51 protein-coding genes and 1 pseudogene (1 of these 52 cut by a window edge) are annotated in these 55,578 nt (G+C 74.0%); 20 read left to right on the plus strand and 32 right to left on the minus strand.

Translation table 11 applies throughout. The features are described 5' to 3' along the window. The 5 genes from ACGH2B_RS27280 to ACGH2B_RS27300 form a co-directional block, all read left to right on the plus strand. A protein-coding gene (locus ACGH2B_RS27280) for an MFS transporter (protein WP_399095327.1) crosses the window boundary here: on the plus strand, positions 1-958 show its 3' portion. 380 nt of this gene lie to the left of the window's left edge; 958 of the gene's 1,338 nt are visible here — the last part of the coding sequence; its start codon lies off the left edge, out of view; the stop codon is at positions 956-958. Between the two features lie 48 nt (positions 959-1,006). After that, positions 1,007-1,765: an IclR family transcriptional regulator gene (locus ACGH2B_RS27285; RefSeq protein WP_399095330.1), complete on the plus strand. Its 759-nt coding sequence runs from the start codon at positions 1,007-1,009 to the stop codon at positions 1,763-1,765. 480 nt (positions 1,766-2,245) lie between these two features. Further along, positions 2,246-3,058, plus strand: a complete 813-nt coding sequence (locus ACGH2B_RS27290) for a carbon-nitrogen hydrolase family protein (protein WP_399095333.1) — start codon at positions 2,246-2,248, stop codon at positions 3,056-3,058. A 284-nt stretch (positions 3,059-3,342) separates the two neighbouring features. Then, positions 3,343-3,750, plus strand: a complete 408-nt coding sequence (locus tag ACGH2B_RS27295) for a VOC family protein (protein ID WP_399095336.1) — start codon at positions 3,343-3,345, stop codon at positions 3,748-3,750. Positions 3,751-3,821: 71 nt separating this feature from the next. Continuing rightward, complete coding sequence (locus ACGH2B_RS27300; RefSeq protein WP_399095339.1) at positions 3,822-4,415, plus strand: DinB family protein; 594 nt, start codon at positions 3,822-3,824, stop codon at positions 4,413-4,415. 143 nt (positions 4,416-4,558) lie between these two features. Here the strand turns inward: ACGH2B_RS27300 and ACGH2B_RS27305 are convergent, their stop codons facing one another. The 3 genes from ACGH2B_RS27305 to ACGH2B_RS27315 are packed head-to-tail and all read right to left on the minus strand — an operon-like array spanning position 4,559 to position 8,297. Continuing rightward, positions 4,559-6,700, minus strand: a complete 2,142-nt coding sequence (locus tag ACGH2B_RS27305) for a xanthine dehydrogenase family protein molybdopterin-binding subunit (RefSeq protein ID WP_399095342.1) — start codon at positions 6,698-6,700, stop codon at positions 4,559-4,561. Beyond that, positions 6,697-7,689 (minus strand): FAD binding domain-containing protein, encoded by a 993-nt coding sequence (locus tag ACGH2B_RS27310; protein ID WP_399095345.1) that lies wholly within the window; start codon positions 7,687-7,689, stop codon positions 6,697-6,699. Before ACGH2B_RS27310 ends, ACGH2B_RS27305 begins: the two co-directional genes overlap by 4 nt. Continuing rightward, positions 7,686-8,297, minus strand: coding sequence for a 2Fe-2S iron-sulfur cluster-binding protein (locus ACGH2B_RS27315; protein WP_399095348.1), 612 nt, complete (start codon positions 8,295-8,297; stop codon positions 7,686-7,688). Before ACGH2B_RS27315 ends, ACGH2B_RS27310 begins: the two co-directional genes overlap by 4 nt. Positions 8,298-8,640: 343 nt before the next feature. Between ACGH2B_RS27315 and ACGH2B_RS27320 the strand changes: the two genes are divergently transcribed. Continuing rightward, a complete protein-coding gene (locus ACGH2B_RS27320; RefSeq protein WP_399095351.1) occupies positions 8,641-9,234 on the plus strand; it encodes a TetR/AcrR family transcriptional regulator in 594 nt (197 codons plus the stop codon). 7 nt (positions 9,235-9,241) lie between these two features. On the opposite strand, the pseudogene ACGH2B_RS27325 reads toward ACGH2B_RS27320, so the two are convergent. From ACGH2B_RS27325 to ACGH2B_RS27335, 3 genes and pseudogenes are all read right to left on the minus strand, one after another. Further along, positions 9,242-9,388: pseudogene (locus tag ACGH2B_RS27325) on the minus strand (helix-turn-helix domain-containing protein); the annotation flags it as partial. Positions 9,389-9,526: 138 nt separating this feature from the next. Next, the gene (locus tag ACGH2B_RS27330) at positions 9,527-10,927 is read right to left on the minus strand and encodes a GNAT family N-acetyltransferase (protein WP_399095353.1); all 1,401 of its coding nucleotides are present in this window, start codon (positions 10,925-10,927) and stop codon (positions 9,527-9,529) included. Positions 10,928-11,039: 112 nt separating this feature from the next. Further along, the gene (locus tag ACGH2B_RS27335) at positions 11,040-12,638 is read right to left on the minus strand and encodes an alkaline phosphatase D family protein (protein ID WP_399095355.1); all 1,599 of its coding nucleotides are present in this window, start codon (positions 12,636-12,638) and stop codon (positions 11,040-11,042) included. Between the two features lie 389 nt (positions 12,639-13,027). Between ACGH2B_RS27335 and ACGH2B_RS27340 the strand changes: the two genes are divergently transcribed. Further along, positions 13,028-13,774: a GntR family transcriptional regulator gene (locus tag ACGH2B_RS27340; protein WP_399095358.1), complete on the plus strand. Its 747-nt coding sequence runs from the start codon at positions 13,028-13,030 to the stop codon at positions 13,772-13,774. 349 nt (positions 13,775-14,123) lie between these two features. On the opposite strand, the gene ACGH2B_RS27345 is transcribed toward ACGH2B_RS27340, so the two are convergent. After that, positions 14,124-14,726, minus strand: a complete 603-nt coding sequence (locus tag ACGH2B_RS27345) for a TetR/AcrR family transcriptional regulator (RefSeq protein WP_399095361.1) — start codon at positions 14,724-14,726, stop codon at positions 14,124-14,126. 84 nt (positions 14,727-14,810) lie between these two features. Between ACGH2B_RS27345 and ACGH2B_RS27350 the strand changes: the two genes are divergently transcribed. After that, entirely contained in the window at positions 14,811-16,298 is a 1,488-nt protein-coding gene (locus ACGH2B_RS27350; RefSeq protein WP_399095363.1) for a carboxylesterase/lipase family protein, read from the plus strand. 125 nt (positions 16,299-16,423) lie between these two features. Here ACGH2B_RS27350 and ACGH2B_RS27355 read toward each other — a convergent pair whose 3' ends face one another. The 10 genes from ACGH2B_RS27355 to ACGH2B_RS27400 all read right to left on the minus strand — a co-directional run bounded on the left by ACGH2B_RS27355 (position 16,424) and on the right by ACGH2B_RS27400 (position 29,683). Next, positions 16,424-17,569, minus strand: a complete 1,146-nt coding sequence (locus ACGH2B_RS27355) for an ROK family protein (protein ID WP_399095366.1) — start codon at positions 17,567-17,569, stop codon at positions 16,424-16,426. 181 nt (positions 17,570-17,750) lie between these two features. Beyond that, a complete protein-coding gene (mug, locus tag ACGH2B_RS27360) occupies positions 17,751-18,314 on the minus strand; it encodes a G/U mismatch-specific DNA glycosylase (RefSeq protein WP_399095369.1) in 564 nt (187 codons plus the stop codon). Between the two features lie 2 nt (positions 18,315-18,316). Continuing rightward, positions 18,317-19,750 carry an adenylosuccinate lyase gene (purB, locus tag ACGH2B_RS27365; protein WP_399097375.1) on the minus strand — a complete coding sequence of 478 codons (1,434 nt, stop codon included), beginning with the start codon at positions 19,748-19,750 and terminating at the stop codon, positions 18,317-18,319. 480 nt (positions 19,751-20,230) lie between these two features. Continuing rightward, complete coding sequence (locus tag ACGH2B_RS27370; RefSeq protein ID WP_399095372.1) at positions 20,231-20,953, minus strand: DsbA family protein; 723 nt, start codon at positions 20,951-20,953, stop codon at positions 20,231-20,233. Further along, the gene (locus tag ACGH2B_RS27375) at positions 20,950-24,795 is read right to left on the minus strand and encodes a multicopper oxidase domain-containing protein (RefSeq protein ID WP_399095375.1); all 3,846 of its coding nucleotides are present in this window, start codon (positions 24,793-24,795) and stop codon (positions 20,950-20,952) included. Before ACGH2B_RS27375 ends, ACGH2B_RS27370 begins: the two co-directional genes overlap by 4 nt. A gap of 44 nt (positions 24,796-24,839) precedes the next feature. Beyond that, positions 24,840-26,153, minus strand: a complete 1,314-nt coding sequence (locus ACGH2B_RS27380) for a methyltransferase domain-containing protein (RefSeq protein ID WP_399095378.1) — start codon at positions 26,151-26,153, stop codon at positions 24,840-24,842. Next, complete coding sequence (locus ACGH2B_RS27385; RefSeq protein WP_399095381.1) at positions 26,150-27,046, minus strand: iron-containing redox enzyme family protein; 897 nt, start codon at positions 27,044-27,046, stop codon at positions 26,150-26,152. The genes ACGH2B_RS27380 and ACGH2B_RS27385 overlap by 4 nt, the downstream gene beginning before the upstream one ends. After that, complete coding sequence (locus tag ACGH2B_RS27390) at positions 27,043-27,894, minus strand: dihydrodipicolinate synthase family protein (protein WP_399095384.1); 852 nt, start codon at positions 27,892-27,894, stop codon at positions 27,043-27,045. The genes ACGH2B_RS27385 and ACGH2B_RS27390 overlap by 4 nt, the downstream gene beginning before the upstream one ends. 87 nt (positions 27,895-27,981) lie before the next feature. Then, positions 27,982-28,500 carry a DUF6190 family protein gene (locus ACGH2B_RS27395; protein WP_399095386.1) on the minus strand — a complete coding sequence of 173 codons (519 nt, stop codon included), beginning with the start codon at positions 28,498-28,500 and terminating at the stop codon, positions 27,982-27,984. Next, a complete protein-coding gene (locus tag ACGH2B_RS27400; protein WP_399095389.1) occupies positions 28,490-29,683 on the minus strand; it encodes an aminotransferase class I/II-fold pyridoxal phosphate-dependent enzyme in 1,194 nt (397 codons plus the stop codon). Before ACGH2B_RS27400 ends, ACGH2B_RS27395 begins: the two co-directional genes overlap by 11 nt. A 427-nt stretch (positions 29,684-30,110) precedes the next feature. On the opposite strand from ACGH2B_RS27400, the gene ACGH2B_RS27405 reads away from it, so the two are divergent. Further along, positions 30,111-30,722: a TetR/AcrR family transcriptional regulator gene (locus tag ACGH2B_RS27405; RefSeq protein ID WP_399095392.1), complete on the plus strand. Its 612-nt coding sequence runs from the start codon at positions 30,111-30,113 to the stop codon at positions 30,720-30,722. 66 nt (positions 30,723-30,788) lie between these two features. Here ACGH2B_RS27405 and ACGH2B_RS27410 read toward each other — a convergent pair whose 3' ends face one another. Continuing rightward, positions 30,789-31,364, minus strand: coding sequence for a YceI family protein (locus ACGH2B_RS27410; RefSeq protein ID WP_399095395.1), 576 nt, complete (start codon positions 31,362-31,364; stop codon positions 30,789-30,791). 30 nt (positions 31,365-31,394) lie between these two features. Then, the gene (locus ACGH2B_RS27415; protein WP_399097378.1) at positions 31,395-31,724 is read right to left on the minus strand and encodes a rhodanese-like domain-containing protein; all 330 of its coding nucleotides are present in this window, start codon (positions 31,722-31,724) and stop codon (positions 31,395-31,397) included. Between the two features lie 111 nt (positions 31,725-31,835). Here ACGH2B_RS27415 and ACGH2B_RS27420 point away from each other — a divergent pair, with 111 nt between their 5' ends. Continuing rightward, positions 31,836-32,306, plus strand: a complete 471-nt coding sequence (locus ACGH2B_RS27420) for a MarR family winged helix-turn-helix transcriptional regulator (protein WP_399095398.1) — start codon at positions 31,836-31,838, stop codon at positions 32,304-32,306. Positions 32,307-32,415: 109 nt separating this feature from the next. Here the strand turns inward: ACGH2B_RS27420 and ACGH2B_RS27425 are convergent, their stop codons facing one another. After that, on the minus strand, positions 32,416-33,252 hold the full coding sequence (locus ACGH2B_RS27425) for an SGNH/GDSL hydrolase family protein (protein ID WP_399095401.1): 837 nt from the start codon (positions 33,250-33,252) through the stop codon (positions 32,416-32,418). Between the two features lie 76 nt (positions 33,253-33,328). Between ACGH2B_RS27425 and ACGH2B_RS27430 the strand changes: the two genes are divergently transcribed. Next, complete coding sequence (locus ACGH2B_RS27430) at positions 33,329-33,952, plus strand: TetR/AcrR family transcriptional regulator (RefSeq protein ID WP_399095404.1); 624 nt, start codon at positions 33,329-33,331, stop codon at positions 33,950-33,952. Between the two features lie 85 nt (positions 33,953-34,037). On the opposite strand, the gene ACGH2B_RS27435 is transcribed toward ACGH2B_RS27430, so the two are convergent. From ACGH2B_RS27435 to ACGH2B_RS27460, 6 genes are all read right to left on the minus strand, one after another. Continuing rightward, positions 34,038-35,261 carry an FAD-dependent oxidoreductase gene (locus tag ACGH2B_RS27435; protein WP_399095407.1) on the minus strand — a complete coding sequence of 408 codons (1,224 nt, stop codon included), beginning with the start codon at positions 35,259-35,261 and terminating at the stop codon, positions 34,038-34,040. A gap of 174 nt (positions 35,262-35,435) precedes the next feature. After that, the gene (locus tag ACGH2B_RS27440; protein ID WP_399095410.1) at positions 35,436-36,455 is read right to left on the minus strand and encodes a hemolysin family protein; all 1,020 of its coding nucleotides are present in this window, start codon (positions 36,453-36,455) and stop codon (positions 35,436-35,438) included. After that, entirely contained in the window at positions 36,452-37,795 is a 1,344-nt protein-coding gene (locus tag ACGH2B_RS27445) for a hemolysin family protein (protein ID WP_399095413.1), read from the minus strand. Before ACGH2B_RS27445 ends, ACGH2B_RS27440 begins: the two co-directional genes overlap by 4 nt. A 295-nt stretch (positions 37,796-38,090) precedes the next feature. Then, on the minus strand, positions 38,091-39,371 hold the full coding sequence (locus ACGH2B_RS27450) for an acyltransferase family protein (protein WP_399095415.1): 1,281 nt from the start codon (positions 39,369-39,371) through the stop codon (positions 38,091-38,093). A 219-nt stretch (positions 39,372-39,590) separates the two neighbouring features. Next, the gene (locus tag ACGH2B_RS27455; protein WP_399095418.1) at positions 39,591-40,025 is read right to left on the minus strand and encodes a GNAT family N-acetyltransferase; all 435 of its coding nucleotides are present in this window, start codon (positions 40,023-40,025) and stop codon (positions 39,591-39,593) included. Positions 40,026-40,219: 194 nt separating this feature from the next. Further along, positions 40,220-41,116 (minus strand): TIGR03621 family F420-dependent LLM class oxidoreductase, encoded by an 897-nt coding sequence (locus ACGH2B_RS27460; protein WP_399095421.1) that lies wholly within the window; start codon positions 41,114-41,116, stop codon positions 40,220-40,222. 422 nt (positions 41,117-41,538) lie between these two features. Between ACGH2B_RS27460 and ACGH2B_RS27465 the strand changes: the two genes are divergently transcribed. The 3 genes from ACGH2B_RS27465 to ACGH2B_RS27475 all read left to right on the plus strand — a co-directional run bounded on the left by ACGH2B_RS27465 (position 41,539) and on the right by ACGH2B_RS27475 (position 44,634). Then, positions 41,539-42,057 carry a hypothetical protein gene (locus ACGH2B_RS27465; protein WP_399095424.1) on the plus strand — a complete coding sequence of 173 codons (519 nt, stop codon included), beginning with the start codon at positions 41,539-41,541 and terminating at the stop codon, positions 42,055-42,057. Between the two features lie 337 nt (positions 42,058-42,394). After that, a complete protein-coding gene (locus ACGH2B_RS27470; protein ID WP_399095427.1) occupies positions 42,395-43,240 on the plus strand; it encodes a DUF4097 family beta strand repeat-containing protein in 846 nt (281 codons plus the stop codon). 167 nt (positions 43,241-43,407) lie between these two features. After that, the gene (locus ACGH2B_RS27475; RefSeq protein ID WP_399095430.1) at positions 43,408-44,634 is read left to right on the plus strand and encodes a cytochrome P450; all 1,227 of its coding nucleotides are present in this window, start codon (positions 43,408-43,410) and stop codon (positions 44,632-44,634) included. A 157-nt stretch (positions 44,635-44,791) separates the two neighbouring features. On the opposite strand, the gene ACGH2B_RS27480 is transcribed toward ACGH2B_RS27475, so the two are convergent. Continuing rightward, entirely contained in the window at positions 44,792-45,430 is a 639-nt protein-coding gene (locus ACGH2B_RS27480) for a GntR family transcriptional regulator (RefSeq protein WP_399095433.1), read from the minus strand. Positions 45,431-45,607: 177 nt separating this feature from the next. Between ACGH2B_RS27480 and ACGH2B_RS27485 the strand changes: the two genes are divergently transcribed. The 4 genes from ACGH2B_RS27485 (at position 45,608) to ACGH2B_RS27500 (ending at position 48,832) form a co-directional block, all read left to right on the plus strand. After that, on the plus strand, positions 45,608-46,609 hold the full coding sequence (locus ACGH2B_RS27485; protein WP_399095436.1) for a multidrug resistance efflux transporter family protein: 1,002 nt from the start codon (positions 45,608-45,610) through the stop codon (positions 46,607-46,609). A 104-nt stretch (positions 46,610-46,713) separates the two neighbouring features. Beyond that, positions 46,714-46,983, plus strand: a complete 270-nt coding sequence (locus ACGH2B_RS27490; protein WP_399095439.1) for a hypothetical protein — start codon at positions 46,714-46,716, stop codon at positions 46,981-46,983. After that, the gene (locus ACGH2B_RS27495) at positions 46,980-47,351 is read left to right on the plus strand and encodes a fic family toxin-antitoxin system, toxin component (protein ID WP_399095442.1); all 372 of its coding nucleotides are present in this window, start codon (positions 46,980-46,982) and stop codon (positions 47,349-47,351) included. The genes ACGH2B_RS27490 and ACGH2B_RS27495 overlap by 4 nt, the downstream gene beginning before the upstream one ends. 218 nt (positions 47,352-47,569) lie before the next feature. After that, entirely contained in the window at positions 47,570-48,832 is a 1,263-nt protein-coding gene (locus ACGH2B_RS27500) for an MFS transporter (RefSeq protein WP_399095445.1), read from the plus strand. On the opposite strand, the gene ACGH2B_RS27505 is transcribed toward ACGH2B_RS27500, so the two are convergent. The 4 genes from ACGH2B_RS27505 to bioB form a co-directional block, all read right to left on the minus strand. Next, positions 48,798-49,580: a class I SAM-dependent methyltransferase gene (locus ACGH2B_RS27505; RefSeq protein ID WP_399095448.1), complete on the minus strand. Its 783-nt coding sequence runs from the start codon at positions 49,578-49,580 to the stop codon at positions 48,798-48,800. The two genes, ACGH2B_RS27500 and ACGH2B_RS27505, sit on opposite strands and share 35 nt — an antisense overlap. 172 nt (positions 49,581-49,752) lie before the next feature. After that, complete coding sequence (bioD, locus tag ACGH2B_RS27510) at positions 49,753-50,451, minus strand: dethiobiotin synthase (RefSeq protein ID WP_399095451.1); 699 nt, start codon at positions 50,449-50,451, stop codon at positions 49,753-49,755. 101 nt (positions 50,452-50,552) lie between these two features. Next, complete coding sequence (locus ACGH2B_RS27515) at positions 50,553-51,857, minus strand: adenosylmethionine--8-amino-7-oxononanoate transaminase (RefSeq protein WP_399095454.1); 1,305 nt, start codon at positions 51,855-51,857, stop codon at positions 50,553-50,555. Next, a complete protein-coding gene (gene bioB / locus ACGH2B_RS27520) occupies positions 51,850-53,025 on the minus strand; it encodes a biotin synthase BioB (protein ID WP_399097380.1) in 1,176 nt (391 codons plus the stop codon). The genes ACGH2B_RS27515 and bioB overlap by 8 nt, the downstream gene beginning before the upstream one ends. Before the next feature lie 157 nt (positions 53,026-53,182). Between bioB and ACGH2B_RS27525 the strand changes: the two genes are divergently transcribed. Both ACGH2B_RS27525 and ACGH2B_RS27530 read left to right on the plus strand, forming a co-directional pair. Continuing rightward, positions 53,183-54,388: an 8-amino-7-oxononanoate synthase gene (locus ACGH2B_RS27525; RefSeq protein ID WP_399095457.1), complete on the plus strand. Its 1,206-nt coding sequence runs from the start codon at positions 53,183-53,185 to the stop codon at positions 54,386-54,388. Positions 54,389-54,629: 241 nt separating this feature from the next. After that, positions 54,630-55,058, plus strand: a complete 429-nt coding sequence (locus ACGH2B_RS27530) for an ATP-binding protein (protein ID WP_399095459.1) — start codon at positions 54,630-54,632, stop codon at positions 55,056-55,058. A 6-nt stretch (positions 55,059-55,064) separates the two neighbouring features. Here the strand turns inward: ACGH2B_RS27530 and ACGH2B_RS27535 are convergent, their stop codons facing one another. Next, entirely contained in the window at positions 55,065-55,529 is a 465-nt protein-coding gene (locus ACGH2B_RS27535; protein ID WP_399095462.1) for a C40 family peptidase, read from the minus strand. Positions 55,530-55,578 lie beyond the last annotated feature (49 nt).

Genomic DNA, 55,578 nt, shown 5'->3' on the forward strand with positions numbered 1-55,578 from the left:
CGTCCTGCCGTCGATGGTCATGCTGCTGGGCCGCTGGTTCACCCACGCCGAACGCGGGCGCGCCAACACCCTGCTGATCCTCGGCAACCCCGTCACCGTGATGTGGCTGTCCGCCCTCTCCGGCTGGCTGATCTCCGTCTCCGACTGGCGCGTGATGTTCATCGTCGAGGGCATCCCCTCGGTGCTCTGGGGCCTGCTCTGCCTCCGTCTGATCAAGGACCGCCCCGAGGACGCCGGCTGGCTCCCCGCCGCCGAACTCACCGAGCTGCGCGCCGACCCCACCACCGCCCCGGCCGCCCCCGCCGCCACCCGCGACCTGGCCCGCTCCTACCGCGCCGTGCTGCGCTCGCGCCCCGTACTGCTGATGTCCGCGCAGTACTTCTGCTGGTCGTTCGGCATGTACGGCTTCATCTTCTGGCTGCCCTCGATCGTCAAGCGCGGCACCGGCGAGGGCATCGGCGCCACCGGCCTGCTCACCGCCGTCCCGTACGCCTTCGCCGTCGTCGCGATGCTTGTCAACTCCCGCCTCTCGGACCGCAGCGGCCGCCGCCGCACCGCCGTCTGGCCCTGGCTCGCCACCGGCGGCCTCGCCCTCTTCGGCTCCTACGCGGCGGGCGACCGCTTCCCCCTCGCCTTCGCCCTGCTGGTGGTCGCCGCCGCCTGCCTCTACGCGCCCTACGGACCGTTCTTCGCGCTGGTCTCCTCGCTCGCCCCGGCCGGGATCTCCGGCGCGGCCGTCGCGATGGTCAACTCCTTCGGCGCGCTCGGCTCGTTCGCCGGTACCTACCTGGTCGGCTGGGTGCGCGGCACCCCGCTCGGCGACGCGGGCGCCTTCGCCCTGATGGCCGTCGGCGCGCTGCTCTCCGCCGCACTGACCCTCACGGTGCGCGAACCCCGCCCCACCACGGACCCCTTGGGTACGGTGACCGGGCAGCCGGCACCCGCGAAGGCCGGCTGACACCGCGAACGGCCGGGCCACCGGCGCGGCACACAGGAGAGACCCACCATGACCACGACATCCGGCGACGACCAGCTCAGCCGGGGGCTGCGCCTGCTGTCCGTCCTCGCCGACCACCCCGAAGGTCTCGGCGTCAGCGCCGCGGCCCGGCTGGCGGCCCTCCCCGTCAGCAGCGCCCACCGCATCCTGGGCCGCCTGGTCACCGAACGCTTCGCCTCCTACGACGAACGCGCCCGCCGCTACGCCCCGGGCGTCCGCGTCCTGGAACTCTCCCGCGGCTTCCACCGCTCACCGGCCGGGTACTCCGAGGCCGCCGCCCCCATGCGCGCCCTCGCCGCCGCCACCGGACTGCCCGCCATCGCCGGCATCCTCCACGACGGCGCCGTCCTGCTGGTCCTCGCCGTCCAGGGCACCCAGCACCTCCAGCTCCGCAGCGCCGAAGGCACCCGCAACGCCTGGCACGCCACCTCGCTCGGCAAGGCCCTGGTCTCCGGCCGACCCGCCACCGCCATCGACACCCTGCTGTCCGCGCCGCTGCCCGCGGTCACCGCCCGTACGATGACCGACCCCCGGGCGGTCCGCGAGGAACTGGCCCGGGTACGCGCCCGGGGCTGGGCCGAGGTCGACGAGGAGAGCGAGGTCGGCGTCCGCTCGATCGCCATGGCGGTCCCGTCCCGCTCGGGCCCCCCGCGCCTGGCGATCTCCCTCGGCGCCGTCACCGCCCTGACCTCGGCGGACGAACTCCGCGACCATCTGCCGCGGCTGCGCGGCTGCGTGGAGGAGATCGCGGCGCGCATGGGGGAGTGACGGCGCGGCCGGACGCTCCGCCGGGGAGGGCCCCGCGCGGGCGGTGCGGTGCGGCCGGGCCCGTTCGCTCCGGGCCGCTGAAGTCAGCGGTGTCGTGCGGTGGACCTGAGGAGGGAGCGGCCGGGGCGACGCCGTCGAAACCCCCGGCGTACCGCTCCGGGCGGCGCGCCCCGGCGTCACCGGCCTGCGGCCCCGGGGCCCGGCGAGAGGACGGCCGGGCCGCTCCTGCCGGATCCGGGCGGCGGGAGCGGCGGTGGCGGACGGCGCCGCGCCCCGATGGCGGGCCGCGTACGGGACATCCGGTACGCGGCCGGGCCCCGGGCGGCCGCGGCGGCCCCCTGACCTGCGCGGCAGGGCAGCGCCCCGGCCTTTCGGCCGGGATCCCGCTGCCGCCGTCCGTCCGGGCGGGGCACCATGCTGCTACGGGCACACCCCGCGCGCCCCGGACGCGCCGCACCCGACACCAGGAAACGGAGCCCCATGCGTATCGCCCTTTGCCAACTGACCTCGACGGCCGACCCGCGGCAGAACCTCGCCCTGCTCACCGAGCACGTCCGCCGCGCCGCCGACGACGGTGCCCGGCTCGCGGTCCTGCCCGAGGCGGCCATGTGCCGGTTCGGTGTCCCGCTCGGCCCGGTCGCCGAACCGCTCGACGGCCCGTGGGCGGACGGCGTCCGCGCCGCCGCGCGGGCCGCCGGCATCACCGTCGTCGCCGGGATGTTCACCCCCGCCCCCGGCGGACGGGTCGCCAACACCCTCCTGGCGACCGGCCCCGGGACGGAGGCCTCCTACGACAAGATCCACCTCTACGACGCCTTCGGCTTCCGCGAGTCCGACACCGTCGCCGCCGGGGACCGGGTCGTGACCCTCGACGTCGACGGTGTCCGTATCGGCCTCGCCACCTGCTACGACCTGCGCTTCCCCGAACTGTTCCGGGCCCACGCGGACGCCGGCGCCACCGTCAGCGTGCTCCCCGCCTCCTGGGGCGCCGGCCCCGGCAAACGCGACCAGTGGGAACTCCTGGTCCGCGCCCGCGCCCTGGACGCCACCGTCTGGCTCGCCGCCGTCGGCCAGTGCGCCCCGGACCCGGCGGCCGACCCCGAGCGGCCCACCAAGGCACCGACCGGCGTCGGGCACAGCCTCCTCGTCGCCCCCGACGGCACCGTCCGCGCCCGCCTCGGCGCGGAGCCCGCCACCGTCACCGCCACCGTCGACGAGGCGGAGACCACCCGCGTCCGCCGCGCCGTCGCCGTCCTCGACAACCGCCGCCTGCGGGACGGCGGAATCGCGTAGCGGACGGCCGCCGGAGGGCGGAGCGGGGCCGTGCGGTACGGGGCGGCGGTACGGGCCGAGCTGACCGCGGATCACGGTGCGCGACGCCGCCGGGCGGGCGCGGCGCCGGGCCGACGGCACGGAGCGGGGCCGCCCGCCCCTGATACGCCGCAGGCCGGCCCTCCCCGTACCGCCGTCGCGGACAGGAACTGGCCGCAACGGCAGACATCGTGGAGGCGTCCGGGCGCCCGGGACACCGCCACCGGCGGCCCGGGCACCACCGCGCCTCCCGAAGGACCGCACCCATGACGCAGACCCCCGCCACCACCGCCCCGGCGAGCCCCACCGGCACCTTGCTGGGCTCCGGGATCTGGGCCCCCGACGGCGCGGCCCTCGCGGGCTTCTACGCCGCGGCCCTCGGCTGGGAGAGCCGCCACACCTTCCACGACGAGGACGGCAACCCGGCCGCGCACCTCATCAGCGACGGCGTGCGGACCCTGGTGTTCTGCACGGCCCGCACCTTCCGCGCCCCCGAGTGGCCGCGGGAGGAACTCCCCTTCCACCTCGACCTCGCCTTCGAGGACCCCGCCGCGGCCGAGGAACGCCTGCTGGCCCTCGGCGCCACCCGCCCCGGCCACCAGCCGGGCGAGGGACGCTGGACCGTCCTCCTCGACCCGTCCGGCCAGCCGTTCTGCGTCTGCCGGGCCTCCTGAACGCCCCGGCCCCGGACGGCCGCGGGCCCGGTCCGGGGCCGTTGTCAGTGGCGGGTGGCATGCTTCCCGGCATGGACGAGACGAAGCCGAAAGCCGACCTCCTGCGCTATCTGCAGGCCGCCCGCGATGCCCTGCTCTGGAAGCTCGACGGGCTCGATGAGTACGACATCCGCCGCCCCCTGACGCCCACCGGCACCAATCTGCTGGGCCTGGTCAAGCATCTCGCCAGTGTGGAACTGGGCTATTTCGGCGACGCGTTCGGCCGCCCGTCCGGCGAGCCGGTGCCCTGGCTCGCGGACGGCGCCGGTCCCAACGCCGACATGTGGGCCACCGCCGAGGAGACGCGCGAGCAGATCGTGGAGCTGTACCGCCGGGCGTGGCGGCACGCCGACGCGACCGTCGCGGCGCTCCCGCTCGACGCCACCGGCCAGGTGCCGTGGTGGCCGCAGGAGCACCGCGAGGTGACGTTGCATCAGGTACTGCTCCACATGACCGCCGAGACCCACCGGCACGCCGGCCACGCGGACATCGTCCGCGAACTGATCGACGGCGCCGCCGGGATGCGCGTCGGCAACACCAACCTGCCGTCGGAGGACCGCGCGTGGTGGACGGAGTACCGGGCCCGGCTGGAGAGCGCCGCCCGGGAAGCCGCCGGGCGGGGGTGAGGGCCCGTGGCCCGGCACCCCTGCTCAGGGGCCGCGCCGGGCCCGGTCACCGGCGACCGGACCCGGCACCGTACGCCCCGGCTCGGGGACGGCGCCGGGCCCCGGGCACACCGGCCCGGGGCCCGACGCGCGGGCGGCACGGCTCAGGAGCCCGACGGCCGCTCCGCCGCCCCCGCCGCCAGTACCCGGTCCGGGCGGATCGGCAGATCACGGTGGCGGACACCGGTGGCGTGCCAGACCGCGTTGGCGATGGCCGCGGCGGAGCCGACGATGCCGATCTCCCCGATGCCCTTGATGCCGACCGGATCGTCCTCGTCCACGTCGTCGACCCAACCGGCCTCCAGTGACGGGATGTCGGCATGCGCCGCGATGTGGTAGCCGGCGAGGTCCGCGCCGACGTGCCCGCCGGTCTCCCCGTCCCGCGCCGCCTCCTCGTGCAGCGCCATCGACAGCCCCCAGATCATCCCGCCGAGGAACTGACTGCGCGCCGTCAGCGGATTGACGATCTTCCCGGCGGCGAACATCCCCAGCATCCGCCGCACCCGCACCTCGCCGGTGGCGGTATCGACCGCCACCTCGGCGAACTGCGCCCCGAAGGAGTGCCGCTCCTTCCGCGACAGCGCACCGACCGACGCGCCGGTGTCCGCCCGCGCGGTGAGGCCCTGCGGCGGGACGGTGCCGCCCAGCGCCAGCTTCTCGCGCAGCGCCGCCACCGCCTCGATGATCGCCCACGCCCAGGAGCGGGTCCCCATCGAGCCACCGGCCAGCATCGCCGGACCGAAGTCGCTGTCCGCGATCCGGATGTCGATCCGCTCCGGCGCCACCTCCAGCGCGTCCGCCGCGACCAGGGCCAGCGCGGTGCGCGCCCCCGTCCCGACGTCCGCCGCGGTGATCCGGACGGTGAAGGTCCCGTCCGCCTCCGCCGTCACCGCCGCGGTCGACGGCGCGACCCCCGAAGGGAACCGCGCCGCGGCCGTCCCGGTGCCCAGCAGCCAGCGCCCCTCACGGCGCACCCCCGGACGCGGATCGCGTTCCGCCCAGCCGAACCGACGGGCGCCCTCCTCGAAGCAGGCCAGCAGATTGCGGCTGCTGAACGGCAGCCCGGAGACCACCCCCACCTCGGGTTCGTTCCGCGCGCGCAACGCGATCGGGTCGATACCGCACTTCTCGGCCAGCTCGTCGACCGCGCACTCCAGGGCGAACGACCCCGGCGCCTCACCCGGCGCCCGCATGAACCCGGGCGTCGGCACGTCCAGCGGTACGACGTGGTTCTCCGACCGGTAGGCGTCCGGCCCGTACATCACCCGGCCGAAGCCGGAGCTGCGCTCGATGAACTCGCGGAACGACGACGTCGCGGAGTACGCCTGGTGGTCCAGGGCCCGCAGCCGCCCGTCGGCGTCCGCGCCCAGCCGCACCCGCTGCACGGTCGGGCTGCGGTACCCCACCAGCGAGAAGAGCTGACGGCGCGTCAGGGTCACCCGTACCGGTCGGTGCAGTGCCGTCGCGGCCATCGCGGCGAGCACCACCGGCGGCCGCGTCCCCTTCGCGCCGAACGCGCCGCCGACATGCTCCGACCGCACCCGTACCGACTCCGGGTCGAGCGAGAACAACTGCGCCAGCTCGCTCGCGACGAAGGAACTGCCCTGGTTGGAGTCCACCACCTCCAGCCGCCCGCCGTCCCAGCGGGCCATCGCCGCATGGGGCTCCATCGGGTGGTGGTGCTCCTCCGGGGTGGTGTAACGCGCGTCCACGACGACCGCGGACGCGGCGAGCGCCTCCTCGGTCCCCGCCGCCCCGCCGGTCTCCGCACCGGTGCCGTACGCGGCCGGATGCGCCTCGGAGAACGCCACGTCGTGCGGGTCCGCGGCGTACCGCACCACCAGCGTGTCGGCGGCCTCCCGCGCCTGCTCCGGCGTCTCGGCGACGACCAGCGCCACCGGCCATCCCACGTGCCGCACCCGCTCGTCCTGGAAGAGCTGGAGCAGCGGGTCGGGCGCCCCGCCCATACCGGAGTACGCGCCGTTCAGCCGCGGCGCGTTGCCGTGGTGCAGCACCGCCAGGACCCCGGGAAGCGCCAGCGCCGCGTCGGTCTCCACCGCCGTGACCCGGCCGCGCGCGACGGTGGAGACCACCAACTGCCCGTGGGCCAGCTCCGCGAACGGCACCTCTCCGGCGTACCGCGCCGCCCCGGTGACCTTCGCCCGGCCCTCCAGCCGGGTGTGCGCGGTGCCCACCGCACCGCCCGCCGCGCGGCTGCCCGCCGCGGTGCCCGTCGCGACCGTCATCGGCCCGCCTCCTCGGTCAGCTCGCCGAGGACGGCCACGACGAGGTTGCGCATCAACGTCAGCTTGTATCCGTTGTCCGGCAGCGCCCGCGCCGCCGCCAGCTCCGCGTCCGCCGCGGCGGCGAACGCCTCCGCCCCGGCCACCTCGCCGAGCAGCGCCTCCTCGGCCCGCCGCGCCCGCCAGGGCCGCGAGGCGACCGCGCCGAACGCCAACCGCACATCGCGCACCACCCCGTCACGGACGTCGAGCGCCGCCGCCAGGGAGCCGATCGCGAAGGCGTACGAGGCCCGTTCGCGCACCTTGCGGTAGCGCGAGTGCGCCGCCACCGGCGCGGGCGGCAGCGTCAGGCCGGTGATCAGCGCGCCGTCCGGCAGCGCCGTCTCCCGGTGCGGGGCGTCGCCCACCGCCGGGTACAGCGCGTCCAGCGGCAACGCCCCCGGACCGTCCGCCGTCTCGTACTCCACCACCGCGTCGAAGGCGGCCAGCGCCACGCCCATGTCCGACGGATGCACGGCCACGCAGTGCTCCGAGGCGCCCAGGATCGCGCCGTTGCGGTGCTCGCCCGCGACGGCCGGGCAACCGCTGCCCGGGGAGCGCCGGTTGCACGCCTTGGTGGTGTCGGTGAAGTAGCCGCAGCGGGTCCGCTGGAGGAGGTTCCCGCCGACCGTCGCCATGTTCCGCAACTGCCCCGAAGCGCCGGCCAGCACCGCCTGCGCCAGCGCCGGGTACCGCCGCCGCACCTCAGGGTGGGCGGCCAGCTCGCTGTTGGTGACGGTCGCGCCGATCCGCAGCCCGCCGCCGTCCCCCTCCTCGATCCGGTCGAGCGGCAACTCCCGTACGTCGACCAGCAGCCGCGGCCGTTCGACCCCGGCCTTCATCAGATCGACGAGGTTGGTGCCGCCGCCCAGGGCCCGCACTTCGGGTCCGGACGCCAGCAGCGCCACCGCACCGGCCACATCGGCCGCCCGCTCGTAGGCGAACTCCCTCACGCCGTCACCTCCGTCCCGCAGCCCCCGCCGCACGGGGAGCCGGCACCCTCGGCGGCGGCCCGGGCCACCGCCTCGACGATGGAGGCGTACGCACCGCAGCGGCAGAGATTGCCGCTCATCCGCTCCCGGATCTCCTCGGCGTCCAGCGGCACCGGAGCGGCCTCCGGGCGGACGTCGGCGGTGACCGCGCTGGGCCAGCCCGCCGCGTGCTCCTCGATCACACCGAGCGCCGAACAGATCTGCCCCGGCGTGCAGTAGCCGCATTGATAGCCGTCGAGGTCGAGGAACGCCTGCTGCACGGGGTGCAGTCGATCGCCGTCGGCCACCCCCTCGATGGTGGTGACCTCCCGGCCTTCGGTGGCCACCGCGAACTGCAGACACGCCAGCGACCGCCGCCCGTCCACCAGCACCGTGCAGGCACCGCACTGGCCGTGGTCGCAGCCCTTCTTGGTGCCCGTCAGATCGAGCCGCTCGCGCAACGCGTCGAGCAGCGTGGTGCGGTGGTCGACGGGGAGCGTGTGCGCCTCTCCGTTGACGCGCAGGGTGATGTCACTGGACGGGGACGACGGTGACGGCGCCGACGACGCCGGGGACGTCGATGGGGGCATGGGTCAGCCTTCTTTCGCAGGAGTCAGGCGCGGCCGCATCCGGGCCGGACGGCCCGGTGGACGGCGTGGTCGACCGGAGGTCGGGTTCTCCCGCCCCGCCGGACGGTGCATCGGTGAACGGCGGGAGCGCGGGAGGGGGTCGCACCGCGGGAGCGGCGTCGGCACGGGCGGAGGAGGCGGGCCGGGGCGGCGGAAAACAGCGCCCGCACCGGCGGACCCGCCTCTCCCCACCACACCCGTCAGCCGCTACGGTGGACCGAGCGGACAGTTGTCCACATCGGGGAAACCTAGTGGACGGCCGTGCGCGCAGCAAGCGCCGCCGGCCGCTTCCGGAGGAGGACGGGTGCACGAGGAACCCCAACCCGGTCCGCGCCGGGAACCTTCCCGGCGCGCCGACGCCCTGCGCAACCGCGCGCGCATCCTCGACGCCGCGCTCACCGAACTCACGGCCGACGCCGGTGCCCCGCTCAGCGCCATCGCCCGGCGGGCCGGCGTCGGCCAGGCCACCTTCTACCGCAACTTCCCCAGCCGGGAGTGCCTGGTCCTGGAGGTCTACCGCCACGAGGTCGACCGGGTCGCCGCCCTCGCCGCCCCGCTCCTGCGCGCCCACGCCCCCGACGTGGCACTCCGCGTCTGGCTCGACCGCCTCGCCCGGCACGCCCTGACGAAGGCGGGGCTCGCCGAGGCGCTCCGCCGGGCCAGCGCGCCCGGCAGCCTCGTCGGCGTCGGCCGCGCTCCGGTGACCGCCGCCGTGACGCTCCTCCTCGACGCCAACACCCGCGCCGGAACCATCCGCCCCGGCGTCACCCCCGACGACTTCCTCCTCGCCATCGCCGGACTCTGGCAGCTCGACCCCCGCAGCGACTGGCAGGGCCGCGCCGCCCGGCTGCTGGACCTCGTCATGGACGGCCTGCGGACGGGCGCGCCCGGCCCCTGACGGCGCATCAGGACAGGCCGTGGTGACTCCCCGGCGTGTGGCCGAACGCGCGGCGGAAGACATCGATGAACGCGCTGGCGGAGGCCCAGCCGCAGCGGTGCGCCACCGCCGTCACCGGCACCTCCTCGGCCAGCAGCCGCAGCGCGTGGTAGAGCCCCGCTGATCGGGGCCCTCGCCGACGTCACCTCGCTGCGGACCGCCCTGCTGCCGCTGATCGCGCTCTTGGCCCTCGGCGGGCTCCTCCTGCGGCGCCTGAAGGGGCCCGCGGTGGGGGTGGTGTGAGGCCGACCGGTCAGACCGGGCCCGGGGACTCGCCGGAGGCGGTCGCCGGACGGACGGGGTACGGGGCGGGCCCGCGCTCCGGACGGGTGGTGATCACCAGGGTGCCCTCCTCGATCTGGTAGTCGAGCGGCAGGCCCAGGCTCCGCATCGCCGCCACCATCCCGGTGTTGGACGCCTGCGTGATCGCGTAGACGCTCCCGCAGCCGTCCTCACCGGCCATCGCCACCAGCCGGCGCAGCAGGTCCGCGCCGATGCCCCGGCTCTGCCAGACGTCCTCGACCAGCAGCGCCACCTCGGTCTCCTCGCCGTCCCACAGCAGATGCCCGAGCGCCACCAGACGGCCCGACGCGGTCTCCACCGCGAGGGTGCGGCCGTGGTGCGGACCGAGCAGATGCCGCAGATAGGCGTCGGCGTCACCGACCGGACCGTGGTACCGGCGGGCCAGCGTCTCCGGTGAGCAGCGCCGGTGCATCGCCACCGCCGCCGCCAGATCCTCCGGCCCGGCCCGGCGGACCGTCAGAGCGTTCCCCTCGGGCAGGGTCAGCACGTCCCGGCGCGGCGGCACCCGCTGCCCCAGCCGGCGATCCAGCTCGACCAGCGCGTGCACCCGCGCGAACTCCGTGGGCGTGAACGGCAACTGCGGCCTTTCGATGATCAGGGAACCCCCCGACGGGTCCCGGAACTTCATGACGTGATCCTCCAGCACACCCTCGGCGGGCGGCGGTTCTGCGGGCCGCCCGTGCGCCGGCCGCGCCGGCACCGAACGGATCGTGCACCGGCCCAGCAACTGCCGCAGCGCCAGCGGAAGTTCCGCGGAGTCCAGCGCCGTACGGGTGGCCAGGCCCAGCATCCGGGCCGGCGCGTCCACCAGATCGTGCGCGTCGGCCCGCTCCAGCCAGGTGTGCCGGCCGCCCGCACCGGCCACCGCGGAGGTCAGCTCCTCCGGGGTGAGCGCGCCCGGCGCACGCAGCAGGAACTCGTCCGCCGTACCCGCCGACAGCGGGTGGGTCTGGAGGCTGAGGATGTCCACGCCGTGCGCGGCCAGCGCCGTGCAGAGCGCGGCCAGGCTGCCCGGGGCGTCCTGCACGGTGGTACGCATCCGCCACAGCGCCGTCCGCGCCGCGGGCGCCGGAGCACCCGCGGCGGCGGCCGGTGCCGCGGCGCCGGTATCGGACGGCGGTGGCGCCGGATCGTGCCGGTGTGACCACCGCGTCCGCAGCCCGGTCACGGCGGGCCAAGCGGCGGCGGCGAGCCCGGCGACGCCGAGCAGCGCCGGCCCCGCCGGGCCGTGGACCAGGGAACCCGCGGCGCCGGCCGCGCCCGCGACGGCCGCGTACGGCGCCGCGAGGGCGACGGCGTTCCGGCGCCGGTGGCCCCGCCGGGTGGAGAGATCGGAAGTGGTGTCGGTCATGCCGCCAGCCTCGCCGACCGGTGTTGCCTGGTCGCCAACGTCTTGTGTCCGACGGGTAAAAACCGGTAAGGGGTGCAAGAGGTGCAAGCTCCTGTTTCGCGGCATGCTTCGGCTACTGCCCCACTCGCCCGGGTTGCAGCACCTTGCTGAAGAGCACCTCGTCGCCCTCCCGGCCGTCACCCGGCCCGCTGTCCCGCCGCAGCCGCACCGTCAGCTCACCGCTGCCGCCGTCGATGTCGATCTCGCCGAAGTACTGCGGCGACTCCGCGGGCGAGGTGTTGGCACGGTCCGGCGCCCGGACGAACGCCTGCCGGGGCCCGAATGTGCCGTCCAGCTTCACCGCCGGGAAACCGCCCGCGTGCAGCGGCCCCGACACGAACTCCCAGAACGGCTCGAAGTCCTTGAACGCCGCCCGCTCGGGCGCGTAGTGCTGCGCCGAGGTGTAGTGCACATCGGTGGTCAGCCACACCGTGCCGGTGATCCGCCGGTGCTTGATGTGCCGCAGCAGCTCGGCGAGTTGCAGCTCCCGCCCCAGCGGCGCACCCGGATCCCCCTGCGCCACCGCCTCGAAGTTCTCCTTGCCGTCCGGCACGACCAGCCCCAGCGGCATGTCCGACGCGATGACCTTCCACACCGCCCGCGAACGCGACAGCTCCCGCTTGAGCCAGCGCAACTGCTCCGCGCCGAGGATGCCCTGCGGGTCGTCGGTCTGCCGCCCCGGCGAGTTGGCGTCGCGGTAGCGGCGCATGTCCAGCACGAACACGTCCAGCAGCGGACCGTGCCGCACCACGCGGTACACCCGCCCCTCACGTCCGGGCCGCAGCGTACGGATCGGGAAGTACTCGCCGAACGCCCGCAGCGACCGCGCCGCCAGCACGTCGGCGTCCTTGACCGTGTACCGGTCGTCGTCCAGCAACTGCCCCGGGTACCAGTTGTTGTGCACCTCGTGGTCGTCCCACTGCGTGATCGTCGGCACCTGGGCGTTGAACGCCCGCAGATTGTGGTCCTGGAGGTTGTAGCGGAACGCGCCGCGGAACTCGTCGGTCGTCTCGGCGACCTTCGCCTTCTCCTCGGTCGTCACGTTCCGCCAGATCCGGCCGTCGGGCAGCGTGACCCGCGCCTCGATCGGATTGTCGGCGTAGATGTTGTCGCCGCTGCACAGGAAGAAGTCCGGGTCGCGGCGGCGCATGTCCTCGTAGATCCGGTAGCCGCCCCGGTCGGGGTTGATGCCCCAGCCCTGTCCGGCCAGATCGCCCGACCACAGGAAGCGCACCCCGTCGCGGCGGTGCGCCGGAGCGGTCCGGAACGTACCGGTCAGCGGCTCGCCGGAGCGGCGCGGGTCGTCCGGGTCGGCGAGCCGCACCCGGTAGTGGATCTGCTCACCGGGCGGCAGCCCGTGCACCGCGGTGACGCCGGTGAAGTCCGTCCCGGCGCCGGTCACCGGACCGGTCCAGGTCCGGGCGTTACGGAAGGCTTCGGTCGCCGCCGTCTCGACGATCATCCGGGCCGGGCGGTCGGAGCGCACCCACACCAGCCCCGACGTCGCCGTCACATCGCCGACCTGGGTGCCCCACCGGGCCACCGGCCGTCCGCTGCGGGCCTGCGCGGGCGCGGCGCAGGACAGGGCGGGCAGCGCCAGCGCGGCGGAGCCCACCGCGGCGCCGCGCAGCAGCGACCGCCGTCCGAACCCGCCGCCGGATCCCGGTGCCATCAGATGTACCTCCATGAAGTCGCACACGTACCGTGACGTCCCGTTCGTACCGCGCCGCGATGCCCGGCCGGCCAACTCCCGGTGAACTCCGGCCGACCGCCGCACCCCGCGACCGGGCCATCGTGGCAAGCCGCCGCACCGAAGACCAGCCGCCCGCCGCGTCCTTGACGGCTCCGCTACACGGCCAGGGGCGCCCGTGGCAGGTCCCTGGCGTCCCGCCCGGCGATCCCCCCACTCCTGGCTCATTGGTCTTGACCAAGGGTGGGGCCGGGCCTATCGTCGGCGATACTGCAACAACCTTTAATAAAGAAGCGCTCATAACCGGTCCGCCCAATGGACAACGGGAGCGGAGCGCGGCCCTTCGGGGCACGGCCGAGGCGGAGGACAGGGTGGGGACCACGCAGCTCGAAACGGTGCCGGAGCCGAAGTACTGGCACCTCAAGACCGTACTCAGCGAGGCGCTGGACTCGGAGTTCTCCGTCGGCGAGATCCTCCCCAACGAGCGGGAGCTGGCGGCCCGTTTCGGCGTCGCCCGCGCCACGCTGCGCCAGGCGCTGGAACAGCTGGAGCTGGAGGGCCGCCTCCAGCGCCGCCGCGGGGTGGGCACCACCGTCGCCCCGCCGCGCGTCGGCGTCGCCGTCGACCCGGCCCGCCACACCTGGCCCGGCGCCGCCGGGGACGACTGGGAGCCCGTCGACGCCGCCACCACCGACACCGCCCCGGCGTCCGTCGCCCGCCTCCTGGAGACCGAGCCGGGCGCGCCCGTGCACATCGTCCGCCGCAACCGCGTCACCGCCGGCCGCCCCGTCGCCGCCGAGCTGCTGTACGTCCCCGCGGCGCTGGTCCCCGGCTGCGACGAGATCGCCGCGGTCAGCGCCCCGGCCCGGGCCCGCGCGGTGCTGGACGCCCTCGCCGTCCACGAGCTGGAAGGCCAGGACCGCACCGTCGAACTGGGTTCCGCCAGCGCCGAGGACGCCAAGGCACTCGACCGCCTGCCCGGCGCCCCCGTCCTCGTCGTGACGACCCGCTACGTCTCCGGCGGCCGCCCCGCCGCCGTGGCGGTCTCCACCTACCGCGCCGACACCTGCCGCCTCACCTTCGGCGAGAGCGAAGCGGTCTCCCTGCTCGCCGGCTGACCGACGCCGTGCCTTCGGGCCCGTACCGCCGTGTGGGGGGTACGGGCCCGGGGTGTGTCCGGGACGGGGCCGCCGGTCCGCCGGGCGCCCGCGCGACGCGATCCACGCCCGCCGCGGACGGGTGCGGCCCGCTCCCCGCCGCAGGGCCGCGCGTTCTCCGGCTCGCGTCCGGCGGCACCGCCTTCGTCCCGCCCCTGGAGCCGGCGGCGTGGCGGTACATCGCTGGCACGCGGGAGCTCCCCGACGCGCTGTCGGAGCTTCGAGCCCGCGGGCGTGTGAAGGTGGCCGGCCGTGGCCGGCGTTCTTGGGGCGTCCGTACCGGCGCGTGACTGCCGGTGATTGCGCACGGTCAGGTCTCTTCGGTGAACAGCCGGTTGAGGTGGTGGTCGACGGCGGTCAGGGCTTCTCGGGGCTCGATCACGCCCAGTTCGATGAGCGGGGTCAAGCCGGTGAGTGCCAGGAGCAGGTTGGTCTCTGCCGCCGGATCGCGGTCGGGGGTGATGTGGCCATCGGCGATCGCCTGACGGACGATCCGCTCGATGAGGTCACGGCCGTGAGTCAATCCCTCGCGTGCGCGGGTGTGGACGTTCGCGTCATGGAGTGCCTCCAGGACGTAGGCGGCGCTCATCCGGCTCGTCGCGCGTGCGTCGGGGTGGAGAGGGAGCATCTCCGCCAGCATCACTCGGAGGATGTCACGGGGGTGTGGCGGGTCGCCCAGTTCCCTGACGCTTTCGGCGACGCGCAGTGATGTCTGTTCGGACGCGAATTCCATGGCGAAGGCCAGCATCTCTTCCCGGTTGGCGAAGTAGTGCTGCACCGCGCCGTGGGAGATGCCCGCTTCCTGGGCCACTTCGCGGACGCTGGTGTGCGCGATGCCGCGTTGTTCCGCTACGCGCCACAGCGCTCGGGCGATCGTCTCGCGGCGTTCGCGATGATCCACCTGCTTGGGCATCGTTGGCCTCCCTTTTTCATACGGTTGACATATTACAGTTGACAGGTAAAAACTGGGAGCCCGTTCACGGAGGAAGGGCGTGGTATGTCCGGACAACCCGTAGCGCGGACCGCGGAGGGCTTCGTCGAAGGGCGTCGGCGGGGAGAGCACGCGGTGTTCCGTGGCATCCCCTATGCGCAGCCGCCGGTCGGACCGCTGCGCTTCCAGGCACCTGTCCCGGTCGAGGGGTGGGGCGGGACGAGGCGGGCGACCGAGTTCGGCCCCGTGGTTCCGCAGGCGGGACCGACGGCCGAGAGTTCGGTCGGGAACGACTGGCTCACGCTCAACGTCAGCAGCCCGGCTCTGGGTGCGGCCGGGCTGCCCGTGCTGGTGTGGATCCACGGTGGCGCCTACATCGCGGGGGCCTCCAGCGATCCGATGTACGACCCCGCGGCCCTGACCGGCGCGGGCCTGGTCGTGGTGAGCGTCAACTACCGGGTGGCAGCCGAAGGGTTCGCCCTTGTCGAGGGCGCCCCGGCCAATCGTGGGTTTCTCGACCAGATCGCGGCTCTGGAATGGGTGCAGCGCAACATCGCCGCTTTCGGCGGAGATCCGGACCGGGTCACGGTGGCGGGACAGTCCGCCGGGGCGGGGTCGATCGCGGCCCTGCTGACGATGGAGCGGGCGCGCGGGTTGTTCCACCGGGCCATCGTGCACTCGGTGCCGGGATCGCTGAGTACCCGCGCGCTGGCGGAAGAAGTCGCCGCCGTGCTCGCGGGACGGGTTGGTTCGGTACCTGACGCCGAAGCCCTGTCCGGCACGGACCCCTTGCGCCTGGCCGGTGCGCTCACCGCCCTCGGCGCCGAACTTCCCGGCCGTCGCGAGAGGTGGGGGCGGCTTTCGAAGCTCGGTGTCGCCGTGTGCCCGGTCCTCGACGGTGTGGTGCTCACCGAATCGCCCTGGAGCGCCTTGGCCGGCGGCCGTACGGGCGGAACCGAACTCCTCGTCGGCCACACCCGCGATGAATTCCGGCTGTTCAGCGTCATGATGGGGCGTCTGGGCACCTTCACCGAGGACGAGGCCGACACGGCCCTGGAGCTGTTCGCCCCGGCACCGGGCGGCGCCGGCGCCTACCGCGACGCCTTCCCACAGGCCACCCCTGAAGAACTTCTTGAGCTGGTGTACTCCGATGCTCTCTTCCGGATGCCCTCACTGCAGCTCGCCCAGGCGAATCGAGCGGCTGGCGGCACGTCGTTTCTCTTCGAGCTGCAACTGGCGGCTCCGGCGTCCGGCGGAGTCCTGGGCGCCTGCCACAGCCTCGATGTTCCCCTGGCGTTCGGCACGTTGGACAGTCCCGCCGGGCGGCACTTCTTCGGCGACCGGCCGCCGCCGGAGGTCTCGGCGGTCTCCCGGGAACTGCGGCGGGGATGGGTCCGCTTCGCCACGACCGGCGACCCCGGGTGGCCCGCCCACGGTCCCGCGCGCCAGTTGACCCGCGTCCTGGACATCGAGTCGAAGACCTCGCCTTATCCGGAAGCGGCCTCTCATCGGATCTGGGAGCGGTTCCACCCGGCCCCCTTCGACCTCAGGTAGACGAGGACCCGGTTGACCTGCGCCTTTCCGGCCCGCGGGGCGATTCGCCCCTCATGACCGGCCGGGCCGCCTGAACGCACCGGCCGGATCTCACCGGGAGGAGAGTCGCCGCGGAGCGCGGTTCTTCAGTGACTGTCCACCGCGAAGAGTTCCCCCTCCACATGATCGAGGGCCAGGCGTAGCGCGCCGGTGGCGATGGCGGTTTCGCCCAGTGCGGAGAGTGCGACTCGTGGGGGGCGCAGACAGTAGCGGGCCAGTTCGTCGCGGAGGGGGTCGAGGGCGTTCGCCAGGCCCGTCGTCCAGCCGCCGATCACGACGAGTTCCGGGTCGAGGGCCAGGACCAGCGCGGCCACGTGGTGGACCAGGCGTTGCAGGAAGCGGTCCATCGCCTCCTGTGCGCGGGCGTCGCCCTCGTGGGCCAGCGTGAATACCTCGGCGACCTGGGCCTCGTCGAGCGGGTGCAGCGGCTTCCCCGTGGTCGACAGCAGTTTCTCCGGGGTGGCCTCCCTGCCGAGCAGGTGGAGGGCGCCTATTTCGCCGGCGGCGCCGCCGAAACCGCGGTGCAACCGGCCGCCGATCAGCGCGCCGGCGCCGGGGCTCAGCCCGGCGAGGACGAAGACGACGTCGTCGCTGCCGGTCGCCGCGCCGCTCCAGTGTTCGGCCACCACCGCCGCGTTGGCGTCGTTCTCCACCAGCACCGGGCAGCGGAACGAGCGGCGCAGCCGTTCGCCGAGCGGCAGCCCGGTCCATCCGGGCAGCGCGGTGCCCAGCCGTACCGTGCCGTCCGCCTCCACGATGCCCGGGCTGGCCACGCCGACGGCCCGCAGGGAACTGCGCGGCACCCCGGCCCGGCGCAGCAGTTCGGCGACGGCGGTGCGTACCCGCTCCAGCCGTTCGTCGGCGCCGGCCCGTTCGTCGACCGTGCGCTGAGCGGAGTCCACGACGCGGCCGCCGAGGTCGGACAGGAGGACGGTGACGCGGTGCGGGCCGATCTCGATGCCCAGCAGATGTCCGGCCTCGGCCCGGAAGCGGAACCGGCGCGCGGGCCGCCCCTGCCGGCGCGCCTCGCCCTCCTCGGCGGGCGCCTCGGCCACCAGACCGGTTTCGATGAGCCCTTCCACCACGCCTTCGACCGTCGGCCGGGACAACCCCGTCACCCGCACGAGATCGGTGAGCGTGGGGGAGGAACCGGCGGCGCGCAGCGCGTGCAGCACGACCGCCGAGTTGATCCGTCGCAGCAGGGAGGGGTCCCCGCCGGTGAGCCGCCCCAACGTCCGTCTCCTCGCCTCGGTGTGTGGCGGATCGTAACCGGTCAGCGGGACACCGGCGAGCCCCGGAGAACCGCCGGACGGGCACGGACGGAAGCCGGACGGCCCGCCCCGGGCGGTGGGGCGGGCCGTCGGGTACGGACCGGACGTGGCGGGGCCGGGGCCGGTGGCCGGGCCCGTGGGCTCAGCCCGCGGGCGCGTCCGCCCCGTCGAACGCCGCGGCGCGCAGCCGGCCGTACTCCTCGGCCATCGCCGCCACCGTCCACCGGGCGTTGAGGCCGCTGGGGTTGGGCAGCGCCCAGACGCGGGTGGTGCCCAGGGTGCGTTCCTGCGGGCCGATGGCCGCGTGCCGGTCGCCGAAGGCGGTGCGGTACGCCGTGACGCCCGCGACGGCCAGCCAGCGCGGACGCAGCCGCGCCACCTTCTCGGCCAGCAGCTTCCCGCCCTCGCGGAACTCCTCGGCCGTCAGCTCGTCGGCCCGGGCGGTCGCCCGCGCCACGACGTTGGTGATCCCCAGCCCGAACGACGGCAGCTCACCCTGCTCGGCGGGGGTCAGCAGCCGCGGCGTGAAACCGGCGGCGTGCAGCACCGGCCAGAAACGGTTGCCGGGCCGGGCGAAGTGGTGCCCGGTGACCGCCGTCATCAGCGACGGATTGATGCCGCAGAACAGGACCCGCAGGCCGGGCGCCGTCACATCGGGGACATGACGGCCGCGCCCGGCCTGAAGCTCCTCGGGGGTGAAACCCACGGTCAGAGGATGGCGCCGGGCGTGTACGCCGCGGCCTCGGGGTGCTCCTCGGTGATCTTCCCGATCCGCTCCACCACGGACGCGACCTGGTCGGCGGCGGCACCGGTGAACGACAGCTTGTCGGCCATCAGCGCGTCGAGCTGCGCCCGGTCCAGCGGGATCCGGGAGTCGGCGGCCAGCTTGTCGAGGAGTTCGTTGCGCTCCGCGCCCCGCTCGCGCATGGCGAGCGCCGACGCCACCGCGTTCTCCTTGATCGCCTCGTGCGCCTCCTCGCGGCCCACCCCGGCCCGCACCGCGCCCATCAGCACCTTCGTGGTGGCGAGGAACGGCAGGTAACGGTCCAGCTCACGGGCGACGACGGCGGGGAACGCGCCGAACTCGTCGAGCACCGTCAAGAACGTCTCCAGCAGACCGTCCAGCGCGAAGAACGCGTCGGGCAGCGCCACCCGGCGGACCACGGAGCAGGACACGTCGCCCTCGTTCCACTGGTCGCCCGACAGCTCACCGGTCATCGAGGCGTAGCCGCGCAGGATCACCATCAGACCGTTGACGCGCTCGCAGGAGCGGGTGTTCATCTTGTGCGGCATCGCCGACGAGCCGACCTGACCGGGCTTGAAGCCCTCGGTCACCAGCTCGTGCCCGGCCATCAGCCGGACCGTCTTGGCGAGCGAGGACGGCGCGGCGGCCAACTGCACCAGCGCGGTGACGACGTCGTAGTCGAGGGAGCGCGGGTAGACCTGGCCGACGGAGGTGAAGGCGCGGCCGAAGCCCAGGTGGGCGGCGATCCGCTGCTCCAGCTCGGCGAGCTTGGCGGTGTCCCCGCCCAGCAGGTCGAGCATGTCCTGCGCGGTGCCGACCGGGCCCTTGATGCCGCGCAGCGGGTAGCGCGCCAGCAGCTCCTCCAGCCGCCCGTACGCCACCAGCAGCTCGTCCGCCGCGGTCGCGAACCGCTTGCCGAGGGTGGTGGCCTGCGCCGCGACGTTGTGCGAGCGCCCGGCCATGACCAGTTCGGCGTGCTGGGTGGCGAGCGAGCCGAGACGGGCGAGGACCGCCACCGTACGGTCGCGCATCAGCTCCAGCGACAGCCGGACCTGGAGCTGCTCGACGTTCTCCGTCAGGTCGCGGGAGGTCATCCCCTTGTGGACCTGCTCGTGCCCGGCGAGGGCGTTGAACTCCTCGATGCGGGCCTTGACGTCGTGCCGGGTGACCTTCTCGCGCTCGGCGATGGAGGCGAGGTCGACGGTGGTGAGGACCCGCTCGTAGTCCGCGAGGGCCTCCTCGGGCACCTCCACGCCCAGATCCTTCTGCGCGCGCAGGACGGCGAGCCACAGCTTCCGCTCCAGCTCGACCTTGTACTCGGGGGACCAGAGCACGGCCAGCTCGGTGGAGGCGTAGCGGCCGGCCAGGACATTGGGGATGCGGGGCTTCGCAGTCACAGCAGTCACATGGCCAGAGTCTACTGTCGGTTTCCGCAGGCCAGCGCCCCGGTCCCGGCTGTACGTTCCTACAGGCCCGCGGCCCGTCGGCCGGTCGGCCCTCGTGAGGCGGCGGGCCGGGCCGCTCCGCGGGGCGGCCGTCGCCGGACGACGCGCCACCCGCCCGGGCGCCCCGCACACGGGACGGAGGGCGCGTACGGCGAAAGGGCCGGCGCGATCCGGGCACCGGAGAGCGCCGCCCCCGGCGATCAGCTTTCCACGCGGATGCTCTCCGTGCGGCCCGGTGGTCGTGAGCCTTCCGCCCAGCCCGTGCGCCGGACCGTCGGCGGCGACGAGGCCGGGCGGGCAGCCGGCGAGGGCTTCGTACGGGCCGGTGACGCAGGGCTCCGGTCCGAACGGATCGGTGATCGCCGATATTCGGCCCGGAGCCCACCGCGGCGGCGGCCGGCCGCCCCGTCGGGTGGCCGACCGCCCGTGATCTCAGCTCAAGCCGGCGGCGTGGGTGAGGAGTTCCTCGTAGACCTCAGGGCCGCGGTCCTTGTCGATCACCGGGGCGCCCACGCCGAAGTCGCCGTTGACCCAGTGGGCCTGGATGCCGGGGTTGGCGCTGTTGGTCCCGTCGTGCAGGAAGATGTGCGGGCTGCAGTCGACCCGCCCGTCACAGGCCGCCCGGTACTGGTCCATCACGGCCGCGCGGGCCGACCCGGTGTCGAGCGCATCGGCCAGCGCGGTGACGTCCACCGCCCCGGTCTCCGCCGCGATGTCGAGGATGACGTGCCGGAGCGAGATGCAACGCCCCTGCGCCCAGAAGGCCCGGCGCAGCGCCCGGTCGAGCTGTTCGCTGGCGTGCCAGCTCTGCGCCTTGGCCGCGTGGACGGCTTCCAGCGCCGGGAGCGTGGTGACGGGGTAGGTCCAGTCCGGGCCCTGCCAGAGCCGCCAGCCCGCCTCGGGCTCGACGGCGCCGAGCACCGAGATCTCGGAGTCGACGCCGGGCCGGGCGTTGACCTCGCGGTTGAACAGCTCCAGCGGGAAGGCCCGGAAGTCGAACCACAGCCTCCCCTCCAGGCCCAGCCGCTTGCGGGTCTCGTGCAGCCGGTGGACGGCGACATGGGCGAAGGAACAGTTCAGGTCGGTGAAGACCGCGAGGGTGTCCGGGGTGGCCGGCAGCCGGGGGTCCTCGGCGGATACGTCCTTGTCGGTCATGGTGTCTCCTGGACTCGGATCAGGCCCCACCAACCCTCGCTGACGCCCCAGTGCAGATTGCCGGTGCGGTAGGCGTAGTCGCCGGGGTGGTTGGCGCGGAAACGGACGGTACGGGTGCTGGCGGAGGCCAGGGCGCCGATCGTGGAGACGAAGGCGCCGCGGCCGGTCTCGGAAGCGTCCCAGATCTGGCCGTGCACGGTGAAACCCTGGTTGCGCATCCGCGCGGCGCCGACGGCGAGGTGGATGGCCACCTGGTCGCCGGGGCGGCACCGCAGCAGCGGCGTCGGCGGTTCGGGGTCGGACAGGTGCGGGGCCAGCGGGTGCAGCGCGGCGGTGCGGTAGTTGTACGCCTTCTGGCCGGCGTCGTCGGGGCTGTCGGAGAAGAGGTCGGTGACCGGCTGGGTGAGGTCACCGCCGTGGTAGAGGCGCAGACCGTCCTGGGTGATCAGGACCAGTTCCCGCACCGTTTCGGCGTCCGGGCGGCGGACCACGGCCTGTTCCCCGCTCCACCGCTCCCGCCCGGTGACCGGGTCGTAGGGGGTGGCGTCCGCCGCCTCGACGACCAGCGCGCCGACCAGCCCGCGGTGCAGGTGGGAGACGACGTCGGCGTGCGAGCGCAGCAGGGACACGCCCGGCTCGTCGGCGTACCAGTGGTAGGTGCGGGAGCCGCCGGGTTTGACGGTGCTGTCCTCGTTGTGGCCGACATGGGCGCCGTCGTCGGTGCGTACGTCGTACGACAGCAGGGTGGGGTGCAGGGAGACCCGGCCCGAGACGGTGCGGGCGCCGGGGTCGTCCTCGGCCATCAGCTTGGGGTCGAGCGGGCTGGCCGGCGGCGGCCCGTCCAGTTCGTTGATCAAGGTGACCTCGATCCGTTCGCCGGCCCGGGCGCGCAGCACCAGCGGCCCTTCGCCCTCCTCGCCGTCCACCGTGAAGACCAGGCCGTACGGGTCGGTGCGCCGGTCGTTGTACTCCAGGGTGCGGGAGCGGGCGCGGACCGTGTAGCGGCGGGTGGGGCCGGGCCCGGGCGGAGCGGGGTGGGGGTGCGCGCCGGCCAGCGGCGGCAGGTCCGGTTGGCTGCGGCCGTGCATCCGCAGCAGTCCCCAGCAGCCGAGCCACAGTTCGCTGCCGGAGGTGAACGACCAGAGGTGGTCGCCGGCGCCGAGGGTGGGGGCCAGGGCGAGCTGGGCCACCTGGGAGATGCCGAGGGTCTGCTGGTTGCGCCAGGCGGTCTCGGGCCGGCGGGGCCATTCGCGCCAGCGGGCGCCGCTGAGGGTGAAGCTGTGCTGGAGATCGTGCGAGCCCTGCAGGACGTGGATCCGGAGGTCCTCGCCCGGGTAGGCGCGCAGCAGCGGGGTGCCGGGATCGCCGTGGACGCCGCTGGCGAACCAGTGGGCCGGGTCGCCGTGCCGGTTCCCGAGCGGCTCGCAGCGGTAGTTGACGCCCATGGCGCCCTGGTCGTCGGTGGCGCCGGGGGACGGCGGCGGGTTGACGGGCTCGCCGTGCGCATGGCCGGTGTGCCGCTCCAGCGGGACGAAGTCGCCCAGGGCCAGCACCATCTCGCGGTAGGCATGGCCGTTGGGCAGCTTGATGACGGCCTGGCTGCCGCGGCGCAGCTCGGTGGCGTGGTCGGCGGGGGAGACCCAGGTGGCGCCCTCCGGCTCGGCCATCAGCGCGCCGAACAGGCCGTGCCGCTGCCGGTAGTTGGCGGCCAGATGGTCGTGGAAGAAGACCGCGCCGAACTCCTCGTCGAGATACCAGCGGTACGTCCACGAGTTGTACTGCTCGTACGCCTCGCGGCCCTGGTCGGCGGTGGTGGTCGCGGAGAGGTAGTTCCAGCCGATGGCGGAGCCGTCGGAGACCAGCGGGTCGTACTTCACCAGGTGGGTGTGGAGGCCGAGTTCGGGCTGGAAGGGCAGCGGCGGGTCGAACGCGGACTCCTTCTGCGGGCCGGACGGCAGGGCGTTGGTGAGGGTCATCTCCAGCACCTCGCCCTTGTTGGCCCGGATCACCAGCGGCTCCAACTTCCTTTCACCGCTGGCGAGTTGCTTCTTGAAGGCGTCGAGCCCGCCGGCCTCCTCCACCTCCTCGGCGAGGACGTAGAACATCGCGTTGTGGTCGTGCCAGGTCTCGGCGTGCGGTTTCTTCGGATCGCCGTGGTAGAAGAGCGTGCCGTTGGTGACCACGAGGTGGTAGCGGCGCACCGGCGCGTCCGGCGGGCCGATCTTGGTGAACGCCTCGCCGGGCTGCGGGTCCGGGCAGTACGCCAGCGTCTCCAGCGTGGTGGGCTCGCGCCCCATGCCCGGCGGCTGGAGCGGGGTCCGCGGCGGCCGCGGGTTCTTCTGCGGATAGGTCGCCGACTGGGCGAGGAAGCCGGGGAAGCCGGGGCGCCCCGCGGTGGGCAGCGGCGGCGCGTCGCGGTGCGGCAGCGGGACCAGCGGCTGGATACGGGTGCCGTCCGGGAAGCGCCCGGTGCCGTTCTGGAGGGTGTCGAAGATCCGGAACATGCCCCACATGCCCATGTGGAAGTGGACGTACATATGGCAGTGCCACAGGGAGTCGCCGACCGCGTGCTGCCGGGAGCCGAGGCCACCGAGCAGTTCCAGGGTCATGGCCTCCTGCGGGCTGATGCTGACCGAGTCCACGATGGGGGAGCGCTCGTCGGCGGGGTCGAGCCGCCACTGGTGGAGGTGGGTGTGGAAGACGTGGGTGTCGCGCATCCCGCCGTGCACCAGCCGGATGACGGCCGGGTCGCCCGCGTAGCCCCGCAGGACCGGGGTGGCGGGGTCGCCGAACATCCACGAGCTGTGATGCATCTCCTCGCCGTAGGCGGCGTCCCGCTCCGGGTCGAGCACCCCCTCCTTCATCATCTTGTGGTGGCGGTACATCCGCCATTCCATCGGCTCGATACGGAGGTTGACCGGGAGCATCGCGACGTTGGGCGGGGTGAGGTCGGCCAGGCTGTCGGACTCCTCGGGTCGCTCGGCCGGCGCGGGATTTCCGGAGGAACCGGGCCGCTCGGCCGCCGCGGGCGCGCCGCCGTCGGGGAGCACCCGCAGCATCCGCGTCACGTCGGACGCCGGGGCGGCCGCGTCGTCCGTGCCGCTCATCTCGTCCGTGCCGCCGTGACCGTGCCCGCCGCCGTGTCCCGGCATGCCCGCCATCGGCGGCGGGGCGGCGGGGTTGGCGTTGCTCGGGTACTCCATCATGAAGACGACGAACTCCCGGAAGCTGCGCTCGGGAAGGTGGACGTCGGCGTAGAGCCCGGTCGCCAGCGGACTGCCGGTCTCCGGATCGGTCCAGGTCGCCTCCGGCGCCTCGACGACCAGCGCGCCGACCAGCCCGTGGCTCTGGGTCCCCTCACCCCGGACGTCGGACATGTCACCGAAGTGGAAGACGCCTTCGTGCTCGCACACCCACTCGTACACCCGGGCCTCGCCGGGCGGCACACTGCTGTCCGGGTTGGCGCCGACCGCCGCGCCGTCCATGGTGCGGGCGTCGTAGCGCACGCCCTGCAGGGTGATCCCGACCGGGCGGGACAGCTCGTTGTTGAGCCGCACCCGCAGCCGCTCGCCCCTGCGTACGCGCAGTACCAGCGGCCGGGCGAGCGGATGCGGGCGCGGCACCAGCTCGGGCTCCTCCAGGTAGCTGGGGAAGGGCTCGGGCCAGGTGGCCGCCACCTCGCGCAGCTCGTGGGCGTCGTGGACGAGCGTGTAGAGCGCGCCGTCGCGGTCGTGGTCGCCGTACTCGTTGTAGGCGATGGGTACATGGAGCGCGACCACGTCGTACGTCCTGATGGGGCGGCCGTCGCGGGTCTGCTCCCCTGGTGTGAATGCGGTGCTCATCTGTCTCTCCCCCGTTGTGCTGATGGAACGGCGGTGCGCCGGTCTCAGGAATGTCCGGGCGTACCTGCCTCGCCCGTGCCGTACGGGCGGGTGCTGTGCGCGAAGCGGGCGACGGTGGTGGTGCCGGAGACCACCCGCCCCTCCCAGGAGTAGTGCTGTCCGAAGGAATGGTCCGGTCCGGCGTCCCGGCCGAAGGTCAGCACGATCCGGTCGCCGCGCCGCACGGGTACCGCCTCGGCGACCGGCAGGTAGCAGTGCTTCCAACTGTCGGAGGTGGTGCGGGCCCGGCCCGGGCCGCCGGTGTCGTCCCCGGAGATGTCCAGGGCGACGGTGTCCGACAGGGTCGCCGTGAAGTAGCCCTTGAAGCCGGTGAACACCCCGTCCCGGCGGACGGGGTAGACCAGCGGCAGCCGGTAGGCGGGGTCCGCGGCCTCGTCCGCCTGGAGGTCGTACGCCCTGGCCTGCCGGGGTGCGGCGAGGTAGCCGTCCACCGGGAGGACCGCGTCGTAGTAGAGGTCGAACGGACCGCGGGCCCCGCGCCGGCGCAGCAGCGCGGCGAAACCGGCGGCGCCGCCGGCGTCCTCCGGCACGCCGCCGGCCACCTGGGCATGGGCCCGCTCGGCGGCCACCGGGACGAGATGGCTCTCCACCCGGCGCGGCAGCATGGTGCCGCCGGGCTTGAGGAAGCGGCGCCGGGCGTCGGCGAGGATCGCGGCGAAGTTCTCGTTGTCCGCGAGGTTGCCCATGATCTCGGAGATCACCAGGTCCACCCGCTCGGGCAGCTCCAGATCGAAGGAGAGGCCGCGCAGGGGGTGGAAGCGGTCGCCGTATCCGGCGGCGGTCAGCTCTTCCACGGCCGTGTCGAGGACCGTCTCGTTGAGGTCGATGCCGTAGACCCGGGCGGCTCCGGCCTCCAGCGCCCAGCGGGCCAGGATGCCGGTGCCGGTGCCCAGGTCGAGGACGGTGTCCCCGGGGCGTACGGCTTCGGACACCGCGGCCCGGAAGGCCGCCATCCGCAGCCGGTCGCCCAGCATCAGGTCGTGGAACCCGTCGTCCCACTCCAGCAACTGCTCCGACGCCGGGAGCCAGATCTGCTCCGGCTCGTAGTCCTGTCCGAGGACACCGGCCCGGTGCACGGTGAGCGCGTCGGTGCCGGGCCCGCTCACCGGGCAACCGGTGGCCAGGTCGAAACCGCTGCGGTGCAGCGGGCAGATGATCCGCAGCGTGCGCGGGTTGACGTAGCCGTGGACGAGGCGGCCCTTGCGGTGCGGGCAGGCGCCGTCGATGACGAACTCCCGCCCGGCGACCCGTACCCGCACCCGGTCGCCCGGCAGCTCTTCGAGCACCGCGTCCGTCATGCCGCCTCCCGCGCCCGCCGCACCGCCGCGTCGAAGGCGTCCCCGATCAGACCGGAGAGCAGCCGGGCGCCGGTCCACACCTTGGTGGGATCGAGGCCGTGCACCGCTCCGTATTCCTTGATGGCCTGCTGCATCTCCTCCCTGTGGAAGGTGTCGATGTGCAGGTGCTCGGTGTAGTAGCGGTCGTTGGCGATGCCGAGGCGGGCACAGGCGCGGGCCTGGGTCCGGAAGGAGTCCGGGATGCTGGCCTCCAGGTAGGCCAGCGCGCCGAGGAAGTACTCGACGTCCGGGGCGCGCTGGGTGAGCCAGTAGAAGACGTTGAGGAACTGGAAGGTCTCGTCGCCGGTGGTGTCGAGGAAGTGCTCGGTCTCCTGCGGGAGGCCCAGTTCGGCGAGGAGGTTGCGGTAGAGCTGGGAGTGCGCCTGCTGGAGGTTGCCGCAGCCGAACTCGTCGATCAGCACCCGCATCACGGCCATCTGCGCCCTGATGGGGAGCCGCGGTACCGAGGGGAAGAAGTTCTGTGCCTCGGTCAGCCCGTCGAGCGCGAACTCCCTGACCACATAGGTGAATTGCTCCCGCGTGGCCTCCTCGGCGAGGTACGTCGCCGCCGGGCTCCCGGCCCGCTCCTCGGCGAGCAGGGCGTCCAGGCGCTCGGTCCACTCGGTGCGGGAGGCGACCGGCTCCGGAGGGTCGGTGAGCTGGGCGATCCGCGGTTCGATCCACTCCCTCTCCAGCTCCTCGATCTCCGCGAGGACCTCGGAGGTGGCGCGCGAACGGTTGAGGACGAACAGCCGCCGGTGGGCGCTGTCCGGCCCCGGCGTCGCCGCCGCGGAGGACGTCCGCGCCCGCGTCCGTGTCGGTGATGCCGTCTGGCTGGGTGCCGTACTGCTCATGACAGGGTCTCTCCGGTCTCGACGGTGCTCCCGGTGGTGGCGGTCCGGCCGGTGTCGGCGGCCGCGCCGGGATCGACCGTGCGGTCGGTCTCCAGTACGCCGCGCCGGCACAGCTCGGACTTGAGCGCGCGGTACCAGTCGTCGCGCTCCAGCCCGAACCGTGCGCAGGCCGCGGTGAGTTCGGCGGCCCGGTCCGCCGAGGGGTCGGTGAACAGGGCCGCGCACAGGGCGGGTTCGGCATTGGCCAGGGCCAGGACGAACCCGTCGACGGGCCCGGACTCCAGCAGCAGGTGTTCCAGCCCCTGGAGGACCGGCACCCCGGGGCGGGCGGCGACCAGTTCCCGGGTGAACCGGCCGCTGCCCGCGGAGTCCTTGACGCCGGCCACGGCGGGCAGGGCGCAGATCCGCAGCAGGGTGGTGAGGTCCAGGGCGTTTTTGGACACCGCGGACTCGTGGTACACGACCAGCGGCAGCCGGGTGGCCCGCGCCAGCCGCTCGTAGTGCCGGAACATCTCCTCCTGGGTGACCCCGGGCCCGTACGGGGTGGTCACCGCCACGGCGCGGGCGCCCAGCCGCTCGGCGGCCCGCGCCCGGGCGGCGACCTCGTCCGTGGTGGGCCGCAGGGCGCCCGCCACCACCGGCAGCCCGTCGGCGTGCCGGACGGTGGCGGACACCATCACCTCCCACTGCTCATCCGTCAGCGCGCCGCCCTCGCCGGTGCTCAAGGCCGGCAGCAGAGCGCTGACGTACGGGCGGACGGAGGCGACCAGGCGGGCGACGGCCGGTTCGGACACCTCCCCGGCGTCCGAGAGCGGCGTCACCAGCGCGACGGTCACCCCTGGGAACATGCTGTGTTCGCCTCCTTCGGTGCGGACGCCGGCGCGGGCGTCAGCACGGGCTTCGGTGCGGATCTCCGGTGGGCCCCGGCGCTTAGGTCACGGTGTGTCAACCGGTATGCGCAGGGCCAGCGACTGCTGGTACAGCTTCTCCAGCGGTGCGGGGAAGGCCGGTTCGGGCCCGCTGACCGGAGCCGGGGCCGCGACGGGCAGTCCGCCGCGGGCGCCGTGCTCCAGCAGACGGGCGCTGGCCGAGTGCAGCCGCCCGTGACGGTTGAGGACCATGCCCAGCAGCAGCCGCTCGTGCACGGGCAGCGTGCGGGGCGGCTCGCCGTCGAGCCCGCGGCGCACATCGGCCTCGTCGTACGGCGGACGGGCGATGTCCATGACGGTGTGCAGGTTGTCCATGAACGGGTAGTACGCGTCCTGGAGTTCGCGGTCGAACCGCCAGATGGTGTCGTCGCAGCGGCCGACCTGTTCCTGGCTCATCACCACCCGGCCGTGCAGCCGGGCGGCGAAGAACGCCTTGCAGGCGCGCCGGAGCTGGTCGTCGGCGCTGTTCATCCCGAGGAACAGCGCGGCGTCCGCGTACGCGCCCGGCTCCGTGTCAGCGGGCATGACGGTCCAGCACCTCCCGCATCCGCACCATGGCGTCCGCGAAGAGTTCCGGCTCCCGGGCCAGTGCCAGGCGTACGTGGGACTCACCCTTGCCCGGCTGACTCCAGTAGAAGTACCGGCCCGGCAGGACGTACACCCCTTCGGCGCTCAGCAGCCGCTGCAGTTCGGTGGCGGTCAGCTCCGGGTGGTTGATCCGGGCCCAGGCGACGCTGACCTTGGCCACCGGTTCCCGGTATTCGAGGATCGAACCGTCCAGCGCCTTGCGCACCGCGTCGCGGTTGGCGGTGAGCACCTCACGGACCGAGCCGAGCCGGTCGGCGGTGGAGTCCTCCACGTACTGGGTGAGCATGTTCAGGACGAACGGTGAGACGTTGAGCAGGACGCTGGTGTGGAGGTTGTACACGTCCTCGCGGATGTCGTCGCTGGCGGTGACCATCGCGGCCTTGGCGTCCTGGATGGGCCAGGTCTTGCCGGTGTCCTCGATGGCCAGGTACGACACCCCCGAGGACTCCAGCAGCTCGTAGATGTCGAACCGCGCCAGCTCGGTGTCGAAGAGGGTGAAGGACGCGAAGCAGAAGTCGATGACCAGCAGCTTGTTGTGGTCCTTGCAGAAGCGGACCACCTCCTCGAAGCCCTTGCGGCCGTGCTGGAGCAGGGTGTGGCCGGTCGGGTTGTTGGGGTCGACGAGGAAGAGCGCGTCGGTGCGGACCCGGCGTTTGAGCTCGGCGTAGATGCGGTCCGGGTCGTGCAGCGCGGACTCGTCGATGGGGTAGAGCGGGACGTCCATGTTGGCGAGGACGTCGTAGAGGTTGTCGAAGCAGGGCTCGACGAGGGTGACGGCCATCCGCTGCCGCTTGAGGTACATCCCCACGACCATGGTGGAGATCGACGCGGCATAGGAGAGCAGGGTCTTGTTCTTGGCCAGGGCGGTGGGCTGGCGGTGCAGCCGGAAGAACGCCTGGAGGAACTTCTGCTCGTAGGTGGCCTGCAGCCCTTCCTCGGCCTCGTACCAGAGTTCGGGCAGCCGGGAGACGATGCGGTGCTGGCTCGCGGACTGCCGCTGATGGGTGTGGGCGTCGGCGAGGTTGAACTTGGTGCGCAGCGCCTGGATCTCGTGCTGCGTCAGGTCGAGTAGTTCCTGACCGGGTTCGGCGGTGGTGCGCGTGGTGCTGTGCGGGTTCATGGTTCCTCCAGTCACACACGGTGCTCATGGGCGCGGGCAGCGCGGCGCGTAGGTACGCGTCAACGCCCCGTCGGACGTGGGAGGTCATCGGCGCGGCCGCGGCGCAAGGGCCGGCGTGGACCGGCGGGTGGCATGGCGCGGTGCGCGGGATCTGCCGGCGTGTGTCGTCAGCCGGAGTTTCGGATGTCGCTCGGCCCGGACGACGGGCCGGGGCGGCATGGAGCCGCCGGTGGCGCGAAACAGGCGCGCTCGGTCAATCCAGTCACGATTCCCCCCGTAAACGGACTGTGGTCCGATTGGTGACTCTAGTCATATCCAGCCGCAGACGACAATCGATTTCCGGCCGACGGAGAGTGGGTAGGCTCCCTGGACCCTGTCCACACGACCGGCCCTTTCCGCCGGTGACCGTGGTGAGTGGAGGCTTCACGTGCATAAACAGCCAGCGGGCGAACTGGCCGATTTCGCCGTCCGCCCGCCCCGGGAACGCGCGGACGCCGCCCACAACCGCCGCCGTATCCTCGCCGCCGCGGCCCAGCTTTTCGCCGAGCACGGGGTGGACGGGGTCTCCCTGGACACCATCGCGGCACAGGCCCGGGTCGGTAAGGGAACGCTCTTCCGCCGGTTCGGCAACAAGGCCGGGCTGGCCGCCGCCCTGCTGGACGACCAGGACCGGGAGCTCCAGGAGCGCATCCTCTTCGGTCCGCCCCCGCTCGGCCCGGGCGCGGCGCCCGCCGAGCGGATCCTGGCCTTCTTCGACGCCTATCTCCGGGTGCTGGAGGTCAACCTCGAACTGATCCGGCTCTCCGAGACCGCGGCGCCGGGCGCCCGCTACCGGGTCGGCTCGTACGGCTTCTGGCAGCGCCATCTGGCGATCCTGCTCGCCGAGGCGCAGCCCGAGCTGGACGCGGAGTGCACCGCGCACCTGCTGCTGGCACCGCTCGACGCGGACCTCCAGCACGCCTTGCGGGAGCGGGGGTTCGCGGGCGGGCGGACCCGGAAGGCGGTCGGCGGGCTGGTGCGCCGCATGGTGGGCGACTGACACCGAAGCGTGCGCGGGCCCAGGCATGCCGCCATGCCTGGGCCCGCGCTCTCCCCCTCGGACCGGTCAGACCTCCCGGACCGCTTCCAGCTCCAGCGCCAGCTCGATCTCCTTGGAGACCAGGATGCCGCCGGTTTCCAGCGCCATGTTCCAGGTCAGGCCCCAGTCCTCGCGGTTGACCTTGCCGTGGGCCGAGAAGACCGTACGGTCGTTGTCCCACGGATCGCGGGCGTAGCCGAGGTAGTCGACGGCGAGGGTGACCGGACGGGTCACGCCCTTGATGGTCAGCTCGCCGGTCAGCGTGCCGCTGGTGCCGTTCCACGTCACCGACGTCGAACTGAAGGTGGCCTTCGGGTGGTTGTCCACATCGAAGAAGTCCTTCGAGCGGAGGTGGTCGTCACGGGCCTGGTCGCCGCTGTCGACGCTCGCCATGTCGATCACCGCGGTGACCTTGCTGTCCTCGGGCCGCTCGCCGACCTCCACGGCCGCGTCGACCTTGGTGAAGCGGCCGCGCACCTTGGTGAGCATGAAGTGCCGCCCCACGAAGCCGACTTCGGCGTGGCCGGGGTCGACCTTCCAGACCCCGGCGGCCGGCAGCTCGACACCGCCGAGTGTGCGGGTGGGAGTGGTTCCACTGGTCATGATGAGTCCTTCCCCGTGGTGTCGGAGGGATCAGGCGCCGGTCTCGGTCGGCAGCCCGGCCGCGATCCAGTCGTCCTTGCCCGCCTCGTACTCGTGGACGTGGGCGTAACCCAGCTCGGCCAGGCGCTCGGCGGCGATCTGCGAGTTGGGGCAGGGCAGGTTGGCGCAGTAGACGATGATCTCGGCCTGCTTGTCCGGGAGAAGGCCCGGGGCCAGCTTGTCGACCGCGTCGTGCGGCAGGTTGAGGGCGCCGGGCAGATGGGCCTTGGTGTAGTACTCCGCGGGCAGTGCCTCGACCACCGTGGCGGTCCCCGCGTCGATCTTCTTCTGTACCTCGTCGCGCGTGATCTTCCGGACCATGTGCGTCACACCTCCATTGGATGACGGTCGGATGCCGTTCATCGATCTGTGCGTACGCACGCACCTTAACAGGTGCGTGCGCGCGCACGCAACGGCGGATATACTGACCTGGTGAGCGACGCGAAGAACCAGGGAAAACACCGACTGGACGCCTGGCGTGCCCTGCTGCTGGCGCACAACGCGGCCGTGCGTGCCATCGAGACCGATGTGCAGCGGGACGGGCGCATCCCGCTCACGTGGTACGACGTGCTGCTGGAACTCAAGGGCGCGGGGGAGCGCGGCCTGCGGATGCAGGAGGTCGCCAACCGGGTCGTGCTCAGCCGTACGCGAGTGAGCCGGCTGGTCGACGAGATGCAGCGGGTCGGCCTGGTGACCAAGCAGCCCGACCCCGCCGACAAGCGGGTCTCCTGGGCCGCGATCACCGAGGAGGGCGCGGCGGCGCTGAAGGAGACCGCGCCGGTCTACCTGCGCAGCATCCGCCGCCACTTCTCGGCCCATCTGACGGACGAGGAGGCGGCGGTGATCACCGGGGCGCTGCTCAAGGTCGCCCGGGGAGGCGGCCCGGAGATCCACGGGACCTGAGGCGCGAGGCTGTACGGCTCGCGCCGTGGCGCCGGTCCGGTGGCCGCGGGTGCCGGGCGGGTGAGGCGCCGCGGTCGGGCGGGGTGTGGCCGCCGGGCGGGGTTCCGGGTCAGGATTCCAGCCGGCGCCAGTCCGTCACGGGGCCGGGGCTGGTGTGGTCCGCGGGGGTGACCCAGAAGGCTTTGCCCAACTCGGCGCTGAACTGGGCGCCCGCCCGGTTGTCGCCGGAGGAGCGGCCGGTCAGCCGGCGGCCGATCCACGGCACCAGGTGTTCGCGGGCGAACCGCAGGTCCGAGGCGCGGCGCGTCCGCCAGCCCGGTGCCACCGCGGGCGGCAGCGGGGCGTCCCAGTCGCTCTCCGCGCCGAATCCCAGCGTCTGCCAGACCGCCTCCGCCACCCGCCGGTGGCCCTCGGCGTTGAGGTGCAGCCGGTCGTCGGCCCACATCCGCGGATCGGCCAGCGCCCGGGACGCGTAGAGGTCGACGACGAGCGCGCCGTGCCGGGCGGCGACCGCGTCGATGTGCGCGTACAACTGCTCCATCCGCGGCCGGAAGCGCTCCAGGACCGGACCCTGGCGGCCGGGGCTGCGCATCAGCACCAGTTGCCCGCCGCCCCCGGCGAGCACCGCCGCCGCGGCGGAGAACCGTTCGCAGACCTGCGCCACGTCGCACTTGGGCCGCAGGACGTCGTTGAGCCCGCCGACCAGCGTCACCAGATCGGCGCCCAGCGCGGCGGCGGGCCCGGCCTGGTCGTCGGCGATCTGCGTGATGAGCTTGCCGCGCACGGCGAGGTTGGCGTAGCGGAAGCCGGGGGCGCGGGCGGCGAGGCGGGCCGCGAGCAGATCGGCCCAGCCGCGGTAGGAGCCGTCCGGCAGGCCGTCCGACATTCCCTCGGTGAAGCTGTCGCCGACCGCGACAAAACTGGTGTAGCGGGCATTCATCTCCATGGCGCGGCGATCCTATCCCGCGGTGTACGGTCGGCTTCCGGCCGGTACACGACGAACGAACAGGGGTGGGTCCGCGATGACGCCTCGCCGCGGTGCGGACGGCGCCACACCGACCTTCACGGAGAGCGCCCGCAAGCAGCAACTGATCGACTGCACCATCGAGCTGATCGCCACCCGCGGCTACCCGGCGACCTCGCTCGCCGCCATCGCCGAGCGCGCGGGCCTGTCGAAGGCGGCGGTCCTCTACCACTTCTCCTCCAAGGACAACCTCACCCGCGCCACACTCACGCAGGTGCTGGAGGCGTTCGCCGCGTACGTCACCGCGCAGGTGGCGAAGGAGAGCGATCCGCGGGAGGCGGTGCTCGCCTACGTCCGCGCGATGATCGGCTACCAGCGGGCGCACCGCAGCCAGGTCCGGGTGATCACCGAGATGCTGCTCGACGACGCGGGCGGCACCCGGCTCAAGACCCCCGGCTCGCACGACACCCACGGCCGCTGGCAGTTCCTGGCCGCGCTGCTCGCCGCGGGGCAGGACGCCGGGCGGCTGCGCCGGTGCGACACCAGGACCGTCGCGCTCGCCATCGGCGGCGCCATCGACGGCGTCATCGCGCACTGGCTGGCCCATCCCGAACTGGATCTGGACGAGGCCACCGCCGAACTGGAGGCGTTCACGCGGTACGCGATCGAGCCGCGGGACTGAGCGTGCGGCGTCAGCCGGTGCCGGACGCGCCGGGGCGGGTCCGGGGCGCGGCCGGACCCCCGTACCGCCCGCGCCCCGGACCGGTTCAGGCCCGCCGGGCGAACGGCGGGGCGTGTTCCGGGCGGATCCCGATCGCGCCCAGGTAGCCGGTGACCGTCCGCAGCGGCGGCACCCGGCGCAGCAGCCGCAGCATCGGCGGCAGCCGGCGCGGGTCGAGGGTGCCGTCGAGGGCGGCGGCGATCAGCCCGTGCTCGGTGTGCTGCGCCTTCTGCGCGACGGCCAGCGGCAGCCGGCGGCGCCGCTGGACGCGCGCCAGATCGCGGACGGTGACGGTGCCCGCGCGCAGCGGTCCGGCGAGGATCCGGGCGGCGGCGACGGCGTCCTGGAGCGCGATGTTGACGCCGACGCCGCCCACCGGGGACATGGTGTGCGCCGCGTCCCCGATGCAGAGCAGCCCGGGCCGGTACCAGCGGCGCAGCCGCCCGAAGGTGACCTCGAGGAGTTTGACGTCGTCCCAGGAGCCGATGGCGGCGGTCACCCGCGCGTCCCAGTTGAAGAGGGTGCCGAGCCGGTCGCGCAGCCACTGGATGTCGTGGCCGCGCAGCTCCGCGTCGCGGCCCTTGCCGATCAGGTACGAGGTCTGGAAGTAGTCGCCGCGGTCCATGGTGACGGCCGCCTGCCCGCCGCCGAAGCGGGCGAAGACCCGCCCGGACTTCAGGGTGTCGGCCGGGGCGTCGACCCGTACCTGCCAGACGTCCATCGGTACGTCGAACAGTTCCTGGCGCAGTCCGGCGGCGGCCGCCACGACCGAGCCGCGGCCGTCGCAGGCGACGGTGAGGTCCGCGGTGAGCGTGCCGGCGCGGCCGTCGGCGTCGCGGAGGCGGACGCCCCGCACCCGGCCGCCCTCGGTCAGCAGCCCGGTGACCTCGGTACGCATCCGCAGGTCGAAGGCGGGCTCGGCGGACGCGGCACGGGCGAGCAGGGCGAGGAAGTCCCACTGCGGCACCATCGCGATGTACGGGTGCCGTCCGGGCAGGCGCCGCATGTCGGCCATCACGACGGTGGTGTCACCGATCCGGGTCCGCATCTCGGTCAGCCGGGGGAACGGGATCGCGGCGAACTCCGCGCCGAGCCCCAGTTCGTCGAGGAGGCGCAGGGTCGAGGGGTGGACGGTGTCGCCGCGGAAGTCGCGCAGGAAGTCGCCGTGCTTCTCCAGAACGGTGACCTGAAGCCCGGCCCGGGCCAGCAGCAGGCCGAGCATCATCCCGGCGGGTCCGCCGCCCACGACGCAGCAGGTGGTGCGTGCCATTTCCGTTCCCCCAGGTGTCCGGCCGCCGCCGTAGACTCACGGCGGAGTGACCGGCCGGCGTGCACGGCGCACGGCGTCTGACCGATCGGTCAGTAAACTAACCGATCGGTCAGGCAAGGGGAACCGGGGGTGCCGGCCGGGCCGTACGGAGCGGCGGCCCGGGCCCGGACGGGCTCAGGCCGGCGGCTGCTGGAGCACCAGTTCGCGCAGGACGTCCTCCATGGTCACCAGCCCGGCCAGCGTGCCGCCCTCACCGATCACCGCGGCCAGATGCGTCCGGGAGCCGCGCATCGCGGTCAGGACGTCGTCCAGCGGGGTCGCCGCCCGGACCTGGGCGATCGGCCGCATCGCCGACACCGGGAACGGCACCTCCCGCGGCATCGCGTCCAAAGCGTCCTTGACGTGCAGATATCCCACGATCCGATGGGTGCCGTCGACGACCGGGAAGCGCGAGAACCCGGACGCGGCGGCCAGCCGCTCCAGGCCCTCCGGGGTGATCCCCAGGCCCGCCGAGACGACCTTCTCCACCGGCAGCACCACATCGTGCACCGGCCGCCGGCCCAGCTCCAGAGCGTCCCGCAGCCGTTCCTTGGCGCGGTCGTCCAGCAGCCCCGCCGCCCGTGAATCGTCGACCATCCGGGCCAGTTGATCGTCCGAGAACGTCGCCGTGACCTCGTCCTTGGCCTCCACCCGCAGCAGCCGGAGCGCGCCGTTGGCCAGCTTGTTGATCGCGAAGATCACCGGGCGCAGCGCCCGGGTCAGCGCCACCAGCGGCGGCCCCAGCAGCAGCGCGGTGCGCACCGGCTCGGCCAGCGCCACGTTCTTCGGCACCATCTCGCCGAAGAGCATGTGCAGATAGGTCGCCAGCGCCAGCGCGATCACGAACGAGACCGGGTGGACCAGCGCGTCCGGTACGGACACGGCGTGGAAGACCGGCTCCAGCAGATGGGCGATGGCCGGTTCGGCGACCGCGCCCAGCACCAGCGTGCACAGGGTGATCCCCAACTGGGCGGTGGCCAGTAGCGCCGAGACGTGCTGGAGACCCCACAGCACCCGGTGCGCCCGCCGGTCGCCCTGCTCGGCGTGGGGTTCGATCTGGCTGCGGCGGACCGAGATCAGGGAGAACTCGGCGCCGACGAAGAACGCGTTGACGACGAGGGTGAGCAGTCCGACGAAGATCTGCAGCGCGGTCATCGGGCGGCCTCCTGCCCCGGGCCACCGGGCGGTTCGGCGGCCGGGGCGCGCAGCAGGACCCGCGCGGCGCGGCGCCCGGACGCGTCGAGCACGTCCATCGTCCAGCCCGCCACCTCCAGCGTGTCGCCCTCGGCCGGGATGCGGCCCAGACCCGCGGCGATCACCCCGGCCAGCGTCTCGTACGGGCCCTCGGGCAGCCGCAGTCCGATGCGGGCGAGCTGGTCGGTGCGGGCGGCGCCGTCGGCGTGGTAGAGGGCGTGGCCCTCGGCGTCGCTGCCCGCCGGGGCGAGGTCGGGGGTCTCCATCGGGTCGTGCTCGTCGCGGACCTCGCCGACCACCTCCTCGACGATGTCCTCCAGCGTGACGACGCCCGCGGTGCCGCCGTACTCGTCGATCACCACGGCCATGGTGCGCTTGCCGGAGAGCCGGTCGAGGAGCTGGTCGACCGGGAGCGTCGCCGGGACCAGCAGCGGTTCGCGGAGCATCCCGGCGACCGGGCGGCGGGCGCGCAGCCCGTCCGGGACGGCCAGGACGTCCTTGATGTGGGCGACGCCGACGACGCTGTCCAGGCTGCCGCGGTAGACGGGGAAGCGGGACAGCCCGGTCGCCCGCGTCGCGTTGGCGACGTCCTCGGCGTTGGCCTGGACGTCGAGGGCGGTGACCTGGACGCGGGGCGTCATGACGTTCTCGGCGGTGAGGTCGGGGAGGTTGAGGGTGCGGACGAACAGCTCGGCGGTGTCCGGCTCCAGCGCGCCCTCCTTGGCGGAGTGCCGGGCCAGCGCCACCAGCTCCTGCGGCCCCCGGGCGGAGGCCAGCTCCTCGGCGGGCTCCAGTCCCATCCGGCGCACGGCGTGGTTGGCGGTGGTGTTGAGATGGGCGATGAGCGGGGAGAACGCGGCGCTGAACGCCCGCTGCACCCCGGCGACCCGCTTCGCGACGGGCAGCGGGCTGGAGATCGCCCAGTTCTTGGGCACCAGCTCGCCGACGACCATCAGGACGACGGTGGAGAGCGCCGTGCCGAGGACCAGCGCGACGGACTCGGCGGCGCCGCGCGACAGCCCGATCGCGTCGAGCGGCCCGGCGAGCAGGGTGGCCAGCGCGGGCTTGGAGAGCATGCCGATGACCAGGCCGGTCACGGTGATGCCGAGCTGAGCGCCGGAGAGCTGGAAGGTCAGGCGGCGGACCGCCTTGAGCGCACTGCCCGCACCGCGTTCGCCGCGCTCCACGGCGCGTTCGAGATCGCTGCGCTCGACGGTGGTCAACGAGAACTCGGCCGCGACGAAGACGCCGCAGGCCAGCGTCAGCAGGAGCGCCAGGGCCAGGAGGAGCAGCTCGGTCATCGGGTCACCTCCGTCCCATGATCGAACAGGATCCGGAGGTTCGCGCTCTGTCGGGAGCGGGCTCGGCAACTGGGAGGCTCGCCCATGGCTGGACGCTCACACACCTTTCGCAGGAGAGCCGTACGGAGCGCCGGGTGCGCCGCGTACGGGGGAAGAGACCCCACCATGGTAAAGGATCGGCAAAAGCCGGGACGGTGGGCGCGGTGTGATGCTGCTGGTCATATGGCAGGGGCCGCCTCCGCGGAGACGGCCCCTCGTCGCGCTCCGGCGCCTTTCCGCGCCGGTCCCGCTCGTGTCAGACGCCGCTGGGCACCGCCCGCGGAGCCGCCTCCGCGCCGCCCGCCGCCCGACGCGGGGGCGCGCCGCCCTCCCGGCCGTTCTTCGGGCCGTTCTTCGGGGTGGCGGCCGTGCGGTCGGCCGCGTTCATCCCCTGGGCGAGATGGCGCCGCAGCAGGCGCCCTCCGGGCCGGTCGACGAGGCGGTACAGGGCGTAGGAGAGCAGCAGGGCGAAGGCGAGGCCCGCCGCCACCGACGGCAGGAGGCCCAGTCCGGGTGCCACCTGGAGCAGCCCCTTCGCCACCGGCACGCCGATGCTCTGGTGCACCAGGTAGAACGGGTAGGTGAGCGCGCCCGCCGTGACGAGGGCGCGCCACCGTATCCGGGCGAGCGGGCCGAACGCCGCGAGCGCCAGGACGACGAGGAAGAAGGTCAGCAGCGCGGCGCACGCGGCCCAGGAGAGCGCGCCGCCCGCGGCGGGCTTCACGGTGTGCCCGGCGACCCGCGCGTGCAGCACCGTCAACTCGTAGCACCACGCGAACCCGGCGAGCAGCCACAGCACGAGGTTCTGCCCGAAGCGGTACATCAGGTACAGCGCGATCCCGGTGACGAACAGGCCCGCGTACTGGCTCAGCACCACCGCGTCGAGCGCTTCGGAGTGCAGTTCGCGGGCCAGCAGTGCCAGGGTCAGCCAGGCGCCGCAGAAGGCGATCATGCGGCGGTAGGTGATCCCGATGAAGAGCATCAGCGCCATCAGCAGGTAGAAACGCGCCTCCACCCACAGCGTCCAGGCGACGCCGTCTATGAGCGTCAGCCCCATCGGTCCCGGAGCCATCGTCAGATTCCCCAGTACCGTCCGGAGGTCGATCGGTGTCGCCGCGTCCAGATGCGCGACCCGCGCGGTCAGCACCAGCGCGACGACGAGCAGCACCGCGCACCAGTACGTGGGGAACAGCCGGGAGACGCGGGAGACGACGAACTGCGCGGGCGTGCGGCCCCAGCAGCTCATGCAGATCACGAACCCGCTGATCATGAAGAAGAACTCCACGCCCAGCCAGCCGTACCGGCTCAGCTCGTGCAGCACCGGAACGCTCTCCCGCAGGTTGTACGCGCCCCAGAAGTGCGGAGTGGTCGTCCCCAGGAAGTGGTACGCGGCCACCGCGGCGGCGGCCAGCAGCCGCAGTCCGTCGATCGCGGCCAGTCGCGGCCCGCCGGGCGGGGGCAGGGCGGCGCCGTCCGTCCGGTTCGCCGCGGGCGCGCGCCCCTTCCGGGCGGGAAGTAGCGAAGTGCCCCTGAGCACGGTGGTCCTCCAGAACGAGTCGAACGCCCCGCCGGGTGACGGGTGGCCGACTATATAACGTGTGTATACGCGCGATGTATATAGGGCGGGGCGGGGGAGCGGAGGAGGTCAACTTGCCCCTGGGGGCGGTGATTCAGGGGGAAAATGAACGGATTCTCCCGAGGGTCCGGACGGTCCGGCGGGAAGTGCCCCGGGTGCTGCGGCGCACCGCGAGGCGGCTCACCCCTCGGCGGGCAGCGGCTTCACCCAGCGCCGCCAGTGGTCCTCGCGGTGGTAGCCCGCCGCGGCCCAGGTGTGGTGCGCCGGTTCGTTGGCCTCCAGGACCATCGCGTCGATCCGGCGACCGCCCAACGCCCGGAACCGTGCCTGCGCCGCCGCCATGAGCGCGGTGGCCACCCCCTGCCGGCGATGCCCGGGATGGACCGCCAACCGGTAGGCGGAGCACCGCCATCCGTCGAATCCGGCGATGACGGTTCCCACCAGCTCCCCGTCCCGCTCGGCCAGCAGCAGGGATTCGGGATCGCGGGTCAGCAGCCGGGTCATGCCGTCGTGGTCGTCGCTGATGCTGGTGCCCTCCGCCGCCGTACGCCAGAAGCCGAGTACGGCGTCGATATCGGCGAGGCGGGCGTGGCGGATGCGCGGTTGATCACTCATGCCCCCATCCCATCAACGGTCCCCGCGCGGCGTCGAACCCCTTTCCACGATGCGGGCGGCGGCGCTGCCGCACGGCACCGCCGGCCGCACCGTACGGGACCGCGGGGCCCCGGCCGGCGGCGGTCCGGAGCCCGGCGCATCCGGTCGGCGGCGACCCGCTTCCCCCGGACGCGCCGGGCCCCGCGCCCCGGCCGTCAGCCGCGCCGTACCTCCTCCATCACCGGTGCGAACTCCTCCATGACCGGGTCCAGCACGGTGATGTACGAGAAACCGAACCGCTCGCGGCGCTCGCGGAGTTGCTCCGCCATCTCGGCGGGCGTCCCGATGAGCAGCGTCGGCGCGTCCAGGAGCTGCTCCGCGTCGAGCCCCAGGCCCTCCGCCGCCAACTCCCGAGCCGCGGCCCGGCGGTCACCGGTCACCACCACCCGCTGGATGAGGATGTTCCGCTCGGCCGGGGCGGTGCGACCGGCGGCCTCCTCGTACGTGGCGTAGCGGGCCACCGACGCCGCGACCTCCTCGGCGGACAGCAACTCCAGCGTGCCCTCGGGGCGTCCGGGGGCCTGCCGGGCGCCGGAGAACGCGGTGGTCCGCGCGTGCCGGGCGGCCAGCCGCAGCATCCGCGGGCCGTTGCCGCCGATCAGCAGCGGCGGGCCCGGCCGCTGCGCCGGACGCGGGGCGAACTCCGGGTCGCCCAGCAGCCGCTCCAACTCCTCGACGGTGCGCGTCAGATGGTCGACACGCTCGCCGGGGGAGCCCCAGGGCAGCCCCGCCGTCTCGTGCTCGGCGCGGACGTAGCCGGTGCCCAGCCCCAGCTCCAGCCGCCCGCCGGTGAGGGTGTCGGTGGTCGCCACCTCGCGGGCGAGCAGTGCGGGGTTGGTGAAACCGGCGTTGAGGACGAAGGTGCCGACCCGCGGGCGGCTGGTCACCTCCGCCGCGATGACCAGCGCCGGGAACGGCGCCGGGTGGCCGAGGTGGTCCGGGACGAGCAGGACGTCGTAGCCCAGCTCCTCGGCCCGCCGGCACCTCTGCCGCCAGGTCGTACCGGTGTCGATGGAGAGGATGTTGAGTCCGAAGCGGAACGGTCGGGACATGGGAACCCCCTGAGTGACGGGCACCCGAAGCCCGGCACCCGTGGGCGTGTTCGATGACGTCCGAACACGTCCATGCAATCAGATGGGTCTGACAGCCGGGGCGCCGCGCGGGCGCGCGGGCGCGCCTTCGGATCACCGGCGGGGCGCCCGGGCTGGGGAGTGAGCGGGTAGCGGGTGGGGAGCCCGCTCTTGACCGGCGCGGCGGATGGCGCCATGTGGCACCACGTGATGCCACGTGATGCCATGCGGTGCCACATGGGGTTGGTCCGGGGCTCGACAGGCACCCGGGATTCCGTCCCGGCGCCACCGATCGACTCGAAATCCCTGTGTTTTGGCAGGTCAGAGCAGGTCTGATGCCCTCCTTGCGGATCTGGCACCCCTCGGGCTTGCAGATGGTGCCACTCTGGTGCCATCATGGCGTCATGGATCTCACCCCGTATGTCGAAACCCTCCGCCGTGATCTCGCGGTGGCCGCCGAAGCCGGTGGGGAGGGCGCCCGTGAGGTGGCGGAGCGGCTGACGGCTCCGCTGGAGTCGGCGGCCCGGCTGGCCATGCTGCAGGTGCTCTCCGCCGCGATGGACGAGATCACCCGCGAACTGGCGCCCGGCTCGGTCGATGTGCGGCTGCGGGGGCTGGATCCCGACTTCGTGGTGACGCCGCCGCCCGCCGCCGAGGTGGCGGAGAGCGCCGCCGCACCCGCCGCGCCGGCCCCGGCGCCGCCGCCCGCCGAGGGGGAGGAGGGCGGGACGGCCCGGGTGAACCTGCGTCTTCCCGCGCACCTCAAAGCGCGCGCCGAGGAGGCCGCCGGCCGCGAGGGCCTGTCGGTCAACGCCTGGCTGGTGCGGGCGGTCTCCGCCGCGGTCGACGGCGGCACCCGCCCGGCCGCCGCCCCCCAACGGACCCACACCGTCGGCCAGAGCTTCACGGGCTGGGTGCGCTAGGAGCGCCTCCCGGCCTTCGCGGGTCAGGCCGTGGCGCCCGGCGCCGCATGCCGCCGCGTGGCCGCGCCGCCCACGGGGGCCCCGCCCGCGGACGCCCGGTCCGCGGCAGGCGCCTCGCCGCGCGGTGCGCGCCACCGGACGCCACGGCCTGACCCGCGAAGACCGGCAAGACCCCCTCCGGGGCGCGCCGTCCGCCCGTCCGGCAAAAGCCCGGCGGCAGGCGCCGCGCCGCCCGCCCCGCGCCATCTGTACCGCCCCGGCGCCCCATGCGCCGGAATCCACCACACACCGTCCCACCTGCGGGGACGGCCCACCGACTCATGAGGACGGTAGCGTCATGCCTTCTTTCGCCACACCCGAGCCGATCACCGTCACCGCCCATGTCGACGCCGGTTCCATCCGGTTCCTGGCGGGCGATCGCCAGGACACGGCCGTCGAGGTCCGGCCCCGCGAGGCGGGGCGGGAGCGCGACGTCCGCACCGCCGAACAGACCGAGGTCGGATACGCGGGCGGGGTCCTGACGGTCCGGACGCCCAAGCCGCGCTCCCTCTTCGGGCGGACCGGCACCGTCGATGTGACGGTGGAACTGCCCGCGGGCTCGCGCGTCGAACTGACCGGTGCCTGGACCCAGGTGCTGGGCGAAGGGCGGCTCGGCGAGGTCCGGGTGAAGACCTCGTCCGGCGACGTCCGCCTCGACGAGACCGGCCCGCTCCGGCTGACCGCCGCCCACGGCTCGGTCACCGTCGGCCGGGTCGAGGGCGCGGCCGAGATCGGCACCAGCTCCGGCAGCCTGCGCGTCTCCACCCTCGACGGCCCCGCCGTCCTGAAGAACGCGCACGGCACCACCGCCGTCGGCACCGTCACCGGCGAACTGCGGGTCAGCGGCGCCCACGGCGACATCGACATCGCCCGCGCCGAGGACTCGGTCACCGCCACCACCGCCCACGGCGCGCTGCGGCTGGCCGACGCCGTCCGCGGCACCGTGCGCCTGGAGACCTCCTCCGGCTCCATCGAGATCGGCATCCGCAACGGCACCGCGGCCTGGATCGACGCCGCCTCCAGCTCGGGGCAGGTGCGCAACGCCCTCACCCCCTCCGAGACCCCGCGGAAGACCGAGGACACCGTCGAGGTCCACGCCCGCACCCACCACGGCAACATCGACGTACTCCGCGCCCGCTCCTGACCGCCGGGCCGATCCGCCCAACCCGCCTCCATCGCCAGCCACTTCACCTCTCGCACGGGGAGAGGGCACACCCCCGCCCCGCCCTCTTCCTTGTCATGCCCATATCCAAACCATCGATCGGGGTGCGGCCGCGCCCACCGGCCGCGCCCCGCACGGAAGGACATCCCATGCGCCACACCGAACCCGTCCCGCACGGCCTCCCCATGGAGCGCGACGCCGGCCCCTTCGACCCGCCCCGCCGCATCAGCCGGCTGCGCGAGGCCCGCCCCGTCAGCCCGCTGCTCTTCCCCGACGGCCACGAGGGATGGCTCATCACCGGCCACGACGAGGCCCGCCGGGTCCTGGCCGACGCCCGCTTCAGCTCCCGCCAGGACCTCGGCGTCCTCCACGTCCCGTACGAGATCCCGGGCATGCCCGTCCCGACCGAACCGTCGCCGCAGGTGCCGGGCCTGTTCATCGCCATGGACCCGCCGGACCACACCCGGCTGCGGCGCAAGCTCACCGGCGCTTTCACCGTCAAGCGGATGAAGAGCCTCGAAGCGCACATCGCCGACATCGTCGAACGCCAACTGGACGCCCTCGCACGCCTTGCCCCGCCGGTCGACCTGGTCCAGGAGTTCGCGCTGCCCGTCCCCTCACTGGTCATCTGCGAACTGCTCGGCGTCCCCTACGAGGACCGCGCCGCCTTCCAGGCCGACTCCGCCCGCTTCATGGTCAAGGAGCAGCCGCTCGACGAGAAGGTGGCCGCGTACACCGCGCTCACCTCCTACCTCGCCGCACTGGTCACCCGTAAGCGCGCCGAACCCGGCGACGATCTCCTCTCCGACCTGGCCCGCCACGACGACCTCACCGCCGAGGAACTGACCGGGATCGCCTTCCTGCTGCTGCTCGCGGGGCACGAGACCACCGCCAACATGCTCGCCCTGGGCACCTTCGCGCTCCTGGAGAACCCCGCACAACTGGCCGCGCTGCGCGCCGGTCCGGAGCTGATGCCCGGCGCCGTCGAGGAGCTGCTGCGCCACCTGACCGTCGCCGACATCTTCTACCGCTACGCCACCGAGGACATCGAACTCGGCGGCGAGACCGTCCCCGAGGGCTCCACCGTCGTCATCTCCCTGCTCGCCGCCAACCGCGACCCCCGCCGCTTCGACGGTCCCGACGCCCTGGACGTCCACCGCAACGCCCGCGGCCACCTCGCCTTCGGCCACGGCGTCCACCAGTGCCTCGGCCAGCAACTGGCCCGTATCGAGATGCGCGCCGGCCTCACCGGACTGCTCCGCCGCTTCCCGGACCTCACCCTCGCCGTCCCCGCCGACGAGGTCCCCCTGCGGACCGATATGAACATCTACGGCGTCCACGCCCTGCCGGTCACCTGGACGGAGACGGCCCGGTAGGCGCGGCGGGGGCCCGGCGGGCGTACGTGCCGCGGGCGGGTGCGGTGCGCCGTGGCCGACCGGCCCGGTAGCCATCGGACCGCGCCGGGTACCGCACCACAGGGACCGGCGGCGGCCCGGCGCACACCCGCCCGGCCCGCCGGGGCTCGGCCGCCGCTCAGTCGGCCGTGTCCAGACCGCCCCAGATCTCCCCGGACAACTCCACCGCGGTATCCGTCGCGCCCGCCGCGCAGGCGTCGATCAGCGCGTCGTGGCGGGCGGCCGAGGCGCGGGCCGCCGCCCCCGAGAACCGGCGCCGCTCCCGGCGCCGCAGCAGCGGGGTGTACCGGCGGATCGTCTCGGCGAGCGCCGCGTTGCCGCACACCTCGACGGGGACGGCGTGCAGCGCGTCGTCCGCGGCCAGCGCCGCCGAGGCGTCCTCGGCGTCCAGCGCCCGGACGAAGTCCGCGTTGGCCGCCCGCATCCGCGCCAGATCGCCGCCGGTCAGCCGCGGCACCGCCTCCCGGACGGCCAGCGCGTGCATCGCCCGCACCACCGCCAGCGCGTCCCGGGTCTCCCGCTCGTCGACGGGCGCGACCCGCGTGTAGCTCTGCGGCTTCGACACCACCAGCCGCTCCCCGGTCAGCCGCGCGAGGGCCTGGCGGACCGGCGCGCGGGACAGCCCGAGGCGGGCGGCCAGCTCGGCGTCGTTGAGTTTCTGCCCGGGAGGCAGCTCACCGGAGACGATCGCCTCCAGCAGCGCGTCGTACGCCTCGTCGCGCAGCAGCCTTCTCGGGACCGGTTCCAGTGCGGTCACCCGGCGATCCTAAGCGCCCGCCCCGGCGCCCACCGGACGGAGGCGGGGGCGGGGAACGGGGCCCGCACCGGGTGCCGTACGGTGACCGGACCTCACTGACATTTCAGATGTCAGTCGGCCGGTGCGGACGGTACGCCGCGACGGCCCGGCCCTCACGGAGAAACGGGAGAGACGACAGTGCGGATACGCCCCGGCCGCCGGACACCGGCCCTCGCCACGCCCATGGCCCTCGGCGTCCTCGCCGCCGCCGGATTCGCCATGAGCTTCGTGCTCAACCGCGGCATGAGCCTGTCCGGCGGCTCCTGGCTGTGGACCGCGAGCCTGCGCTACCTCTTCATGGTGGTGCCGATGACCCTCCTGGTCGCGGTGCGCGGCGGCCTGCCCGACGTGCTGCGCAGCCTGCGCACCCGCCCCGCCCGCTGGCTGGTGTGGTCGACCGTCGGCTTCGGCCTCTTCTACGCGCCGCTGGCCTGGGCCTCCGAGGCGGGCGCGGGCTGGCTGGTCGCCTCCACCTGGCAGTTGGTCATCGTCGCGGGCATCGCCATCGGCGCACTGGGCGGCGCCCGCGTCCCGCTCCGTACCGTCCTGGTCTCCGCGCTGATCGTCCTCGGCGTCGTCCTGACCCAGTTGGAACACGCCGGCGGTACGGGCGCGTCCACCGCGCTCACCGTGGTGGCGCCCGTCCTGATCGCGGCGGTCGCCTACCCGCTCGGCAATCGCATGCTGCTCGGCACCGACGGGCTCGACGGCGTCCAGCGCACCCTGGCGATGACGCTGGGCTCGCTGCCGCTGTGGCTGGTGCTGGCGGCCGTCGCGGGCGCCACCGCGGGGCCCCCGTCCGGCGGGCAACTGCTCCGGAGCGTGATCGTCGCGCTGGCCTCCGGGGTCCTCGCCACCACCCTCTTCTTCCGCGCGACCGACCTCGTCCGCCACCACCCCGCGGCGCTCGGCGCGGTCGAGGCGACGCAGGCGGCCGAGGTGCCGTTCACCCTGCTCGGCGAGGCGCTGCTGCTCGGCGTCGCGGCGCCCGCGGCCACCGGCTGGCTCGGGCTCGCGCTGATCCTCGCCGGGCTGTGCGTGCACGCCCTCGGCCACGGGCCCGCGGACGGGGGCGCGCCGCCCGCCGCGGAAGCGGTCTCCCCGCCGGTCCCGGTCACCCCGGACGGCCGCGGCGCCTGAGCCGCGCCGGGGCGTGCGCCGCGAGGCGGAGCGGGGCGCACGGCTCCGCTTGCCGGGCCGCCGGCCGCTTGCCGGTGCTAGCGGATGCGCGCTAGCGTGAAGGCGTGGCGAAAACACAGTTGAACGTCCGCGTGGACGAAGCCACCGCCGAAGCGGCCCGGGAGCGCGCCCTGCAGCGGGGAGTGAGCGTGAATCGCTATATCGAGGAACTCGTCCTCCGGGACGCCGGCGAGGTCGGCCAGACCTTCGTCGAGGCGGCCTCCGACTTCATGAAGCAGTACGAGCGCGTCTTCGCCGAGGAGTTCGGGCGGGGCGCGGCGGAGCCCGCGCGCGGCGCGGCGGGCGGCAGGGAAGGACACCCGGGCAAGCAGTGACCCTCCGCATCGACCTCGCCTGGCTGCTCCTCGTCGCCGAACAGCACACCCCGGGCGATCCCGCGGTCACCGACTGGGGCGCCCTCGTCGCCGCCGTCGCCCGCCACGAGGCGGAGATCATCGGCGTCCCCGTCTACACCGACCCGCCAGACCGCGCCGCGGCCCTCCTCCACCTCCTGCTGCGGGTGCCGGCGCTGGAGCGGTCCAACGCCATGTTCGCGACGGCCGTGGCCTACGGCTACCTCGTCGCCAGCGGCCTGAAGATCGCGACCTCGCCCGAGCGGGTCCGCGACCTCGCCCGCCTCGTCAAGGACGACACCACCGAGCTGTCCGCCATCGCCGACGAACTGCGTAGCTGGACGGTCTGACGCCGTCACGGGCCCGGCCGGGCCCCTCGACCGGATGCCCGTGCGAACAGATCACGCCACGCCCCCTAGAATGGCCCTTCGGCCCCGCGCGCGGCCGGACACGGTGGGCACGCGGCACCGGCGGCATCCCGTACGGGAGACACCGACCGCCTTCGGCCCGGCTGCTGACCTCCAGGTCGTCAGGCCGCCCCCGCTCCGTACGCAGCACTGAAGGACGCATGCCCCAGCACCCCGCGCCGCCGGCACCCCCGCACCCCTCCGAGACGACGGACGCGGCGCCCGACGCCGCCGCGGACCGCTACGCCCGCAAAGCCGTTGTCGCCTCCGCCGTCGGCTACGGGCTCGAAGGCTTCGACCTCCTCATCCTCAGCTTCGCGCTCTCCGCCGTCACCGCCGGACTGCATCTGACCTCCACCCAGGCCGGATCGCTGACCACCCTCACCCTCATCGGCTGCGTCGCCGGCGGCCTCCTCTTCGGGATGCTCTCCGACCGCCTCGGCCGCATCCGGGTGCTGTCCTGGTCGATCGTGCTCTTCGCCGTCTTCACCGGCGCCACCGCCCTCGCCCAGGACTTCCCGCAGCTCGCCGCCTTCCGGTTCCTCGCCGGGATGGGCATCGGCGGTGAGTTCGGCATCGGCATGGCGCTCGCCGCCGAGGCGTTCCCCAGCCGCAAACGCGCCCGCGGCACCTCGTACGTCGGCCTCGGCTGGCAGGCGGGCGTCCTCGCCGCCGCCCTCGTCTCCGCGCCCGTCATCAACGCCTGGGGCTGGCGTGCCCTCTTCGCCCTCGGCGTGGTGCCCGCCCTCGCCGCGTTCCTCTTCCGCCGCACCATGCGGGAGCCGGCCGCGTTCACCGCCGCAGCCGGCCGCGCCCGCCCGGCCACCGCCCCGCTGCGCAGCCTCGTCGCCACCCCCGCCGCGCGCCGCGCCACCCTCGGCGTCCTCGTCCTGACCTCCGTCCAGAACTTCGGCTACTACGGCCTGATGACCTGGCTGCCCAGCTACCTCTCCCAGCAGTTCGGCTACAGCCTCACCAAGTCCGGCGCCTGGACCGCCGTCACCGTCCTCGGCATGGCCTGCGGCATCCTCGCCTTCGGCCACCTCGCCGACCGCATCGGCCGCCGCCCCACCTTCTGGCTCTTCCAGGCGGGCGCGGTCGTGACCGTCCTCGCCTACGCCACCCTCACCACACCCGTCGCACTGCTCATCGGCGGCGCCGTCATGGGCGCGTTCGTCAACGGCATGACCGGCGGCTACGGTGCGCTCATCGCCGAGCTGTACCCCACACACGCCCGCGCCACCGCACAGAACGTGCTGTTCAACCTCGGCCGCGGTGTCGGCGGCTTCGCCCCGCTCATCGTCGCCCTGGTCGCCGGAAGCTTCGGCTTCCAGAAGGCCATCGGCCTGCTCGCGGTCCTCTACGTCCTCGACATGGCCGCGATGTTCCTCATCCCCGAACGCAAGGGCGCGGCGCTGGACTGAGCCCCGCGACGGTGATGATCTCGGGGCTCGCCGGGGTCAGCGGCGAGCGGTCCCAGTCGCCGTACCGTTCCTCGGCGGCCAGCCCCGCACCGGCCAGAAAACCGTCGAGCGCCTCCTCGGGCAGGAAGCGCAGCGTGGAGTGCGCGCGAACGGTACGCGGCAGACCGGGCCCGGTGAGCACGGTGGTGAAGCGCACCAACTCCCCGTCCACCGGCTGCCGTACCCGGTGCGCGATCCGGGCCCGCGCACCGTCCGGGCCGGTCACCTCCACCGCGTGGGCGGGGGTCCACCGCTCCCACGCCCGCGCCGCCGGATTCCGCGTCTCGAACGCGAACCGCCCGCCGGGGACCAGCGCCCCGCGGACGACGGCGAGCGCGGCCCGCAGCTCCGCGTCCGCGCGGAGCGCCTGGAAGGCGTGGCCGGTCATCACGACGAGGTCGAACTCCGGCGCCGCGCCGAGGCCGGCCGGTGCGGTCGTGGTTCCCAGACCGCCGCTGAGCCAGGTGATGCCGTCGGCGGCGCCCGCGCGCGCCCGTGCCAGCATCGCCGGATCCGGGTCGAGTCCGCAGAGCCGCCCGCGGTGGCCGCGCTCCCGGGCGCGGCGCAGCAGGGTGCCGGTGCCGCAGCCGACGTCGAGGACGGCCTCGGCCCGCATCACCAGGCCGAGGTAGAAGTCGTCGCAGACGGCCCAGGGGTTGCAGGCGTCGTACCAGTGCGCCAGGAGTTCGGCGTCGGTGGGCCCGGTCATGGGCGACAGTGTGCCGCGGGTGCCGTGTCCCACGGGAGCGGATTTCCGCCGGACGGGCTGTGGCAGGGCCGGCGGAACGGCCGTGACGGGCGGGTGCCCGGCCGGCCCTGCCACAGGGCCTGGTCACACCCGGCGAGCCCGCGGCTGCCCCCCGGATCCGCCCCGCCCCCGCTCACGGCACCCGCAACGGCCCCGAGCCTCCGAGCGCGGGCGCCAGCCACCCCGTGGCCGCGGAGCGGAAGGCGCCCGGTGGCAGGCTTCCGGCGCCCTCCGGGATCAGGCCGAGGAGCGGGGCGTCGGCCGCCGTGGGCAGGTCGCCGAGGTTGCAGCGGGAGGCCAGGTCCGGTTCGGCGGGCCAGCTTCCGATCACCACGCCCGCGCAGCGCAGGCCGTGGGTGCGCAGGGCCAGGGCGGTCAGCGCGGTGGCGTTGAGGGTGCCGAGTCCGGCTTCCGCCACCAGCAGTACCGGCGCGTCCACCAGCCGCGCCGCGTCCGCGAGGGTGGCGCCCGCCGCGTCGAACCGGACCAGCAGCCCGCCCGCGCCCTCGACCAGCACCAGATCGTGCGAGGCCGCCAGCTTCTCCGCGGCGTCGGCGACCTCCCGCGGCCCGACCGGTGCCCGGCCCGCCCGCGCGGCCGCCGTCGCCGGGGCCAACGGTTCGGGGAACCGCGCCAGTTCCGCCGTCGTCACCGCCCCCGCCAGCCGCGCCACCTCCGCCGCGTCGCCCGGCTCGTCGGGCCCGACGCCGGTCTGCGCGGGCTTGAGCACGGCCACCGAACGGCCGGCCGCGAGCGCCGCCGCCGCGAGCGCCGCCGTCGTCACGGTCTTGCCGATACCGGTCCCGGTACCCGTCACGAACAGCACCGTCATGGCGCCTCCTTCAGCTCTGTCGTACGTGAGAAACCCCGGAACGGGGCAGTGGCGCGGCACCACCGGCGCCCCGGGGGAGAGCCCCGGGACGCCCGCGCCGCTCAGCCCTCCCGGGCCGCCGCGCACACCGCGGCGCAGATCCGGGCCACGTCGTCGTCGCCGGTGACGTACGGCGGCATGGTGTAGACGAGGTCCCGGAACGGGCGCAGCCAGACGCCCTCGCGGACCGCCGCCGCCGTCGCCGCGGCCAGGTCCACCTCGTGATCGAGCTGGACGACACCGATCGCGCCCAGCACCCGTACCTCGCGCACCCCGGGGAGGTCCCGGGCCGCGGCCAGGCCCGTCCGCAGTCCGGATCCGATACGGGCCACCTCGCCCGCCCAGTCCTGCGACAGCAGCAGCTCGACGCTGGCGCCGGCGACGGCGGTGGCCAGCGGATTGCCCATGAACGTCGGGCCGTGCGCCAGCACCGGCACCTCGCCGCGCGAGATGCCCGCCGCCACCTCCGCCGTGCACAGCGTCGCCGCCAGCGTCAGATATCCGCCGGTCAGCGCCTTGCCCAGACACATCACATCGGGGGCGACCCCGGCGTGCCCGGCGGCGAACAGCGTGCCCGTACGGCCGAAGCCGGTGGCGATCTCGTCGAAGATCAGCAGGACGTCATGGGCGTCGCACGCCTCGCGCAGCACCCGCAGATAGCCGGGGGAGTGGAACACCATCCCGCCCGCGCCCTGCACCACCGGCTCCACGATCACCGCGGCCAGCTCGTCGGCGTGGCGGGCGATCAGCTCCCGCAGGTGGGCCGCGTACGCCTCGTCGACCGGCGCGTCGAAGCCCGGCGGCGGCGCATCCGCGAAGATCTGGCGCGGCAGGACGCCCCGCCACAGGTCGTGCATCCCGCCCTCGGGGTCGCACACCGACATCGGGTGCCAGGTGTCGCCGTGGTAGCCGCCGCGCCAGGTCAGCAGCCGCTGCTTGCGCGGGCGGCCCACCGAGCGCCAGTACTGCAGACACATCTTGGCGGCGACCTCGACCGCCACCGAGCCGGAGTCGGCGAGGAAGACATGGCGCAGCGGCTCCGGCGTGACGGCGACCAGCCGCTCCGCCAGCCGCACGGCGGGCTCGTGGGTGAGCCCGCCGAACATCACATGGCTCATCCGCCCCAACTGCTCGCGGGCCGCCTCGTCCAGTACCGGGTGCCGGTAGCCGTGCACCGCCGACCACCACGACGCCATCCCGTCGACCAGCTCACGGTGGCCGCCCGCCGGTTCCGCCAGCCGCAGCCGCACCCCGGCCGCCTCCTCTACCACCAGCGGCTCGGCGCGCCCGGGCATCGGACCGTACGGATGCCAGACGTGCTGCCGGTCGAGGGCGAGCAGTTCGGCCGGGGTGAGCGGCTCAGGCATTGGGCGGCAGCTCCGTGCCCGCGCCCCGGCGGCGCACCGCCACCAGGCCCCGCCGTTCCTCGTCGGAAAGGGCGTCACCGGCCTGCTCGGGAACCTCGGCGGCGCCGTGGCAGCCGCCCGCCCCCGTATCGCCGCAGCCGCCGTCGCCGCAGGTCCCGCCCGGGGCGCGGTGCTCGGGCAGCGTCGTGGTGCCGGTGCCCTCCACCTCGAAACCGGCGTCCGCGATCATCGCGAGGTCGTCCTTGCCCGCCTGGCCCTCACTGGTCAGGTAGTCGCCCAGGAACAGGGAGTTGACCAGGTGCAACGCCAGCGGCTGCATGCTGCGCAGGTGCACCTCCCGCCCGCCGGCCAGCCGCACCTCGACGTCCGGGCAGACGAACCGGGTCATCGCCAGGATCCGCAGCGCCCGCTGCGGCGTGAGGTTCCACTCCTTCGCCAGCGGCGTCCCCTCGAACGGGATCAGGAAGTTCACCGGCACCGAGTCCGGGTCCAGCTCCCGCAGCGCGAACACCACGTCGACCAGGTCCGCGTCGCTCTCGCCCATCCCGGCGATCAGCCCGGAGCACGCCGACATCCCGGCCGCCTGCGCCTGCTTGACCGTCGCCACCCGGTCCCCGAAGTCATGGGTGGTGCAGATGTCGCCGTACGTCGCCTCGGAGGTGTTGAGGTTGTGGTTGTAGGCGTCCGCCCCGGCCTCCCGCAGCCGTCCGGCCTGGCCGTCCGTCAGCAGCCCGAGGCAGGCGCAGACCTCGACGCCCTCGTTCTGCTCCTTGATGGCGGAGATGGTCTCCGACACCCGCGCCACGTCCCGGTCGGTCGGCCCGCGCCCGCTGGCCACCAGACAGACCCGCTTGGCGCCCCCGGCGACCCCGGCGGCCGCCGCCCGCGACGCCTCCTCCGGCTTCAGCCAGGTGTACTTGAGGATCTCCGCCTTCGACCCGAGCCGCTGCGAGCAGTACGAGCAGTCCTCGGGGCAGAGCCCGGACTTGAGGTTGACGAGGTAGTTGAGCTTCACCCGCCGGCCGAACCACTTACGGCGCACCTTGCCGGCCGCGGCCACGACGTCGAGCAGGTCGTCATCGGACGTCGCCAGTACGGCGAGCGCCTCTTCACGGGTCGGCAGCTCGCGCCGCAGCCCCTTCTCCACCAACGTGTTCAGCAGCTCCATGGCGATGATCCTGACGTACACCGGTGCCCCTGGCCAAGGAGGATTCCCACAACGCGCCCGGATCGGGGTGTGTGTATCACCACACCCTGAGGCGGTGGAACGGCCGCTAACGTCTATCGGCAGTCCACAATCACCGAAGGAAAACGAAGGAAAGCCGATGCCCGCGGATCCCGTCCCGCCACCGCCCCGTGACGCCCCGTCGGCCGACGCCGCGCCGCGGGATCCGGGTGCGGCGTTCGACTGGCTCGACGCGGCCCACGACGCGCGGCGCCGCGCCGGTCTGCGCCGCGCCCTGCGCCCCCGCCCGGCCGCCTGCGGACTGCTGGACCTGGCGAGCAACGACTACCTCGGACTCGCCCGCCACCCGCTGGTCACCCGCGCCGCCGCACAGGCCGCGCACCGCTGGGGCGCCGGGGCCACCGGCTCCCGGCTGGTCACCGGCTCCACCGAACTCCACGCCACGCTGGAGAGCGAACTCGCCGCGTTCTGCGGCTTCGAGGCGGCCCTCGTCCTCTCCTCCGGATACGCCGCCAACCTCGCCGCCGTCACCGCCCTGTCCGGCCCCGGCGCCCTCCTCGTCTCCGACGCGGGCAACCACGCCTCCCTCATCGACGGCTGCCGCCTCTCCCGCGCCCGTAAGGCCGTCGTCGCGCACGCCGACCCCGCCGCCGTGGACGCCGCGCTGTCCGCACACGAGGGCCGGGCGCTCACCGTCACCGACGCGGTGTTCTCCGTCGACGGCGACGCGGCCCCGCTGCCCGCCCTCGCCGCCGTCTGCCGCCGCCACGGCGCGGGCCTCCTCGTCGACGACGCCCACGGACTCGGGGTGCTCGGCGACGGCGGACGCGGCGCCGTAGCCACCGCAGGACTCGCCGGGGCCCCGGACACCGTCGCCACCGTGACGCTGTCGAAGTCCCTCGGCTCCCAGGGCGGCGCGGTCCTCGGACCGGCGCGGGTCATCGAGCACCTGGTCAACACCGCGCGGACGTTCATCTTCGACACCGGGCTCGCCCCGGCGGCGGCCGGTGCCGCGCTCGCCGCGCTGCGGCTGCTGCGCCGCGAGCCGGAGCGCGCGGCCCGCGCCCGGGGGATCGCCGACGCCCTGTACCACCGGCTGACCGCAGCCGGGCTGGCCGCGGTCCGCCCGGACGCCGCCGTCGTCGCGGTCCGCGCCCCGTCGGCGGAGGCCGCCGCGGGCTGGGCGGCCGACTGCCGCGCCGCCGGACTGCTCGTCGGCTGCTTCCGCCCGCCGTCCGTCCCCGACGGCGTCTCCCGGCTGCGGCTGACGGCCCGCGCCGACCTGACGTCAGATCAACTCCGGTCGGCGGTACGGATCTTGACGGACACCGCGCCGCGCGGCTGACGCGCCGCTCCGGACGCGCGTGCGCCGGAGCCGCCCGGGCCGGTGATCCGTTCTCGCGTCGTACCGTTCACCGCTTCGAGCGAGAGATATGGGCATTTCATGGTGGATCGCGGGGTGTACCGGCAGCATGGACCGCCCGGTCCGCACCCCCCGGTGCACGGACCGGCTCGGTGACCGAGCGGCGTCCCGCCCGCGCCCGTGCGCCGGATCCGACCCCGGTGGGAAGAAGGACGGCACGGCGATGGCAGACCACCAGGAATCCACCCTCACCCTCCCCGGCGCGCCGGAGTCGGTCGCGGCCGCGCGCAGGCACGTTTCCGCGGTGCTCGGCGCCTGGGGTCTCGACCCGGCCGCGCCGCTCACCGACGCGGTCCGGCTGATCGTCTCCGAGCTGGCGACCAACGCCGTCCGGCACACCGGCGACACCTCCCCGTACTTCACCGTCGCGCTCCGGCTCGACCGGGACACGACGCTGACCGCGGGGGTCACCGACCGCGACCCCCGGCCGCCCCGGCGGCTGCCCGCCGAGGAGTGCCGCCCCGGCGGGCGCGGTCTGCTCATCGTCGGTCTGCTGGCCGCCGAGTCCGGGGGAGAGGTGGCGACCGTGCCGGAGCCGGACGGCGGCAAGACCGTCCGGGTCCGGCTGCCGTGGCCGTCCGCCGGAGCCTGACCCGGGTCAGCCGACCCGCCCGTACGAGACCGAACGGGTCCAGATCTTCTCCAGCTTCACGACGGTGCCGGAGTGCGGGGCGTGCCAGATGCGGCTGTGCCCGGCGTAGATCCCGACGTGGTAGACGCCCTGGCGGCCGTGGAAGAAGACCAGGTCACCGGCCTTGCGGGTAGTGGCGCGGACATGGCGGGTGCGGTTGTACTGCGCGGCGGCGGTGCGCGGCAGGCTCCGCCCGGCGCGCTTGAAGGCGTACTGCGTCAGCCCCGAGCAGTCGAAGCGGTGCGGCCCCCGGGCGCCGTACTGGTAGGGCGCGCCCTTCTTGGAGGCGGCGATGCGTACCGCCGTGGTGGAGACGGCGGTGGCGTCGGCGCCCGGGGGGAGCGTGACGGCGGCGCCGACGGTGGCGAGTGTGAGAGCGGAGATGGTTCCGGCCCGGGCGACCGCGGCCGGCACATGCATGCGCACAGTCATGCGCAAACCCTTCGTCAGCCGCCTGCGAAGGAAGACCTGTCGGGTTCGG

Source organism: Streptomyces sp. BBFR2 (assembly GCF_044497305.1).
In the GTDB taxonomy this organism is placed as follows: domain Bacteria; phylum Actinomycetota; class Actinomycetes; order Streptomycetales; family Streptomycetaceae; genus Streptomyces.

Coding starts and splice junctions, on each gene's coding strand:
- ACGH2B_RS27285 (WP_399095330.1), top strand. CDS start 1,007: ATGACCACGACATCCGGCGACGACCAGCTCAGCCGGGGGCTGCGCCTG.
- ACGH2B_RS27290 (WP_399095333.1), top strand. CDS start 2,246: ATGCGTATCGCCCTTTGCCAACTGACCTCGACGGCCGACCCGCGGCAG.
- ACGH2B_RS27295 (WP_399095336.1), top strand. CDS start 3,343: ATGACGCAGACCCCCGCCACCACCGCCCCGGCGAGCCCCACCGGCACC.
- ACGH2B_RS27300 (WP_399095339.1), top strand. CDS start 3,822: ATGGACGAGACGAAGCCGAAAGCCGACCTCCTGCGCTATCTGCAGGCC.
- ACGH2B_RS27305 (WP_399095342.1), bottom strand. CDS start 6,700: ATGACGGTCGCGACGGGCACCGCGGCGGGCAGCCGCGCGGCGGGCGGT.
- ACGH2B_RS27315 (WP_399095348.1), bottom strand. CDS start 8,297: ATGCCCCCATCGACGTCCCCGGCGTCGTCGGCGCCGTCACCGTCGTCC.
- ACGH2B_RS27330 (WP_399095353.1), bottom strand. CDS start 10,927: ATGACCGACACCACTTCCGATCTCTCCACCCGGCGGGGCCACCGGCGC.
- ACGH2B_RS27335 (WP_399095355.1), bottom strand. CDS start 12,638: ATGGCACCGGGATCCGGCGGCGGGTTCGGACGGCGGTCGCTGCTGCGC.
- ACGH2B_RS27345 (WP_399095361.1), bottom strand. CDS start 14,726: ATGCCCAAGCAGGTGGATCATCGCGAACGCCGCGAGACGATCGCCCGA.
- ACGH2B_RS27350 (WP_399095363.1), top strand. CDS start 14,811: ATGTCCGGACAACCCGTAGCGCGGACCGCGGAGGGCTTCGTCGAAGGG.
- ACGH2B_RS27370 (WP_399095372.1), bottom strand. CDS start 20,953: ATGACCGACAAGGACGTATCCGCCGAGGACCCCCGGCTGCCGGCCACC.
- ACGH2B_RS27375 (WP_399095375.1), bottom strand. CDS start 24,795: ATGAGCACCGCATTCACACCAGGGGAGCAGACCCGCGACGGCCGCCCC.
- ACGH2B_RS27380 (WP_399095378.1), bottom strand. CDS start 26,153: ATGACGGACGCGGTGCTCGAAGAGCTGCCGGGCGACCGGGTGCGGGTA.
- ACGH2B_RS27385 (WP_399095381.1), bottom strand. CDS start 27,046: ATGAGCAGTACGGCACCCAGCCAGACGGCATCACCGACACGGACGCGG.
- ACGH2B_RS27390 (WP_399095384.1), bottom strand. CDS start 27,894: ATGTTCCCAGGGGTGACCGTCGCGCTGGTGACGCCGCTCTCGGACGCC.
- ACGH2B_RS27395 (WP_399095386.1), bottom strand. CDS start 28,500: ATGCCCGCTGACACGGAGCCGGGCGCGTACGCGGACGCCGCGCTGTTC.
- ACGH2B_RS27400 (WP_399095389.1), bottom strand. CDS start 29,683: ATGAACCCGCACAGCACCACGCGCACCACCGCCGAACCCGGTCAGGAA.
- ACGH2B_RS27410 (WP_399095395.1), bottom strand. CDS start 31,364: ATGACCAGTGGAACCACTCCCACCCGCACACTCGGCGGTGTCGAGCTG.
- ACGH2B_RS27415 (WP_399097378.1), bottom strand. CDS start 31,724: ATGGTCCGGAAGATCACGCGCGACGAGGTACAGAAGAAGATCGACGCG.
- ACGH2B_RS27425 (WP_399095401.1), bottom strand. CDS start 33,252: ATGGAGATGAATGCCCGCTACACCAGTTTTGTCGCGGTCGGCGACAGC.
- ACGH2B_RS27430 (WP_399095404.1), top strand. CDS start 33,329: ATGACGCCTCGCCGCGGTGCGGACGGCGCCACACCGACCTTCACGGAG.
- ACGH2B_RS27435 (WP_399095407.1), bottom strand. CDS start 35,261: ATGGCACGCACCACCTGCTGCGTCGTGGGCGGCGGACCCGCCGGGATG.
- ACGH2B_RS27440 (WP_399095410.1), bottom strand. CDS start 36,455: ATGACCGCGCTGCAGATCTTCGTCGGACTGCTCACCCTCGTCGTCAAC.
- ACGH2B_RS27445 (WP_399095413.1), bottom strand. CDS start 37,795: ATGACCGAGCTGCTCCTCCTGGCCCTGGCGCTCCTGCTGACGCTGGCC.
- ACGH2B_RS27455 (WP_399095418.1), bottom strand. CDS start 40,025: ATGAGTGATCAACCGCGCATCCGCCACGCCCGCCTCGCCGATATCGAC.
- ACGH2B_RS27460 (WP_399095421.1), bottom strand. CDS start 41,116: ATGTCCCGACCGTTCCGCTTCGGACTCAACATCCTCTCCATCGACACC.
- ACGH2B_RS27465 (WP_399095424.1), top strand. CDS start 41,539: ATGGATCTCACCCCGTATGTCGAAACCCTCCGCCGTGATCTCGCGGTG.
- ACGH2B_RS27470 (WP_399095427.1), top strand. CDS start 42,395: ATGCCTTCTTTCGCCACACCCGAGCCGATCACCGTCACCGCCCATGTC.
- ACGH2B_RS27475 (WP_399095430.1), top strand. CDS start 43,408: ATGCGCCACACCGAACCCGTCCCGCACGGCCTCCCCATGGAGCGCGAC.
- ACGH2B_RS27500 (WP_399095445.1), top strand. CDS start 47,570: ATGCCCCAGCACCCCGCGCCGCCGGCACCCCCGCACCCCTCCGAGACG.
- ACGH2B_RS27505 (WP_399095448.1), bottom strand. CDS start 49,580: ATGACCGGGCCCACCGACGCCGAACTCCTGGCGCACTGGTACGACGCC.
- bioD (WP_399095451.1), bottom strand. CDS start 50,451: ATGACGGTGCTGTTCGTGACGGGTACCGGGACCGGTATCGGCAAGACC.
- ACGH2B_RS27515 (WP_399095454.1), bottom strand. CDS start 51,857: ATGCCTGAGCCGCTCACCCCGGCCGAACTGCTCGCCCTCGACCGGCAG.
- bioB (WP_399097380.1), bottom strand. CDS start 53,025: ATGGAGCTGCTGAACACGTTGGTGGAGAAGGGGCTGCGGCGCGAGCTG.
- ACGH2B_RS27525 (WP_399095457.1), top strand. CDS start 53,183: ATGCCCGCGGATCCCGTCCCGCCACCGCCCCGTGACGCCCCGTCGGCC.
- ACGH2B_RS27530 (WP_399095459.1), top strand. CDS start 54,630: ATGGCAGACCACCAGGAATCCACCCTCACCCTCCCCGGCGCGCCGGAG.
- ACGH2B_RS27535 (WP_399095462.1), bottom strand. CDS start 55,529: ATGACTGTGCGCATGCATGTGCCGGCCGCGGTCGCCCGGGCCGGAACC.